This window comes from Haloarcula sp. H-hyl6, from assembly GCF_056934455.1.
Map to the genome: position 1 here is coordinate 57672 of NZ_JBRIIK010000001.1, position 56426 is coordinate 114097.

The window sequence follows — 56426 nt, forward strand, 5'->3', positions numbered from 1 at the left end:
GGCGTGTTGTAGTTGGAGTAACAGCCGTGGAAGTACGCGACCTTCTTGTCGGCGTCGACGGGTTCGCCGCGCCGTTCACGGCTCTCACGAGCGTTGCGACGGGACGCGTCGGCGCCGCCCCGGTCGGCCCACCACTCGCGGAAGGTCTGCCGGGCGAACTCGGGGAAGTCGCGCTCGCTGGTGACGCCCATCGTCTTCTCCATCACCCAGCGGGCCGGCCCGAAGTTCATCGCGAAGTTCGCCAGCCGCGGGACCTTGCTCGCCAGCCACGCCGACGTGCGGTAGTTCGAGAGGATGCGGTTGCGGACGTACTCCACGGAGAGTTTGTCCATCTGCTCGCTGACGTACTCCCCGCGGGCCGTGTTGTGCATCTGGCTGAGCGGCACGCCCGACGGACACGCCGAGTCACACCGCATGCAGTTCGAACACGACATCACGGAGTCGTCTATCTCGTAGTCGTCGTCGGTCTGTTTCAGGCGCCACTGCTCCGGCCCCTGGAACTTCGGCCCGGGGAAGTCGTCGTCGACTTCCGCGACCGGACAGTTCGTGTCACAGACCGAGCACTTGTAGCAGGAGTCCGCGCCCGGTCGCAGGTCGAAGTCGTCGCTGTCGGGGAACACTTCGACCGGTTCGAAGTCCTCGCCCGTGTTCGGTTCAACTGGGTCGAAGTCTGGGGATTGTGCGTCGCTCATCGTACCTCCGCTGCGGCGCTCGTGCCCGCCGCGTAGCCTGTCGCAATCGAGACGCCGCTGCCGGACTTCTCCGCGGCGAAGTCGTAGCCACCGAGGACACTCCCGGCGGCCCGTAGGTTGTCGAACTCCACGTTCCCGTCCGCGGTCAGCGGTCGCAGGTCGTCGTCCGTCTCGATGCCGAACCCGGCGAAGGGGTGGTCGCCGAAGACGTCCGTGTCGAACCAGTCGTACCGGTCGTCGCTGTGGGGAACGTGACAGTCGAACACGGGTTCGGTCGCGCCCTCGCGGTCGGACTCGATGCCCTTCCCGACGAGACCGCCGGTCGCGAGGACGTACTGGTCGGCCGAGAGCGGGATGCGAGCGCCGTTCTTCTCCATGAAGACGCGCTCTACGCCGCCGTCGCCCTCGTAGTCGACGATGGGGTTGCCCGTCTCGAAACTCGCGCCGGCCTCGTCTAAGGCCTCGAACAGTCTGTCTTCGAGTCGGAGGCCCGGGAGCGACGGCGGCCCCATCGGGACCTCGAACACGTCGACGCCCATCTTCTCGCCGAGTGCGGCCCGGACGCCGGCGGGGTCGTCGTCCCCGAGTATGGCCGGGAAGCCGACGCGTTCCTCGTCCTCGACGAGCGGGTTGACTCGCTGGGCGAGGGCTTCGCGTGCCGGGACGTTCCGCCCGCGGACCGCGACGTCGCCGTTCGCGTCCAGCAGTTTCGCGTACCGGGTGACCTTCGCGTCGGCGCGCAGGTCACCGGGGAACCGGATGGTCTCGCCTCGCACGCCGAAGGGGACGCCGGCCGCTTTGAGATGGTCGGCGACGTGGGGCGCGTCGAAGTCGGTCATCGACTCGATGCCGACCAGCAGGGTGTCCCGGTCGTCGCTGGCGAGGCCGGCCGCCGCCCCGCGAGGGTAGCGGGCCGTCGGCTTGACCGTGCCGCCGTGGGTGGGCAGGAGGGCGTTGGTGTCGGTGTGGCCACCCTCGTAACCGCTGACCTCGTCGAACATCGCCATCGCCTCCCTGACCGTCTCGACGCCGACGGTCTGGTACGGGTGGGAGGCGGGCAGGTCCGCCATCGCGGCGTAGGGGTCGGTCAGGGGTCCCTCGCCGTCTGGCGTGTATCCGAGCAAGTCGACCAGCCCCGAGGCCTGCCGGAGCGTGCTCTGCTTGTAGGAGACGAGGCGGACGTCGGCGCCATCGCGGGCGGCCGCGAGGGCGCTCGAGAGGCCCGCGAGGCCGCCACCGACGACGAGGATTTCGGACTCAATTGCCATCCGGCGTCCCCCCGTCGGCGGCGACGTCGGCCGTCCCCGAGTCACCGGTGCGGTCGATTCCGGTGTCGAACGCCGCGAAGTCGACCGGGTCGCCGCCGGCCGGGTCGTGGTCGCGGTTCTGCGTCGTCGCGTGGAGCGCGTAGTTCAGCGCCGCCTGCGAGAGTTGCTCCCCCCAGAGGGCGTGGCGCTGCCCCTTCCATCGTTCCTGCAAGAGTTCGTCCCACGCGTCGCGGACGACGCCCTCGTCGTACTCGCCGTGGAGTTCGCTGGCCATCCGGTGCGTACAGATGCCGCCCTGACAGTTGCCCATCGAGGCGCGGGTGCGGATGCGGACGGCGTTGAGGTCCGACCCCGACTGGGAGATGGCGTCCTGAATCTCGGCGCGGGTGACGCCCTCGCACTCGCAGACCGTCGGATTCGGCCCGTCGGTCTTGAGTACCTCGTCCGCGCGGGACCCGAGGCGCTCGACGCTCCGGCGACCGATTGGCGACCGGAGGCCGAACTCGTCCATGTAGTCCCGCAGGACCGAGAAGTCCTCGCTCCCGGGGAGGGGGACGTCTGCGGTCCGGCACTCCGCGTCGATGCCGAACTTCCCGCAGACGTGGTCGGAAATCTGCTCGCCCATCATCCGGTAGGTGGTGAACTTCCCGCCGACGATGCTGGTCATGCCCGGCAGGTCGTCTCGCTCGTCGTGGTCCAGCAGGAAGAAGTCCCGCGTGATGTCCGTCGGGTCCTCGCTCCCGACGTCGGGCGGTTCGTACAGCGGTCGGACTCCCCAGAACGAGCGGATGGTGCGGGCCTCCTGCAACATCGGAATCAGTTCCGACAGGGTCTCTATCATCAGGTCGACCTCCCACTGTTCTTCGGGGTAGTCCTCCGGGTCCTCGACTTCCTCGTCCGTCGTTCCGAGGATGGCCGTCGTCTCGTGGGGGACGACGATGTCCGCGTCGCCCTTCGGCCGACAGCGGTTGATGACCGTGTCGACCTGCCGGACGTTCATGATGGTCATGACGCCCTTCGAGGGGCGGACGGCGATGTCGAGGCCGGCCATGTCGCCGATGCGGCCGGCCCACGCGCCCGTGGCGTTGACGACGTAGTCGGCGCGAATCTCCTCGGTGCCGCCCTCGGTCCCGTGGACGCGCTTGCCCGGCCCGGAGTCGTGTTCGACTTCGAGGCCGACGACTTCGCCGTCCTCGACGAGGAGGTCGGTCACCTTCGAGTGCGTCTCGATGCGCGCGCCGTGTTCCTGCGCGCTGGCGGCGTTGGCGACGACGAGACGGAAGGGGTCGATTGCGCCGTCGGGCACCGTAATCGCCTTGTCGACGTCCTTCGCGAGGTGTGGCTCCATCTGCCGGGCCTCCTCGCCGGAGACGACCTCTGCGGGGATGCCACACTCCTTACATCCCTCTAGCTTCTCTTGGAAGTACTCCTCTGAGTCCTCCGGTCGTTTGACGAACATCCCGCCGGTCATCTCGACGCAGTGGCTGGCGATGTCCCGCAGGACCCGGTTCTCTTCGATACACTCCGTGGCGCTGGCCTGGTCCGAGACAGCGTACCGACCGCCGCTGTGGAGCAAGCCGTGCATCCGGCCCGTCGTCCCGTGAGTGAGGTTCCCCTGCTCGACGAGTGTCACGTCGAGTCCCCGCATCGCGAGGTCACGGGCGATGCCCACGCCGGTCGAACCGCCACCGATGACGGCGATGTGTGGTGTCGATGCCATCTGTTATACCTGCGCTTTGGAGCGCACCCACTTTATTTTACCGTTGAACCGGGGTTCGCCAGTAAATTTTATTGGTAATCATGATTGTCTGGCGCTACCACCACGAGATTCTCACACATGGTACTGGCAAGCAACGCCCGGTGAGGGTAGCCGCCCCACTCGCACGATCCGGCGGGATTGGGACGAATAAGCGGTTCTATCGACAGTATCTATATCGGGGGAGGGCTGAATCATTGATTACTGACGGCACCCATAGCACTAGTAACTACTATATATGTTCATGTACGATAGCTGGGGTACGAGTGACCATGGGAGAGACTGTGCGAAAGAGGCGGTGGCGGCCATGAGTGGGTGGAACCCGTTTACCGACGATGCAGACGACACGCAGAGAGCGACGCAGGCGGGTACACACGAACCGGACGACGAGCGTCGAACGAACGGTGAGACGGCGGACGACCCCGTCTCCGACGGCGGGACCACCTCCGATTCTCCTCCTCCGGACGTCGACGAACACCGTTCGGACGCGTCCGCGGAGATAGCGCGTCTCGAAGACGAACTCGCGGCCGAGCGGGCCCGACGAGAGGAGTTAGAGGCCGCCGTCGAACAGTTAGCGGACGTCGCCAGCGCAAACGCGGACGGGGACCTGACGGTGACGCCGGGGTCGCCCCCGAGCGAACGCGCCGTCGTACTGTACGACGCCTACGACGACCTGCTCTCGGAGTGGCGCGAGACGGTCGAGCGGATGACCGCCTTCAGCGAACAGGTCTCCTCGGCGACCGAACGCGTCGACGACCGACTCGACAGCGTGAAGGGGTCGAGCCGAGCGGTCAGCGACGCCGTCAGCGAGATTTCGACCGGGTCGCGGACCCAGAACGAGCGGATTCAGGCCATCTCCGACGAGATGCGCAGCCTCTCGGCCACAATCGAGGAGATAGCGGCCTCCGCCAACGAGGTGGCCGACACGTCCGAGGCGGCCAGTAACCGCGGCGCGACCGCACAGACGGCCGCGAGCGAGGCGATGACGGAACTCGACCAACTCACGTCCCACGCTGCCGAGACTGCCGAGAAGGTCGAGCGGTTGAACTACCTCACGACCGAAATCGAGGACGTCGTCGAGTTCATTACGGACGTGGCGGACCAGACGAACATCCTCGCGCTGAACGCGAACATCGAGGCCGCGCGTGCGGGCGCGGAGGGCGACGGCTTCACCGTGGTCGCGAACGAGGTGAAGAACCTCGCCAGCGAGACGAAACGTGCCACCGACGAAATCGAGTCCTCTATCGACCGCGTCCACGACCACGCCGAGGCCACGGTCGAGGAGATGCACCACACCCAGAGGACCGTCGAGAGCACGCACGAAGCCGTCGAGAGGGCGCTCGGCGAACTCGACGCCGTCGTCGAACGGGTCTCGGACGTGGACGCGAGCGTGCAGGAGATAGACAGCGCCACAGATACACAGGCACAGTCCACGCAGGAGGTCGTCTCGATGATAGACGAGGTTGGGGAGATAAGCGACCGGACGGCCGGCGAGGCCGACACCGCGGCCGACGCCGCACAGGACCAGACGACGGAACTGGCGGAAGTCTCGACGCGGGTGTCCACGCTCACGGAACGAGCGGACTCCCTCGAGCAGACCCTCGACCGCTTCGAACTCGCGGGGGCGGCGACGGCCGCCAGCGCCGACCAGACGGTCGTGGAGTTCTGGCACGCGATGGGCGGCGAGAAGGCGCTGTTGCTGGAGTCCCTCGCGCGCGAGTTCGAGGCCGAGAGCGAGGACATCAGCATCTCGCTGACCTCGAAGGGGAGCTATCGGGGGACGCTGGACGCGACGCTCGACGCGGCGGCCGCCGGCAACGGTCCCGCCGTCGCACAGGTGTTCGAGATAGGCTGTACGCGCGCACGCGAGAGCGGGTACTTCAGCCCCGTCGAGGAGTTGCTCCCGGCGGACCACCTCGACTCACTGCTCGACCCGTTGACTAACTACTATCGCATGGACGGGAAGTTGCAGTCGCTCCCGTTCAACGCTTCCAATCCCGTGCTCGCGTACAACCGCGAGGCGTTCCGAACGGCGGGACTGGACCCCGACTCGCCCCCGCAGACGCTCGACGAGGTGCGCACCGCGGCCGACCGGCTCGTCTCTCGGGGCGTCACCGACTACGGCATCACCTTCGCGAACTACTCGTGGTTCGTCGAGCAGTGGTTCGCCGAGGCCGACGAACTGCTGGTGGGCAACGAGAACGGTCGCGCGGGCGTCCCGAGAACTGCGAACCTAGACGGTGCGTTCGGGCGGTCGCTACTGGAGTGGTGGGTCGGCATGGAGGCAGACGGCCTCTATCTCGACCCGGGCATCGAGGCGCGCGGCAGGGCGCGAAACGAGTTTCACGACGGGACGGCGGCGATGCTCGTCGGGTCGACGTCCTCGCTCCGGGCCATCGAATCCGGCGCGGATTTCGAGGTGGGAACCGGGATGCTCCCGGTGTTAGACGACCGAACGGGTGTCCTCGTCGGCGGCGCGTCGCTGTGGGTCAGCGACGACCTGCCGCGGGAGACGCGGGCGGCCGTGACCCGATTCCTCACGTGGCTGACCGAACCCGAGCAACAGAAACGCTGGCACCGTGAGACGGGCTACTTCCCGGTCCACGAGGCCGCGATTCCGCAACTCCGGTCTGAAGGGTGGTTCGACGAGAACCCCCACTACGCTACTGCCTTCGACCAACTCGTCGGTACCACGGATACGACGGCGACCCGCGGGGCCCAAATCGGGCCGTTCGACACGGTTCGGACGGTCATCGAGGATGGCATCGACCACGTGACGAGTGTCGAAGCCGTGGACGGCGAACTAGCGCGTATCAACGAACAGGTGGAGAAACGTCTCCGAACGTACGCCTCGAAGTGAGAGAAGAATCATTTCGTATTTTTTATCCTCGGTCGGCTATTGTGAGTAATCTTTATAATGATTCACTATATTGTTTACTCGTAAGGCCGGGTCTTGGATAAACAAGGCTCGTCCGAACGGAGAACACACCAATGGCAGACACATACGTCGGTTCGATAGACCAAGGTACGACCGGGACGCGGTTCATGGTATTCGACCACAGCGGACAGGTCGTCGCCAACGCGTACGAGAAGCACGAACAGATTTACCCGAACCCGGGTTGGGTGGAACACGACCCCCTCGAAATCTGGGAGAACACGCAGGAAGTCGTCACCCGCGGCCTCGACGAGGCCGACCTCGACGCCAGTCAGCTAGAGGCGCTGGGCATCACGAACCAGCGCGAGACGACGGTCGTGTGGGACAAAGAGACCGGTAAGCCGGTCCACAACGCACTCGTCTGGCAGGACCGCCGGACGACCGACCGCGTCGAGGAGATTCAGGAGGCCGGCAAGGTCGAGGAGATTCGTGAGAAGACCGGGCTGGAGTGTGACGCGTACTTCTCGGCGACGAAGACCGAGTGGATTCTCGAGAACGCCGAACCGCTCAAGATGCAGAGCTCTCGTGGGGAAGACCTGCAGGACCGAGCGGAGGCCGGCGAACTCCTGATGGGGACCATCGACACGTGGCTCATCTACAACCTGACGGGCAACCACATCACGGACGTCACCAACGCCTCCCGGACCATGCTGTACAACATCCGGGACCTCGAGTGGGACGACGACCTCTTGGAGGAGTTCGGCGTGCCCGAGTCGATGGTGCCGGAGGTCCGTCCCTCCTCCGACGAGGAGTACTACGGGACCACGGACCCCGACGGCTTCCTCGGCGAGGAGATTCCCGTCGCGGGCGCGCTGGGTGACCAGCAGGCCGCGATGTTCGGCCAGACCTGTTTCGACGAGGGCGACGCGAAGAACACGTACGGCACCGGTTCGTTCTACCTGATGAACACCGGGACGGAGGCCGTCAAGTCCGACCACGGTCTGCTGACGACCATCGGCTTCCAGATGTCCGGCGAACCCGTCCAGTACGCGCTGGAGGGAGCCATCTTCATCACCGGCGCCGCAATCGAGTGGCTCGAAGACGTCGACCTAATCAACAACGCCGCCCAGACCGCGGAACTGGCCCGCTCGGTCGACTCGACCGACGGCGTCTACATGGTGCCGGCCTTCACGGGCCTCGGTGCCCCCCACTGGGACGGCCGTGCCCGAGGGACCATCGTCGGCATGACGCGTGGGACCCGGAAAGAACACATCGTGCGTGCCACCCTCGAATCCATCGCGTACCAGACGCGCGACGTGGCCGAGGCCATGGAGGCCGACTCCGGCGTCGAGACGACGTCGCTCCGCGTCGACGGCGGTGCGGTCAAGAACAACTTCCTCTGTCAACTGCAGTCCGACATCATCCAGACGGACATCGCCCGTCCGGAAGTCGACGAGACGACTGCGCTCGGGTCCGCGTACGCCGCGGGTCTGGCCGTCGGCTACTGGGACACTGTGGACGAACTCCGGGACAACTGGCAGATAGACCGCGAGTTCAGCCCCGAGAAGGACGCCGAGGAAGTCGACAAGATGTACGACCGCTGGGACGACGCCGTAGAGCGCTCCCTGGATTGGGCACAGGAGGAGTAACGGATGGTAAGCGACCTGCTCCTTCAGATTCCGCTGTTCGGCGTCGAGGTGCCGCGCTTCATCGCGCTCCTCCTCGCCGCCTTCGCTGGCGGCGCGTTCGGTGCCGCGCTCGGCGCGCTCCCCGCGTTCTGTTTCACGGGGTTCATGGTCATCGCTGGAGAGGCAGTGAACATCCTCGTCTCCGAACTCGGTGCCGTCGCCGACATCCCGGCCGGTGAAATCGGTGTCGGCATCACCGGGTCTATCGCCTTCGGTCCGGTCTTCGGCCCGCACGTCTCCTTCGCGGCCGGTGCGGCCGCCGCCGCCTACGCCGCGAAGAACGACGGCATGCCGGAACCGTCCGACGGTGACTACCACCCGGCGAAGGACATCGCGTACGCGCTGGGCACCCGACCGGACATCCTCGCCGTCGGTGGCGTCTTCGGCATCCTCGGCCTCGTCATCACTCGCGTCTCTGCGGGCATCGGCGCGCCGTGGGACCCCATCGCCATCGCGGTGGTCCTCTCGGCCGTCGCTCACCGACTCGCCTTCGGCTACCCGCTCATCGGCGCGGGCGACCGGGGCGTCCTCGACATGACGCCCTTCGAGAACGGTGAAGAGCGCGTCGCCGCCGACGGCGGCACGGTCAACGCCACCCGACTGGCCGTCGAACCGTGGCTCCCCCACCAGTACAAGTGGGCCAACGTCGCCATGATCGGCATCGTCGCCGGTCTGCTGGGCGGGTGGATAGCCATCGTCACCGGGAGCGCGTTCCTCGGGTTCGGTATCTCCGCGGCGTTGCTGACGTTCCTGAACCTCGGCGTCGAGAAGATTCCGGTCACCCACCACATGACCCTGCCGGCCAGCACGGCGGCACTCGCGGTCGCACCGCTGGGCGGCGAACCGGTCCAAATCATCGCCGGCGCAGTGTTCGGACTCGTCGGCGCGCTCGCCGGTGAAACCATCCAGCGCATCTTCTACGCGCACTCGGACACCCACTTCGACCCGCCGGCCGCGGCTATCGTCGTCGCGACGTTCATCATCGCCGTCCTCGCGCTGGTCGGCGTCTTCCCGACCTCCGTCTGGATTCCGCTCCCCTAATTCACACACCTTTTTATCTATCGGTACAACCCGCACACACCGAAGATTCGCACTCAAAGCATGGACATCGAAGCGAGAATCAAACGTCGGCAGCGCCGTGACGGGCACCCACGGCTGATTCAGGATTACGAATCGCTGTCGCCGGTCACGCACATAGAGGAACCGGCCGACCGAGGCCCGGTACTGGAGCGCTTGCTCGACCATCTGGACCCCGTCTTCGACGGCAAACTCCCGCCGAACGCGTACGTCCACGGCCCGAAAGGGGCGGGGAAGTCTGCGGTCGTGACGGCTCTCTTTACGCATCTCGAACAGCTACCGACCGAGAACCGCGCGGTCATCCACACCAGCACCCGCGCCCAGTCGCCGACGTCGCCGGCGTTCGTCTACGTCGACGCGCGCCAGACCACCAGCGAGTTCGCGTTCTACCACGCCGTGTTGGACGCGCTGGTCGAGGAGTCGGTGCCGGAACACGGTATCGGGACGGACACGCTCAAGTCGCGTCTCCACGAGGTGCTGGGCGGCAGTCGGACCGGCGTAGTCGTCACCGTCGACCACGTCGGCGAACCGCGAAGCACCACCGAAGGTGACCTCGTGGACCTGTTCGCGGGGCTTCCGAGCAACGTCAGCTGGATGGCCATCGGTCGGTTGGACCCGTCTGAGACTGTCCTGACCGAGTACACCGCCGAGTCGATTCGCGTCGCCGACTACCAGCGACAGATGCTGGTCGACGTGTTGATGACGCGGGCCTCGCTCGGACTCGCACAACAGGCGCTGGACCACGGACTCGCCCGAGACATCGCCGAGTGGGCCGACGGGGACGCCCACGACGCGCTGGCGGCCCTGTTCATCGCCACCGACATCGCGAGCGAGGACGGCCGGACGCAGTTGACGGCGACAGACGTCGACGCCGCCTTCGACGAGGTGCCCGACCCCTGCGTCTCCCTCGGGGTCGTGTTGGCGCTGCCGGCCAACCGGCAGGCCGTACTCCGCGAACTGGTCGACCTCGGGCCCCAAGAGCGGTCGTCGGTCACGGCGACGACGGAGGCAATCGGCGCGTCCTCCGCCGTCGACCTCTCGGCGGGGACTGTCAAGCGCTTCCTCTACGAGATGGCGGAGGCCGGCGTCGTCGAACGCGTCCAGTCCGAAGCACAGAGCGGGCAGGGGCGACCCCCCAGCAGAGTCGAACCGCGGTTTCCGCCGACGGTGTTTCGACGGCTCTACGACCTGCGGCAGTAGCCCTCGCGGTTACTTTTGCGCGGACGGACAGAAGGTGTAGACAGTGGACCTTACGACACGCGGGCGGTGGTCGGCGGAGAGAACTCAGACGCCGCGGGCCGGGTCGCCCGTCCCCTCGGTCAGCGCCGAGGCGAGTGCGCCGCGGACGACCACGTCGTCCCCGAGCGTCGTCAACTGGATGTCGGGGATGTTCGACATCACCATGTCGTCGAGGCGGTTCCGTATCGGTTCGAGGACCTGTTCGGGGTTGTTGATGGCGACGGCACCCCCGACGTAGACGACCAGCGGTGCGTACGAGTGGACGATGTTGGCGACGCCGATGGCGTTCCAGTGGCATATCTGTTCGAGGACGTGCGAGGCGAAGTCGTCCTCGCCGGCGTACGCGAAGACGTCTGCGGCGTCGAACCCCTCGGTGTCTATCGGGAGCGCCGTCTCGACTGGGTCCTCGCGGTGGAGTTGGGTCGCGTATCGGGGGATGTTCTCTCCCGAGCAGTAGGCCTCCCAGTGGCCGTCGTGACCACAGCCACAGGTCATGAACCCGTGCGGGTCGATGGTGAGGTGACCGACCTCGCCGGCGTTGCCGTCCCACCCGCTGAGGATGTTGCCGTCGACGGCGACGCCGGCCCCGATACCCGAGGAGATGGTCAGGTAGACCATGTCGTCGGGGTTGCGGTCGGAGTAGTACCGTTCGCCGATGACGCCGGCGTTCGCGTCGTTGTGGAGATAGACCCGCGAGGTGCCGAGAAGGTTTTCGACGGGACCGGTCAGCGGGATGCGGTCGATAGTGTCGGGGAGGTTCGCCGGGTTCTCGACGACGCCCTCCGCAAGGTCGAGCGGCCCGAACGACCCGATTCCGGCCGCGGTGACGTCGGTCGGTGCCACGTCGGCGGCGGAACACGCCTCGCGTAGCGCGTCGAGCACCGCTTCGGTGACGGCGATGCCGTTCGGGCCGCGCGGTGTCTCGCGCTTGAACGACGCTATCGGCGTTCCAGACGCGTCGCCGATGACAGCGCGGATGTGTGTCGCGCCGAGGTCGACCCCTGCGTATGCGCCCATGTTGGTCGGTAGGTCGCTCTTCCGCTACTTAATAACACAGATTCGAGTACGTCCGTGTTACCGTGCGTCGTCGTCGAGTCGTTCGCGGCCGATGGCCTCCTCGTAGAGGACGCCGCGTTCGGCGTCGAGCGTCACGACTGCGCCCGATTCGACAGTTTCGGGAACGACGGCGTCCGATATCATGGGGATGGAGAGTTCGCGGGCGACGATAGCGGCGTAGCTCGTAATCCCCCCGTGGGCGTCGACGATGCCGCCGACCCGTTGAGTGTCGCCGGTGAACTCGCCCTCGAACCCTTCGGGGATGGCGAGGATAGCGCCGTCGGGTGCCTCGGTGATGTCACCGTCTTCGACGCGGTACACCGGGCCGGTGACGAGTCCGTCGACGACCGAGCGACCGTTCGCGACCGTCTCGGCGGCCACGTGGACCTTCAGCATGTTGGCCGTGTTCATGCCTTCGAGTTCGGTCATCATCCCCGAGAGGACGACGACGGTGTCGCCGCCGTCCGCGGCCTCCGTCTCGAGGGCCGACTGGACCGCGTTCTGGATGATGGCGTCGGCCCCGTCGGTGGTGTACTGGGTGGTGACTGGGGTTATTCCCCACGAGAGCGCGAGTCGCCGCCGAACCTGCTCGCTGGGCGTCGAGGCCACGATGGGGATGGAGGGGCGGTACTTCGCGGCCTTGAGCGCGGTGTAGCCGGACTCGGAGGCGGCGACGACCGCCGACGCACCGATGTCGCGGGCGAGGAACCGGGCGGACCGGGCCAGCGCGTCGGTCCGGGTGCCGCCGGCGTTCGGGACTCGCTGTTCGCGGGACTCGGCGTACTCGTCGCTCTGTTCGACGTCGCGGACGATGCGGTCCATCGTCTCGACGACACGGGTCGGGTGGTCGCCGATGGCCGTCTCGCCAGAGAGCATGACGGCGTCGGTGCCGTCGAGGACGGCGTTCGCGACGTCGGACGCCTCCGCGCGGGTCGGGCGGCGAGAGTGGACCATCGAATCCAGCATCTCCGTGGCGGTGATGACGGGGACGCCGGCCTGGTGGCACTTCCGGATGATGCGCTTCTGGATGATGGGCACGTCTTCCAGCGGGCACTCCACGCCGAGGTCACCGCGGGCGACCATGATGCCGTAGGCCGCGTCGATGATGGACTCTAAGTTCTCGACAGCCCCGGCGCGCTCGATTTTGGCGATGATGGGGATGTCGACGCCCCGGTCTTCGAGCGCCTGATTGATTTCGTAGATGGCGTCACCGTCGCGGACGAACGACGCCGCGACGAAGTCCGGTTCCATCTCGGCGGCGACGTCGAGTTCCTGTTCGTCGTTCTCGGTGATGGTGGGGAGCCCCAGTTCGACGCCGGGGACGTTGACGCCCTTTCTGGCACCGAGTTCGCCGCCGTTCTCGACGTCGGCGTACACCACGTCGTCCTCGACGCGGTCCACCGTCGTCTCGATGCGGCCGTCGTCCAAGAGGACCCGGTCGCCCGGGACGACGCTCGTGATGGACTGTGAGAGTCCGACCTCCTCGGGGGTCGCCTCGTCGCCGACGACGAAGCGGACGGTCGTCCCCTCTTCGAGTTGGATTGGTTCGCGTACGGGCGCGGTTCGGACCTCCGGCCCGGGCATGTCTAGCATCGACGCCACCGGCGTATCGACGATTTCGTCGACCTCTCGGATGCGGTCTATCATCGTCCGCCGGTGTTCGGGGGAGCCGTGACTGGCGTTGAGTCGGGCCACAGACATCCCCGCCTCGGCGAGGGACGCTATCTGGTCGACCGACTCGCTGGCCGGACCCAGCGTACAGACGATTTTCGCGCTACGCATCGCTCGATACCCCCGAAAACGCAAGTGGACGGACGGTTCGATGATTCATACCTGTCCGTACCGAGGCGGGGGATAAGAAGCTTGCCGGACGCCGCCAGAATCGCCGGCCTCGAAGGGCGTCAGCGAGAGATTTCGGTCGTGTCGCCGGCGATGACTTCGCGGACTTCGCTCGGCGAGACGACGGCGATGTCACCGGGCACCGAACGCTTCAGCGCGGCGGTGGCCGCACCCCACGCCAACCCGTCGGCGACGGACTCGCCGGCGAGGTACTGCGAGAGGAACCCGCCCACGAAGGAGTCGCCCGTTCCGACCGGATGCGCGTTCGAGGCCTCGTAGGTCGGCTGTTCGTACACCTCGCCGTCGGCGAGCGCGAGAGCACCCTCGGCCCCGCGGGTGACGACGGTCACGTCGAAGCCGTAGTCGTTGGCCAGTCCGCGGGCCACGGACTCGGCGTCGCCGGTCCGGTCCAGCACCGTCTCGGCGTCCCGTCGAGCGACGACGAGGACGTCGACGTCCGGGAACAGGTCCGTCAGAACCGCTTTCGCCTCGGCGGGGGTCCAGAGCTTCGAGCGGTAGTTGAGGTCGAAACTCGTCACGGTGTCGGCGTCCTGCGCCCGGGCGAGCAGGTCGGCCGTCGTCTGTTCGAGCGTCTCCGAGAGCGCGGGGGTGATACCGGTCGTGTGGAACCCCGTCGCGTTCTCGACGGTTTCGGTGGGCAGTTCGGCAGTCGACGCCGTCGTCACGCTCGCACCGGCCCGGTCGTAGATGACCTCGTTCCCTCGCGGCGGTTGGCCCTGTTCGAGGTAGTAGGTCCCCTGTCGAGCGCCCTCGCTGTCGTCCCAAACGACGTCCACGGAGACGCCGTGGTTGCGGAGTTCGCCGACGACTCGCCGGCCGACCGACGAGTCCGGGAGCTTCGAGGTCCAGACGGCGTCGAGGCCGAGTCGCTGTGCCGCGACGGCGACGTTCGACTCGGCACCGGCGGCACGGACGTTGTACTGGTCGGCAGTTTCGAGGCGTTCCTCGTCCGGCGGGGATAGCCGGAGCATCGTTTCTCCGAACGTGACCAGGTCAGTCATGTGGCGTCCTCGTCGCCCGGCCGGTATAAATCCCTGAGAGTCCGGTTGACGACGAGCGACGGTCGGCGCAGGTGGCACCGTATGTCGAAATTGTTACCCAGTTATTAATAATCTCCAAAGGCTTTTGTACCCATATTTTACACATCATGCTATGGGTCGCAGGTCAGTGAACAACGAGTCGTCGGTTTCTCGGCGCAGATTTCTCAGAGCGGCCGGTGTGGCGGGAATCGCCGGACTCGCCGGTTGTGGCGGTGGCGGGGGCGGGGGGACGCCGACCGCCGAACGTATCGGAAACTTTCCAGTTACCGGAGACACGGTCACCTTCGGGTTCAACGTCGCCCGGTCAGGACCGTTCTCGACGGCCGGCGAGGAGGAACTCCGTGGCCACCGCCTCGCGGTGAAGCACCTCAACGAGGGTGGGGGGTGGGTGGACAACGAGTACTTCCGGCAACTGGGCGGCGACGGCTTGCTCGGCAAGACTGTGGAAGCGACGGTCAGCGACACCCAGAGCGACCCGGAGGTGGCGCGCAACTCGGCGGAGTCGATGGTGTCGAACGACGACGCCATCATGCTCTCTGGAGGTTCCACGAGCGACACGGGCCTCGTCCATCAGGAGGTGGCCGCCGAGAATCAGGTCGTATACATGTCGACGATGGCCCACCTCGACAAACTGACGGGCGGGAACTGCAACCGCTGGACCTTCCGGGAGATGTTCAACGCCTACATGACCGCGAAGGCGCTCACACCGGTCCTCGTCGAGGAGTTCGGCGAGGACGTCAACTTCTTCCAGATGTACTCGCAGGACGACTGGGGGTACGCCCAGCGGACAGAGATGAAGGAGTTCCTCACAGAGGCCGGGTGGCACCCCGTGGGCAGTCTGAGCGCCCAACTCGGGACGCGGGACTTCGACCAGTACATGTCCGACATCGAGAGCGCCGACGAGGACGTTCTCGTCCTGAACCTCCGGGGCCTCGACGCCGCGAACGCGGTGCGTGCGGTCCGAGAGTCCTTCCCCGAGGAGAACGTGGTCATCCCGCTGTACACGCGGGCCGTGGCCCAGACGGCGGGCGGGGCCATCGAGGACGTCATCGGGACCATCGCGTGGGACCCCTCCATCGAGACGCCGCTGTCCGAACAGTTCCAGTCGGCGTTCAGCAGCGAGTACAGCGGCGGAACGGGGTCGGCCTCGTCCTCGATACCGTCCGGACCGGCCCACGTCGCGTACACCCAGACGCTCCAGTACGCACACGCCGTCGCCCGCGCGGGAACGTTCGATCCGGAGGAGGTCATCTCGGCGCTGGAAGGGTGGGAGTACGCCGCCGGCATCGGGGCACAGACCATGCGAGCGTGTGACCATCAGTCGATGCGGCCGGTGCCCGTGGTCAGAGGTCGACCCGGGAACCAGCAGGACTTCGGGCGATACTACGACCTCGTCGAGACGACGCGGGACGCGATGTACTCGTGTTCCGAGGGACCAGCGGCGAGCTGCTCGCTGGGCGGGAACTAACCATGAGTGGACAGGACACACCTTCGGCAGGGGCATCGGGCAGGGACGACGCGAGCGGCGGAGTTCTCGCGACAATCGTACCGGACGCCATCCGGCGGAACTTCGCGCTGAAGTTCGCCATCGTGCTGGTCGTGATGGCGCTCTCGGTCGGTGCGATGGGGCTCTTGGCGACCGACCAGATTCGGACGTACACCGAGACCCAAGTGACCGATGAGTACCGCGGCGTCGCCGCACAGGAGGGCGACATCATCGAACAGTGGTTCGAGCGCAACCGCCTCTCCGCACAGTTCGTCTCCTCCAGCGACGTCTGGACGTCGGACGACAGCGAGGACTTGCGAGCGGAACTTCGGAACCGCGAGGCGGGGCTGTCGGCCGACGTGGCTAGCGTCCACCTCGTCGAGCGCGAGTTGACGGGCACGACCATCGTCGCGAGTTCCTCGCTGAGCGCCGGGACGAACGTCTCACGGGTCAATCGCGGCTGGACCACCGACATCCAGTTCGACCGCGCGGGCGAGGTCACGCACTCGAGCGTCTACCAGACCCAGACCGGCCCCGTCGTCGGGTTCATGAGTCCCGTAGACGCGACGCAGAACCGCTACGTCGTCATCGAGTACTCTATCGCCGGCATCACGGAGTCCCTTCAGGGCTCCGAACGGGCCGACGGCGGGTTCACGCAGGTAGTCAACGCGTCCAACGTCGTGATGTTCGACGAGGGGGCGGACGGCGGCGTGGGCGACGCGACCCTCCAACCGTACGCCTCCGGCGGCGAAGCGACCGAGCCAATCGTCGCGGCGAACGAACTCCGCGGCGCCGAACAGGATGCCGGCGTCGCGGCCACCATGCCCGCGGGGGACGTCCTCGACGAGCAGTACACCGTCGGCTACTCCCCGATTGCGGGGACGGACTGGGTCGTGCTGGTCCACGCGCCGTATTCGGCCGTCTTCGGCTTCGTCGAGAACGTCCAGATGTACGGCCTCGTCGGCACCGCGCTGATGGTCCTCCTCATCGGCGGCGTCGGCGCGGCGCTGGGGTACAACACCGCGACGTCCATCGACCGACTCACCAGCAAGACCGAACAGATGCGACAGGGGAACTTGGACGTGGACATCTCCACCGACCGCATCGACAACATCGGCCGCCTCTACGACGGGTTCGGCGACATGCGCGACGCGCTCAAACAGCAGATAGACGAGGCCGAACGCGCTCAGAAGGAGGCGGAAGTCTCCCGCGCCGAGGCGATGGAGGTCAACAACTACCTCCAAGAGAAGGCCGAGGAGTTCTCCGAGGTGATGGAGGAGACGGCCGCCGGCAACCTCACCGAACGGATGGACACCGACGGCGAGAACGAGGCCATGGACCGCATCGCGAGCGAGTTCAACGGCATGGTCAACGAACTGGAGAAGACCGTCGGCCAACTCAAGAGCTTCGCCGACGACGTCGCCGACTCCGGAGACGTCGTGCTCACGAGCGCGGAGTCGGTCCGCGACGCCTCCGAACAGGTCGCCGAGTCCGTCCAGAAGATATCCGACGACGCCTACGACCAGAAAGAGCGCCTCCAGACGCTCTCGGAAGACCTCGACAGTCTCGTCGAGACGCTCGAACGGCTGGAAGCCGAGAACCCCGACGTGGACATGGGCGACTCTCTGGCGGAGTTCCGGGCGACGGCGACGACGCTACAGGAGGCCGCGGACACCAGCGAGGACATGATGGCCGAGTCCGAGACGGTGGCCGGTGCCGCCGAGGAACAGGCCGCCGAACTCAACGAGGTGTCCACCCGCGCGGAACGGCTCAAGCGGTACGCCCAGCCGCTGGGTGACATCCTCAACCGCTTCGAGACGGAGGCAGAACACGAGTTCGTCTTCTCCGGCGGCCCGTCGCAGGGGCTGGCCGAGAACGACGACCAGTAAGCCGCACGCGGGTATTCGTTCTCCCCGACGGACTACGTGCGCCGGTTCACGAGTCCGACGTGGTGATTATCTCGCGGACACGCGTGGCCGCGGTCAGCACCGGGAACGTCCACGGTTCCTCGTCGTACAGCATCGAACAGAGACTGGAGCGGTTCTCGCCCGGAAGCGAGACCTGTCTGTCGAGGTGTCGCTGTCTGTCGGCGACGACTCCCTCCAGCGTCTCGGTGAACGTGGCCTCGTACCACTGTGGGACGGACATCCCGTCCAGTTCGACGACGAGGTCCGACAGCGACTGTCTGGCCACCGAAATCGACTCCTCCTCGTCGTCGAGCGTATCGAGGAACCGTCGGCGCTCGGCGGCGGCGTCGTTCGCGGTCCGGACGAGCGCCTGCTTGTACGGCGCGGTGAACCCGCCCTGTTTCGTGCGGAGCCCCTCCGCCATCTCTTCGCCCAGTTCCAGCATCACGTTCTCGACGAGTGACTCCCCGTACACCTCGTCGTAGTGGGGGACGCTCATCACGGTGTCGCGGTACGCCTCACAGACCCGTCCGAGTTGCTTGCACTCCTGCTGTGGCGTGTGGAACGAGACTGGTTGCCACGCCTGCGGTCCGGCGGTCGGGATGTCCTCCACCGCCGCCGCGAACGCCTCGAAGGCGTCCGCTTCGGCGGCGACTTCCGTTCGCTCGCGCTCGACCACCTCCAACGCCGTCGTCAGCGGCGAGAGGACGTGCTGACGGAAGGACTGGAGGTAGTGCGTCGCGGGGACGTTCGTGTCAATCATTGCCACGACTTCGAGTTCCGATAACTAAAATGTTTGTTTCACATAAGCCCGGTTCTCGCTTCCACCGTCGATAATCGCTACAGCTTTTCATTAGATTTGTGATTAGAGTTCATCAGGCAATAATAGCTAAACTATATTTGTCTCATGTTGTGTATCGCAACTGTTGACGGGCGAAAAATGCACTTTCGGCTTTTCCATTTCGAATCCATAGAACGAAGTCGCTGGACGCCGTGTGGCGGGTATGTCGTTGGCCGACTCGCCCCTGCCGGTCGTCGCCTTCGCACTCTTCGTCGCGTTGGCAGGGTGTGGCACGTTCTTCGGTGCCGACCGAAGTTCGCCGGAGTCGCGGCCGACTGTCACGGCGGCCCCCGTCCCCGAATCGGCTACCGCGCCGCCGACGGCCGAACCGAACGGCCGGTCCATCGCGGGCGGCGACGACCGGCGCGGGTACTGGGGAGGCGTCACTGCCCCGACGAACCGCTCGGGTGTCCCTCAGCCGCGATACCTCTCGCTTCGTCCGACCTGCGAGCGTCCGCCCGCCATGGTCGTCCACATCCAAGTCAACGCGCTCAGGAACAACGACCCGGCGACGAACGAGGGCATCAACACGACGTGGCAGTTCGCGGCCCCGTCCAACCGTCGGACGGTCGGGTCCTACGAGACGTTCGTGGACGTCCTGACGACGCAGTACGGGCCGCTCCTGAACGCCTCGACGGTGACGTACGAACCGCTGGAGCGCGACGGGGCCCGTGCCACCCAGCGCGTGACAGTGTTCACCGGTGCGGAGTCCGCGACGTACACGTGGCACCTCGAACTCCAGACCGTCCAGACCACCGAGCCCTACGGCGGGTGTTGGATGACGACGGGCGTCGTACAGGAGACCTGACGGACTCGCGTCTGCGGAGCGGCGTCTTCGCACTTCGCTCACCCGTCCGCACCGCCGGAGCGGTCGGTCTTGTCGGTGCGCGTCGTCGGGAGCGACGAGACGAACTCGACTCGCCGCGGCCGTTTGTACGGACCGAGCGACGCCGTCACGGCGTCTTGCAGTTCCGAGACGAGTCTCTCGTCCGGGGACGCGTCGGGAGCGGGGACGACGCGGGCAACGACACGCTGACCGCGTTCGCTATCGGGTTCGCCGCTCACCAGCGCCGCTTCGACGGCGGGGTGGGCTTCGAGCGCCGTCTCGACTTCGAGGGGGCTGACGCGATACCCGGAAGTGACGACGAGTTCGTCCGTTCGGCCGAGATGAGTGAGCGACCCGTCCGCTTCGACTCGGCCGGCGTCGCCGGTGCGCAGGAGGCGGTCGTCCATCACGGCGGCCGTCGCTGCCTCGTCGCCGGCGTACCCCTGCATGACGACGGGGTCCGGAAGCGAGACGGCTATCTCGCCCGCCTCGCCTGTCGGAACCGGCGCGCCGTCGTCGTCGACCACGACCACGTCGTGGCCGGGATACGGTCGGCCGAGGCCCCCCGGCGTCCCCGGGTAGAGGCCCTTCGACTCGCCGACCAGCGCGTTCGCCTCGGTCTGGCCGTACGCTTCGTTGACCGTCGCGCCGAGTCGTCGCTCGCCCCACTCGGCGAGGCTGTCGGGGAGGTGTTCGCCGCCGCACATCACGGCCGCCAGCGCCTGCACGTCGTCCGGCGAGGGGTCGGTCTCGCGGCGTATCGCGCGCAACGCCGTCGGCGGCAGAAACGCGTGGGTGACGGCCTGGTCGGCGAGGAGGCCGAGGGCACCCTCCGGGTCGAACCCCGACCGGCGAACCGAGGAGACGACGGTGCCGCCCAGTGCGAGGGTGGGGAAGACGACGTCGAAGAGGGCGCCGGCCCACGCCCACTCGGAGGGCGTCCACACCCGCGCCCGTCGCGCGTCGCCCGGGTCGAACAGGTCGAACCAGCAGTGATAGCCCGGGAGCGACCCGAGTAGGTACTGGTGGCCCTGCACTACGCCTTTCGGGTCGCTCGTCGTCCCGGAGGTGTACAGCACCAGCGCCGGGTCCTCCGGGGCCGTCGTCTCAACCAGCGGCGCGTCGGTCGTCCCGTTCCCGTCGACGTGAGGGCGCAGGCCGCCGAGTGGAGAGGGGGCGTCGTCCACAGCGACCGACAGGACCGTCGACGGGGCGACCGATTCGACCGTCTCGCTCGGCGGCCAGTGCCCGTCGTCGACGACGAGTGCCGAGACCTGTGCGTGGTCGAGGACGTGAGCGAAGGCGTCGTCGCCGAGTAACAGCGAAACCGGGACGACGACTCCGCCGAGGCGGAACACGGCGATGTGTGTCACGACGAGTTCGGGACACTGCGGGAGACACACGGCGACGCGGTCACCGGCGGTGACGCCGTCCTCGCGGAGTCTGGTGGCCATCGCCGCCGACGCCTCGTCCAACTCGCCGTAGGTGACCGTCGTCGGGCCGTCTCGGTCTTCTCGCTCCGCCGGAACGTGCCGGAGGGCGACGGCCTCCGGGTCGCCGGACAGGACGTGGTCGGCGACGTTGTAGCGGTCGGGTATCTGCCACTCGAACCCCTCTCGGAGCGCGTCGTACCCGGTCGGGTCCGCGGGCAACGCGTACCCGGTCCACGGCCCGGTCATCCGTCGGCGGTCACCCGTGACAGCGTCCGGGCGAGATAGTACGTCGTCCAGACGAGTTCGGTGTCGACGGCGTACTCACCCGGTCGGTTGAAACAGCCGTGTCGGACCTGCCCGTACAGGTGGTCTTCCGGGTCCGTGACGAGGTAGTCCTCGACCAGCGAGTCGAGGATTTCGCGCCCGAACGCCCGGAGGTCGGCAACGGTATCGTCCTCGGGTAAGAGCGTGAGCAGGCCGTACGCCGCGAGGGCCGCCGCACTCGTGTCGCGTGGCTCCGTCTCCGGGTCGGGGACCTCGAAGTCCCAGTGGGGAACGCGGTCCTCGGGCGCGTTGGCCCGGTAGTACTCGACGTTCGCTTCGAGGGCCGCACGGTACCGACCAGCACCGGTGGCCGCGTAGGCGGCGGCGAGGCCGGCGATGCTCCACCCCTGCCCGCGCGCCCAGCAACTCTCGTCACTGTGGGCCAGTTCGTTGTACTGCCGTTCGAGCGCCCCGGACTCGTCGAAGACGGCGTGGTGCCACGTCCGGCCGTCCTCGCGAACGTACCAGTCCAGATGGCGGTCGGCGTGGGAGACGGCCACGTCGCGGAACGTCGGGTCGTTGGTCTCCGCGTACGCTCGCCAGAGCGTCGAGACGGCGGTGTAGAGGTTGTCGACGGCACCGATTCGGTCGCCGGGCGGACCGTGGCTGGACTCCGGCCCGCGGAACTGCTCGGGGCCCTCGATGGCGAGTTTTCCGAGCGGAATCTGCCGCGCGCCCTCGTGGTAGGCCGCGACCATCGCGTCAGCCCCTTCGAGTCCGAGGCCGAACAGCGACCGGTCGCCGGCGTGGTCGTACCCGCGAAAGCCGGCATAGTGGAAGTTCATCCCGCAGAACATCGAGTCTCGGGGCATGTACGCCCGCACCGTCTCGGTGTGCTCGCGGGCCGCACGCTCGAACCGCTCTGCCGTCGCCGGGTCGTCGGCCCGTGCGGCCGCGAACCAGAGCAGGCCCACCCAGTGACCCCCACACCAGTTGCCGTTCGTCGTCGTCTCCCACTCGCCGGCATCTCTGTCGTAGACGTACGGGAACGCCTCACCCGTCTCGTCGAGGGTCGTCTCGACGCGGGCGGTGAGGGCCCGGGACGCCGACCGATAGCGGTCGTCGGTTCGCGTCATACCGTCCGTTTCCTCCCGGAACGCTCGAACGTACCGAGGGGTCGGCCCCGACGTCTGCGGTCACTCGACGCGGCCACCGACGACCCCCTCCGACGCGAGTCGGTCCCGTTCGCTCTGGTCGTAGCCGAGTTCCGCCAGAATCTCCCCCGTGTGCTGGCCGGGGAGCGGCGGCGGTGACCGAACGTCACCGGGCGTCTCGGACATCTCCACCGGGACGCCGACGGTGGTGAACGTCCCCTCCTCCGGGTGGTCGAGTTCGATGAGCGTCCCGTTGTGCTCGACCTGCGGGTCGGCGGCCACGTCGGCGAAGTCGTTGACCTCGGCGGCCCAGACGTCCGCTTCGAGGAGCGTCTCCAGCAACGCCTCGGAGTCTCGCTCCCGTGTGTAGGATTCCAGCGTGCGCTTTATCTCGTCGCGGTGGTCGAACGTCGCTTCGGGCGTGTCGTACTGGGTCAGTTCGGGCAGCGAGAGCGTCTCGGCCAGCGTCTCCATCGGGGCCATCGCGATGGCGACGTGACCGTCCGCCGTCTCGTAGACGCCGTAGGGGCCGCCCAGCCACGCCTGCGCGATGCCCTCCTCGCTGCGCTCGAACTCGACGTCCATGTTCAAGTCGGCCGTAATCTCCTGACACTGGAAGTCGATGGCGGCGTCGAGGAGGTTCGCGTCGACCCGTTGGCCCTGTCCGGTCCGTTCGCGGTGGAACAGCGCGAACATCGTGTGCAAGGCGATGAGCATCGCGGCGTGTTCGTCGACGACGGCCGTGCCCGCCGGCGTCGGCGGGTCGTCCTTGCGCCCGGTGTAGTTCGCCAGCCCGCTCATCGACTGGAGGAGCAGGTCCTGTCCCGGTCTGTCGACGTACGGCCCGTCGCGGCCGAACCCCGACGCCGAGACGTAGATTATCTCGGGGTTGACGTCCCGAACGTCGTCGTAGCCGAGGCCGAACGAGTCCATGACGCCCGGACGGAAGTTCTCGACCAGTACGTCGGCGTCGGCGGCGACGTCGAGGGCCACCTCCCTGCCCGCGTCCGATTTGAGGTCCAGCGTGATGCTTCGCTTGTTGCGGTTCATGGCGAGGAAGAAGGGACTGACCCCGTCGAGCAACTCCCCGCCGGCGCGCAGGGTCCGCTCCCACTCCCCGCCGAGGCGCTCGACCTTTCGCACGTCCGCGCCCATGTCGCCGAGTTTCTGAGTCGCCCACGGTCCCTGCATCATCTGTGTGAAGTCCGCGATGGTCACACCGTCGAGTGCCCGCTCCATGGCATTACACGCACGCGAGGGGCGATAAACGTTGGTCCCGACGGTACAGTTAATGTCGAGAGCGTGGTCAGTCCACCCATGCCGACGCTACGACTCGTCGGGCGACCGTTCGAGGGGTTCGAGAACGCGCTCCAGCGCCAGATGGACTCGTTCGCCGAGACGACGGACGCCGACGTCACCTTCGAGCGCGAGCACCGACCGCTCCCGGAGATTCACGAGGAGTTGCTGGAGACGGGCGACATCGCGGACGGGACGTACGACCTGTTCCTCTGTCTGAGCGACTGGCTCCCGATGGCCGCCGAGTCGGGGTACGTGCGCCCCCTCGACGACCACCTGACCGACCGACCGCCGGAAGGGTGGCCCGAAGGGTGGGCAGAGAGCTTGCGCGACCTGATGGCCTACGAGGGCACGACCTACGGGGTACCGTACCACGACGGGCCGGAGATATTCCACTACCGCGAGGACTGCTTCGAGGACGTCGAGGAACAGCGTGCGTTCCGCGAGGCGTACGGCCGACCGCTCTCCGTCCCGCGTACGTGGGACGAGTTTCTGGAGGTGGCCGACTTTTTCACGCGGCCCGACGAAGACATGTGGGGCACCGTCGTCGCGGCGAAACCCGACGGCCACAACGACGTCTACGACTTCGCCATCCAGTTGTGGAGTCGCGGCGGCGAGTTACTCGACGACGAGGGGAATCCGGCCTTCGACAGCCCCGAGGGCCGCGAGGCGCTCCAGTTCTACCACGACCTGATACACGACCACGAGGTGGTCCCGCCAGAGGCCGTCGAGATGGAGAGCGTCGAGGCCGGGCAGTTCTACGCCGACGGGAAGGCCGCGATGATGTGGAACTGGTCGGGGTTCGGCGCGATGGCCGAGGCCCCCGACTCGGCCGTGTTCGGCCACACGAACTACGGTCTCGTCCCGCGGGCCGACGCGCCGGAGGGCGAACACACGTCGCTCACCGTCTGTTACGGCCTGACCGTCCCGGCGGGGAGCGAGCACCCCGACCTCGCGTACGACTTCCTCCGCCACGCCGCCAAGCCCGAGAACGACCGCATCACCACGCTCGAAGGCGCCTCGGGGACCCGCTTCTCGACGTGGCGGGACCCGGAGATTCTCCGGTCGAACTCGTTCTACTCGATGCTCGAAGCGATAAACACCGGCCCGGTCAACACGCTTCCGCGGATTCCGGAGTATACCGACCTGAACGAGATTCTGAACGAGATGGTCGACGCCGTGGTGGTCGAACAGTCGACGTCGGTCGAGGCGGGCCTCGCCGACGCCGCCGACCGCGCGGCAGACCTGCTGGACTGACCGCGGCGTCGGGCTTCAGCGCGAGTAACACTTATGCCCGTCTTCGGGGTGGTCTAGGTATGTGCCAGCAAGTCGATAGCGACGCCGGCTCCGGGAGAGTCGACTTCGACAGCCTCCCGATGCGCGTCGGCCTCGGACAGTTCATGGACCCCACCGAGGAGAAACTCCGCTTCTGCAAGCAGTTGGGCGTCGACGATATCCTCCTGAACATGTACCGGTACTCGCCGGACTATCCGCACATGCCGGACGACGAGCGGATTCCCCTCGAAGGAGACGAGGAGTGGGCCTACGAGAACCTCGTGGAACTCCGCGAACGCGTCGAGTCGGCGGGCCTCCGCCTGAACGCTATCGAGAACATCCCAATCTCCTTCTACGACAGAATCATGCTCGGGAAGGAGGGCAAGGAGGAACAGATGGAACACGTCAAGACGACTATCCGCAACATCGGCCGCGCCGGCATCCCGATGTTCGGCTACCACTGGATGCCCAGCGGCGTCTGGCGCAACACCGACGTCACCGTCCGCGGCGGGGCCGGCGCGTCGGGGTTCGACATGGACGCCGTCTCGGACGACCTCACACACGACCGGGAGTACACCGAGACCGAACTGTGGGAGAACTACGAGTACTTCCTCGGTGAACTCCTGCCGGTCGCCGAGGAGGCCGGGGTCAAGGTGTGTCTGCACCCCAACGACCCGCCGGTACCGTCGCTCGGGGGCATCCCGCAACTGTTCCGCAACTTCGAGAACTTCAAGCGGGCCATGGAACTCGTTCCCAGCGACAACCACGGACTGGAGTTCTGCTTCGGGTGCTGGTCCGAGATGGGCGAGGACTTAGAAGAAGTCGTCCGCTACTTCGGTGAGCGAGACGAAATCTTCTACGTCCACTTCCGCGACGTGGAGGGTACCGTGCCGAAGTTCAACGAGACGTTCGTCGACCAAGGCAACTACGACGCCTACGAGATGCTCTCGCTCCTCGACGAGGTGGGGTTCTCGGGCCTCGTCATCCCCGACCACGTCCCACACGTCGAGGGCGACACCGACTGGGAACACCGCGGCCGTGCCCACGCCGTCGGCTACCTGAACGGGATGCTCAACGCGATTCGACACGAGTGAAGCGCCTGAACCACGGTTTCGCGCGGGACCTACTGTTAAGTCTGTGGCCGGTGAGAACCACGTATGGCGGACGAGAGACACGCCGACCGAACGGTGATAGTGACAGGTGCGGCAAGCGGCATCGGCCGCGGCATCGCGAAGCGATTCGGCGAGGAGGGGGCGAACGTCGTCGTCGCGGACGTGCGCCGCGACCCCAAACAGGGCGAGAAGTACGACACGGACGTCACGACGCCGACGGACGAACTCGTCAGCGAGGAGACGGCCGGCGATGGGACGTACGTCGAGACGGACGTCGGCGACCCGGAGAGCGTCGAGGCGATGGTCGAGACGACCGTCGACACCTACGGCGGCGTCGACGTCCTCGTGAACAACGCCGGCATCCAGATAGTCGGGGACTCACAGACCACGAGCGTCGAGGAGTGGCAGCGGTCCATCGACGTCGACCTGAGCGGGGCGTTCTACGCCGCGAAGTACGCGATTCCGCACCTCAAGGAGAGCGAGGGCCAGATAATCAACGTCGGGTCGGTCCGCGGGTTCGAGGGGGGCGGTGGCCCGCCCTACGCCGCCGCGAAGGGCGGCGTCGTCAACATGACGCGGGACTTGGCGATGGAACTGGGCGACGACAACGTCCGCGTGAACTGCGTCAACCCCGGATACGTCGAGACGCCGCTACAGGACATCGTCACCGAGGAGGACATGGCGAAGTCCCGCGAGCAGACCCTCCTCCCTCGGTTCGGGAAACCAGAAGACGTCGGCGACGCCGCCGTGTTCCTCGCGAGCGACGAGGCCGGGTTCATCACCGGTGCGAACCTCCCCGTCGACGGTGGCTGGTTGGCTCACAGCGGCCTCTGAGGCGGGTCAGAACACGCCGTACTCGTCGTAGGCGTCGAGCGGTGCCGTCCCGGACCGGACGGCCTCCCGAACCTCGTTCTCGGTGTCGGCCAGTTCCTCGGCCTCTTCGAGGACGGAGACGCGGAGGGATTCGGGGACGACCACGACGCCGTCGTGGTCCCCGAGCACCACGTCGCCCGCCGAGACGGCGACGCCGCCCACGACAGCCTCGGTCCCCCACTCCAGAATCTCCCACCGCGGGACGGCGTCCGCGGGGGTCCGATAACGAGAGAACACCGGGAACTCCTCTTCGAGGATGTAGGCCACGTCCCGGACGCCGCCGTCGATGACGGCCCCACGAGCGCCCTGGCCCTTCAGCGAGACGACGGAGAGTTCGCCGAGGTGGGCCGCCCTGTCGTCGTTCGTCTGGTAGGTGAGGACGGCGTGTTCCGGCGCGTCCCCGAGCATCCGCAGGATGTTGCGCATGTTCTCGTCCGGGTCGACGCTCCGGTTAGGCCGGCCGACGACGGGGTAGGCGATTCCAGCCGTCGTCATTCCGTCCCGAAGCGGTGCGACGTCGGGCGATAGCGTCTGGTCCTCGTACCCCCTGTCGTCCAGTACGTCCACGACGGCACCGGGGTACAGCTGTTCGTACCGCTCGCACAGGTCACCGACTGTCGGGTCGCTCATACGCACCCACTCGGTGGCCGGGGGTATAAGCTATGCCCGTAGACCGCCGGTGCGCCCAAACAATTATTCGACTGCCCGCCGCAGTCAGGCTATGCAGTTCGACTGGATGGTACAGTGTTACGCGGGCGCCGGCGTCCACCGGGACACGCCGATGCTCGACACTGTCGAACGCGAGACGGTACTGCAGGGCGTGGACGCCGCGGTGGAGTCGGGACTAGAGGGCCTCTGGGCGCCCGACCACTTCATGCTCGGGCCGAAAGCCGAGGAGTACGAGGTGTGGACGCTCCTCTCCGCGCTGGCAGAACGCACAGACGACGTGGACATCGGGCCGCTGGTCGGGTCCATCACCTACCGCAACCCCGCGCTACTGGCGAAGATGGCGACGACGGTGGACATCCTCTCGGAGGGCCGCCTCCGCCTCGGTCTCGGTGCCGGGTGGCACGAGGAGGAACATCACGCCTACGGCTTCGACTTCCCCGACATCGGGACCCGAATCGAGATGCTGGAGGAAGGCGTGCAGGTCGCCAAGGCGATGTTCACCGAGAAGGTCCCCTCCTTCGAGGGCGAACACTTCACCATCGACGAGGCCCTGAACAACCCCAAGCCCGTGAGCGACCCGCACCCGCCGATCGTCATCGGCGGGGCCGGCCCGCGGATGCTCAGGCTCATCGCCCGCCACGCCGACGAGTGGAACGTCGAAATCAGCGCCCGGGCCCGGGGAAAGCCCATCGACTTCAAAGTCCGGAAGTTCGAGGAGTACCTCGAAAACGAGGGTCGTGACCCCGACGACGTCGAGCGGTCGTGGCTCGCACACGTCCTCGTCCGCGAGGACGAGGCGGCCGTCGAGGAGGCCGTCGACGACATCTTCCCGCTCCCGTGGGGCGAGGAGTCGGACATGGACGAGACGCTGGACGACGCCGAGGACGCCCGCGAGAAGGGGAGCATGCTCATCGGCACGCCCTCGCAGGTGGCGACCCAGATAGAGGGCATCCGCGACCTCGGGTTCGAGAAACTCCAGTTGATGTTTCTGGACTTCCCCGACACGCGTGGGATGGAACTGTTCGGCGACGAAGTCGCGCCGGAGTTCCGGTAACCCCGGCCGTCGGGACTTATGTGGCGGAGGGCCGAACCGACGCCATGGCCTGCACCGTCACAGACGAGTACCAGCGTCGCGGTATCGACGCAGTCTTTCTCTCGAACGACCACCTCCGCGTCGAGTTGCTCCCCGGCAAGGGGGGCGACCTGACCAGAATCGTAGACAAGCGGACGGACACGAACGTGCTGTTCGAGGCACCCCACGAGTGGCGCGCGCCGGCCGACGGCCCCGTCGGCGCGCCGGACGGCGCCTTCTCCTTTCTCGACCACTACCCCGGTGGGTGGCAGAGCGTCCTGCCGGCCGCCGGCGGTCCCTCTGCGTCCCACGGCGCGCCGCTGGGACTGCACGGCGAGTCGCCCCTCGTCCCGTTCGAGACGCGGGTGACCGAAGAGACGGCGGACCGGGTGTCCGTCCGTCTGACCACCTCGCTCACCAGATACCCCTTCGACGTCGAACGTGACGTGACTCTCTCGGCGGGCGAGTCCGCCGTCGAGGTGTCAGAACGGGTCACCAACACCGGCGAGGTGCCGGTGGACTACTCGTGGTTACAGCACGTCGCGCTGGGAGAACCGCTGGTCGCACCGGAGGCGACCCTGTCCGTGCCCTGCGAGACGGTCCACGTAGACCCGGACCAGACCGCGGACACCGCGCGACTGCCGCCCGGCGAGACGTTCGAGTGGCCCGTCTGCGAGACGGACGACGGCCCGGTCGACCTCCGTGAGTTCCCGCCGGCCGACGACCGGGTCCACGACCTCGTCGCCCTCGCTGACCTCGAGGTGGGCCGGTACACCGTTTCGAACCCCGCCCTCGACCTCGGCGTGACCGTCGAGTTCCCCGAGTCGCTGTACGAGTACCTCTGGTACTGGCAGCCGTTCGGCGGGTTCGAGGAGGCCCCCTTCTTCGGCCGGAACTACAACGTCGGCCTCGAACCGTGCACCTCGATACCCAACGCGGGGCTGGCGGAGGCCGTCGAGAACGGGACGGCCGAGGAACTGGCCCCCGGCGAGAGCCAAGCGTCGACCGTGCGCCTACGGACGCACACGGCCGACTGAGAGCGACCGGCGCGTAGTTTTATGGCCGCACTCGGCGTACCTCGACCGATGACAGCACCGTCGAAGGACACCGAACGGTACTTCGAGGAGATAGAGGAGGGCGAGACGTTCACCGTCGAAGCCGCCCGGACGATTACGGAGGCCGACGTGGTCAACTTCGCTGGCCTCTCGGGGGACTTTCACCCGCTACACATGAGCACGACGAGGGCCGCGGAGTCCGACTTCGGGGAACGCATCGCCCACGGCAACCTCGTGTTCTCCGTGGCCGAGGCGCTGATAGCCGACATGAACCCACGGTCGTTCTCCTACGGCTACGACTCGCTCCGGTTCGTCAATCCGGTCGGCATCGGGACGACGCTGACAGTCCACCGGGAAGTGGTCGAGACGGAGGAGTACAACGACACGCTCGGCCGCGTCGTCTATCAGTACGAGGTAACCGACCAAGACGAGACGACCCTGCTCGTCTGTAAACACATCACGTTGGTCGAGCGGAGTGAATCCGACTCGTAGGCGACGCTGAGAGGGAAAACGGTTTACGAGGCAGAATCGAACTCTCTCGTGCGATGGACTACCGACAACTCGGTTCGACAGGGACACGTGTGTCTGAACTCTGTTTCGGCACGTGGCGCTTCGGCAAGGAGACGGGCGGCGTCGTCGAGACGGACCGCGAGGACGCCCACGAACTGCTCGATACGGCGTGGGACAACGGCATCAACTTCATCGACACGGCCAACGTCTACGGGACGCCCCACGGCACCAGCGAGGAGTACGTCGGGGACTGGTTGGCGGACTACGACCGCGAGGACGTCGTGCTGGCCTCGAAGGTGTACTTCCCGTTCGACGGGTGGGGCGACCCCGGTCCCAACGACTCCGGCCTCGGACGGAAGCACATCCGCGCTCAAATCGAGGGGACCCTCGACCGTCTCGGGACCGACTATCTGGACCTCTACTACATCCACCGCTGGGACGAAGACACCCCTATCGAGGAGACCCTGCGGACGCTGGACGACCTCGTCCGCGAGGGGAAAGTCCACCACCTCGGCGCGTCGACGATGGCGGCGTGGCAACTGACGAAGGCCCTCTGGACGTCCGACGTCGAAGGGCTGGAACGCTTCGAGGTCACCCAACCGCTGCACCACGCCGGGTACTACGAGGACGTGAGCGACTACCTCGACGTCTGTGCGGACCAGGACGTGGCGGTCTGTCCGTACTCGCCGCTGGCCGGCGGGTTCCTCACCGGGAAGTACGAGCGAGCAGACTCCGACGACCCGGAGGCCGTGACGGCCCCCGACGGAACCCGTGGCAGCCTCGACGACTTCTTCGGTGACTGGTACCTCTCAGAACGTGGCTGGAAGGTCCTCGATGCCGTGCGAGCGGTGGCCGACGAGGTCGGCGCTACCCCCGCGCAGGTGTCGCTCCGCTGGCTGATGGAGTGGGACGAGTTCACGTGTGTCCCCATCGTCGGCGCACGGACGCCCGAGCAACTCGAAGAGAACGTCGCGGCCACGGACGTCTCGCTCTCGAACGACCAGTGGGACCGCATCATGGACGCCCGGTACGACCCCGACGGCGACGTCTGGGGCCACTGAGCCTCACTCGGTCTGCGGCCTGACGTAGGTGACCGGACACGGAGAGTTGATGAGGACGCTCTGGGCGTTGCTTCCGAAGACGGCCTTGCCGACCGGCGAGCGAGAGCCACCGGAGATGACGACGCGGTCGGCGTCCGTCTTCTCGGCGGTCCTGACGATGCCATCGCTGACGTTCCCGACCACGCCGTCGACGTCGTACGCGACGCCGTGGTCGTCGAAGACGTCTTCGAGGTACGCCACCGACTGGTGTCGTTCGAGGATGACGTCGACGTCCTCGTCCGTCGCGCTGGGGTAGTCGAGTTCCGCGGCCACCTCGTCGAACTCGTCTCTGGTGAAGACGTGCGTCAGCACGACGGTCGCTCCCGTCGGTTTCGCCACCTGTAGGACGACGCGAGCCAGTTCGTCCAGTCGCTCGTCGTCTTCCGGCCCGATTGCGAGTACGATGGTGTCTAGTGCTGTGTCCATCGATGGGAACTTCGACGCCGTGGAAAAAAATACCACCGGTCGGCGGGACCCGGGGTTCAGGAGCCGTCTGGGGCGAACCGCCAGATTCGGTCCATGAACGGGATGCCTGACTCCGGGTCGGCGCCGGCGTCCACGCCCGACTCTTTGAACTGCCCCGTGTACCGCTCCCACTCGGCCACCTCCTCGTCGCCGTCGACGGCGTCTAAGTAGGCGTCCAGGTCGGCACACTCCAGAATGCAGACCGCCACGTCGTCGCGGACGTACAGTTCGAACTCCTCGACGCCGCCCCGTTCCATCGCGTCGGTCACCGCCTCCGGCACGTCGTCGTGGGCCTCGACGTAGGCGTCGCGCTGGTCGGGGTCGAGTCGCTGGACGTACACCGCTCGCTCCGTGTCGTCGGACATGCGATGACCGACTCTCGCTGTGCCAATGAGTGTTACGCCGAGTGCGTCGGCGACCCGTGGGTATTAGTACCGACGCGACGGGAGAGTCCCTATGGTCTCGCCTGCACTCATCCTGCCGCCGGAACCCGACGAACGCTGGCAGTTAGCGAAACAGATGGGCGTCGAGAAGGCCGTCGTCCACCCGCTGGAAATCGGCGACGGTCGCACTCACTGGACGTACGACGACTTGCAGGGCCTGAACAACTGGCTGACCGACGCCGGCCTCCAGTTCTCGGTCCTCGAAGGCTCGGTGCCCATCTCGGACCGCGTCCGACTGGGCAGAGCGGGCCGCGACGAGGACATCGAGGAGTTCAAACAGTTCCTCAGGAACTGCGGCGAAGTCGGCATTCCGGTCGTCTGCTACGACTGGATGGCCGGGGTCCGCTGGGCGCGGACCGCCGCTCACGTCGAGTCCCGCGGGGGGTCCTACGTCACGGAGTTCGACCTAGAGAAGGTTCAGGGCGGCCCGGAGCAGTTCGCCGACGCGTCCCACGAGGACGTGTGGGAGGCCATCGAGTACTTCCTGCGAGAGGTGACGCCCGTCGCGGAGGAGGCGGGCGTGAAACTCGGTCTGCACCCCGACGACCCGCCACGGGAGTCGCTGCGTGGCACCCCGCGAATCGTCGACAGCGTCGAGGCGTACGACCGGGTCCTCTCGGCCTACGAGAGCGAACACAACGGCGTGACGTTCTGTCAGGGCAACTTCGCCGCCATGGGCGCGGACATCCCCGAGGCTATCGAACGCTTCGGGGACCGCATCAACTTCGTCCACTTCCGCGACGTCGAGGGCGACGCCGACCGGTTCGTCGAGACGTGGCACGACGACGGGCCGACGGACATGCTGGCGGCGATGCGGGCCTACGAAGACCACGTCGGCGACGACGTGCCGATGCGACCGGACCACGTCCCGACGATGGCCGGCGAGGACAACTCCAACCCGGGCTACCACACCAAGGGTCGCCTGTTCGCCATCGGTTACATGCGCGGCCTGCGCGAACAGGCCCTCGCGGACCGCTAGCTCAGACGTCGATAGCCGACCGGAACTCCTCGCGGCCGGTCACGCCGAGGTCCACGCGGTAGAGGCTTCCCGCGCCCGCGCCCTCTACGTCTCTCGTCTCGACACAGGCCGTCGTCACGTAGGCCGTCCCGTAGTCGTCGCCGCCGAAGGTCAGCGAGGACACCTTCCGCGGGTCGAACTCGACCGTCTCCTCCCGGGTGCCGTCCGGCGCGAACCGAACCAGTTTGTGGCCGTCCCAGAACGCCGACCAGACGTGACCCTCGCTGTCGACGGTCATCCCGTCCGGGAGTCCCTCGATGTCGCCGGCGTCGAGAAACGTCTGCGGGTTGGAGATGGCACCGGTCGTCCGGTCGTAGTCGTAGCGGTAGATGTACCCCGGGCAGTCCGGGTCCACTTCGCCCGTGTCGGTGAAGTAGAACCCGGACTGGTCCAGCGTGAACCCCATCCCGTTGGGGAGCACGCACTCCTCGCGGACGAGTTCGAAGGTGCCGTCCGCGTTCAGGCGGTACAGTTGCCCCGGGAGGTCCCGCTCCGTATCGGGCATCACGCCGGCGAAGACCCGACCCTCCGGGTCCGCGATGACGTCGTTGAACCGCTCGTGGAACCGGTCCGGGTCCGGGTCGGTGACTGTCTCGACGGTGCCGGCGTGTTGGTCGAGGCACCGGACGGCCCCGGCCTCCTGAAAGAGGAGGAGCGACCCGTCCCGCTGGATGGTGAACCCGCCGATGCGTTCGTCGGCGTCCTCGTAGACCAATTCGTGGTCGTCGGCCGCCGGGTCGTAGCGATAGACCCGTCCCTGCGGGATGTCGACCCAGTACAGCACGTCCTCGTCGGGGTGCCAGAGAGGGCCTTCACCGGTCTCACACTCGATGTCGACGACGAGTTCTGGTCGGCGCATGCCCTTCGTTTCGACCGGGTAAACCGTAAACGTACCTGTCAGAAATCGGGGCCGCTCAGTCGTCGTCGAGCAGGCCGGCGTCCAGCGTCCCGGTCGTCATCAGTTCGTTGAGCTCTTCGAGGTCCGTCTCCGCCGGTTCTTTGATGTCGACGAGGCTCCCCTGGTAGAGGACGCCGATGCGGTCGGCGTGGGCGAGGACCGACTCGATGTTGTGGCTGACGATGACGATGGTGATGCCCTCCTCGGCCAGTCGGTCGAGCGTGTCCTGCACCAGGCGCGTCGCGTCCACCGAGAGCGCGCTCGTCGGTTCGTCGAGGATGATGACGTCCGGGTCGAAGGCGAGCGCCCGCCCGATGGCCACGAGCTGGCGCTGACCGCCGGAGAGGAACTCCACCTCGGTCTTGATGTCGACGTCGCGACCGAGTTGGTCCATCATTATCTGTCGGGACCGCTCGTAGGTGGTGTCCCAGTCGATGAACGACAGCGGGCCGATGCCGCGCCGGGGGAACTGCCCCATGAAGATGTTCGTGGCGATGTCGAGGTCGTCCATCAGCGCGAGGTCCTGATACACCGTCTCGATGCCGTTCGCACGCGCGTCAGACGGGTTCGAGAAGTGCACTTCCCGACCGTCCTTGTAGATGCTCCCCTTCGTGGGCGCGTGGACGCCGCTGAGGACGTTCATCAGCGTCGACTTTCCGGCCCCGTTGTCGCCGACGAGCGCGAATATCTCTGCCTCCTCGATGTCCAGCGTCACGTCGTCGACGGCGACGATGCGACCGAACTGCTTAGTGACGTTCTCGACGCGGAGCTTCGCCTCGCTAGCCTCCTCAGAGGCCGGACTGCTCGCAGCCTCATGCTCGGTGGTCCCGCTGTCCTCGACGCTCATACCGCACCACTCGCGAGGATGCGAGCCCGGAGTTTGGCCTGCGTGCTGTACAGCAGTATCGCCGCCAGTAACACGAATCCGTTGACCATCTGTATCTGGGTCGCCCCGACTGCGGGGCTGTTGTTCAGTGCCGACTGCACCAACTGGATGAGGACGACGCCGCCGAGTGCGCCGGTAATCTTCCCGCGCCCGCCGAACAGGCTGATGCCGCCGATGACCGCGCCCGCGAACGCCTGAAACACGAGTCCCTCGCCGATGAGCGGCGGGACGACGCCGACGAACCCGGTCAGCATCAGGCCGGCCACGGCCGCCAGCAGTCCGCTGATGGTGTAGACGACGATGATGAGTCGCTCGGTGTCGATACCGACCTCGCGGGCGGACTTCTCGGAACTCCCCAGCGCGTACACCGCCTGCCCGAACGTACTGAACCGCATGAGCAGGCCGAAGACGAGGAAGGCGAACAGAAGGACGCCGATGGCGAACTCCGGCGTCCCGCCGACGTTCACGTAGAGTCTCGGCAGCCCCGTCACCGGTTGGGTCTGCATGGCCGTCTTGCCGCCCTCGAAGATGATGAGGAAGGCCAGCGTCTGCAGGAAGGGGTTCAGACCGACCTTCGCAATCATGATACCGTTGACGAGGCCGATGAGCGACCCCGTGACGAGGATGATGGCGAACCCGGCCCAAGGGCTCGTCGTGACGCCCCAGCAACTCGGACAGGTGCCGAGAATCATCCCGGTGAACATCGCCGAGAACCCGGCAATGGACCCGATGGAGAGGTCGAAGTGGCCGGACAGCAGACACAGACTCTCCGCGAGGACGAGCAATCCGATGGGCACCGCCGCCCAGAGCACGAGGCGAATTGCCTGCACGTTCCGGAGCGTCTGTGGGACGAACACGGCGACGCCGAGGATGACGATGGCCAGTATCGGCCAAATCATGTTGTCCAACAGGGTCAGTATTACGTCGTCTCTATCGCCGAACGTTCGCCCGATGAATCCTTGTTCCGTAGACATAGTGTAGGAAGTGTCGTGTGGTTAGATGCCGCCCTCAGCCCCAGACGTTGCCCCAGAGGAACGGCTGGTCGTAGTTCTCTTGGGTGATGACGATGCTGTTGGTCCGGAACCACGGGTGGCCGTTCTGTTCGCGCATGATGCCGGGTTCCCAGATGGGTTCGGACCACATCTCGACGCCCTTGTGTTGGCCGGGTTCGATGGTTAGCTGGTCCGAGGTGACTTCCGACCCCACTTCGGGGATGACGCTGTCGTCCATCCCCGACTCGACGTACTGCTTCATGTACTGCATGGCGATGGGGTTGTAGAAGTAGTTGGGCTGGTCGACGGCGGCGTCGATAGTCCCGTCGCCCACGAGCGGGTTGACCTCCGGACTGCCGTCCATCTGCGTGAGGACGATGTGTCCCTCCTCGCCTTTCGGCACCAGCATGTCGAGGTTGCGGAGTGCCTGCACCACGCCGAGCCCCATCGAGAGGTTGCCGGAGTAGATGCCGTCTACGCGACCGTTCGCGTTAATCCACTCCTGGGTCGAGGACTGGGCCACGTCACGGGCGTACTCGCCGTTGAGCGTCTCGACGACTTCGATGTTGTCCTGTTCGGCCATCACGTCCATGAACCCCTGCGAGCGCTGGTTCGCGGACTGGTTGCCCTGAATCCCGCGGACGTTGAGTACCCGGTAGTTGTCCTTGTCCGGGTACTGTTCTTCCAGCGCCGGAATCATCTGCTCTGCCGAACTCGCGCCGCCGTCGTAGTTACTGAACCCGACGTACAGCGGAATCTCCGAACTGGAGGTGTCGGCGTTCGTCGCGAACACCGGCGTTCCGCCCTGTATCGCCTGATTTATCGCGCCCTCCGCAGCACCCGTCGACCACACCCCCACGAGGATGGCGTCGTGGTCGCCGTTGGCGAAGTCGCGGATGTCCTGCACCTGTTTCTGGGCACTCTGCTGGTTCGGTCGGACGTCGAGTTCGATACCGAGGTCCTCCGCGTAGAACTCGGCAGCCTCGATGTAAGCCGTAATCCACGACCCACCCCGAACGTACGCAGACATGCCGACTTTCTCCAGCGTGTTGCCGCTCCCGCCGTCGCCACCGTCACCGGTGGTACCGCCGTCGCTTCCGCCGTCGCCGCCGTCATTTCCGCCGTCGCCGCCGTCTCCACCGTCTCCGCCATCTCCGCCACAGCCCGCGATGGAGACTGTGGTAATCGCAGCACCGGTCGTCTTGATAAATCTGCGTCTGGTATTCTCTGCCATACAGACGCGAGATAGAGAGTGTATGTATATAAAGATTGTTGATAACACGGTGCCGATGATGGTGACGGCAGTACGATAGCGTCCATACGTGGCTGTGTTCGAAGAGATACTGTCTGTACCCTTCCCGTTCGTGTCCGCGAACAGCGACGGCCCGTTACTGTTTGGACCGTTCTGACTGCACGGTCCTGTCCGGGCGGCAACGCTCACACTCAGTCGGCGTCTGCCGCCAGAGCCTACGTAGAGTACTACAATCGGCGGATATCTGGCCCGAGGCCGCCAGCGGCCCGAGTCGACTTCCCCGTGTTTCGGTGCTTATTCTTTCGAATATGTGTGCGTAAATTCACGTTCTCGCCGACACCTCTGTCGCCGCCGTCGGTAGCTTCATTTCGCCGCGCGACGGACCTGCACCCGATGAAACTCTATCTGGACACGGCAGACCGCGAGCGTATCGAGTCGGCGGCGGCGCTCGGCGTCATCGACGGCGTGACGACGAACCCGTCGATAGTCGCGGACGCCGGAACCACCTACAGAGAGGCCGTGACGAATATCGCGGCCCTACTCGACGGCTCGGTGTTCGCACAGGTCGTCGCCGACGACGTGGACGGCATGGTCCGAGAGGCGCGGGGGTATCAGGACTGGGCCGACGACGTCGTCGCGAAGATTCCCGCGACTCGGTCGGGGTTCGAGGCACTCGCTCGCCTCCGCGACGAGGACGTCCCGGCGGGAACGACCGTCGTCTTCTCCGTCGAACAGGCCGTCCTGGCGGCGAAGAACGACGCGTCGTTCGTCGCACCGTACGTGGGTCGCCTCGACGACGCCGGGGCCGACGGCGTAGCCACCGTCCGCCGAATGCAAGAGATATTCGACACCTACGGGTTCGAGACGGACGTGTTGGCCGCCAGCATCCGGAACACCACGCAGGCCGTCGCGCTCTACGAGGCCGGCGTCGACGCGGTGACGATGTCGCCGGCCGTCTTGGAGGACCACGTCCCGCACCCGAAGACTGAGGAGGGCCTCGCCGGGTTCGAGGCGGCGTGGGGTGACCGGGGAAGCCCGCTGGACGAGTGAGCGCAGAGAATAGCTAAGTAGTGGGCGACTGAACCCTGCCGTATGACTCCCGACCCCGCTGTGCTCGTGGCAGGCGATACGCTCGTCGACTTCGTCCCCGAACGCTCCGGTCCACCCGGTGAGTCGGGTGGCTACCGACCGAAGTTCGGGGGGTCCGGAGCGAACGTCGCTCTCGCGCTCGACCGCATCGGCCTCCCGCCGCTGTTCTGGACGCGACTCGCGACGGACGACTTCGGCGCGTTCCTCCGCTCGCACTTCGAGGACTCGGAGATTCCCGACGACTTTCTGGAGACCGACGAGGACGCGCGGACGACCCTCGCCGTCGTCACGCACGACGCGACTGGCGACCGGTCGTTCACGTTCTACCGGGAAGACGGCGCGGACACCCACTTCCAGCAGGGTACCGTGCCCGACGAGACACTCGACTCCGTGTCGTGGGTCCACACGACGGGCGTCACGATGAGCGTCGAACCGAGTCGCTCGGCGACGCTCGAACTGCAATCGAGAGCGAGCGAGCGGACCACCGTCTCGCTGGACCCCAACTGGCGGCCGGAGATGTGGGAGAGTCACCACGAGTTCGGGGCCGTCGTTCGGGGGTCGCTGGACGCCGTCGACGTGGTCAAAGCCACTCCCGAGGACCTCTCTGCGGCCGGGTTCGACGCCGCAGACCCGGACCGACTGGCCGAGGCGGTGGCGGAGTACGGCCCGCATACCGTCGTCCTGACGATGGGTGACCGCGGCGCGATGTGTTACGGAACAGAGGAGAGTCCGGTCTCGGGGTGGAGCAGGCACGAGGGTTTCGACGTCGACGTCGTGGACACTACCGGGGCCGGCGACGTGTTCCTCGCGGCGTTCATCGCGTCGCTCAGCAGCGGCGTCCGTGATGGCGAGACTGCCCTCGCCGTCGCCAACGCTGCCGGCGCCGTCGCAACCACGCAGGCCGGCGCGGTCTCTGCCCTGACCGGATTCGACCAGATTCGACAGTTCCACGACGAGATTCCGTGGGCGACGTAGCCGTCCGGACGAGTCGCACGACCGTTCCGTTCTGGTGAACAGAAATATATGAGAGGGCGTCGTAGCGGGGGTATGGCGCCACAGAAGAACACCATCGAAGCCACCAGGACGTCCCTGCGCATCATCGAGGAACTCAAGCGTCTCGACGGCGCCGGCGTGACGACGGTAGCGAACGAACTCGGCATCGCCAAGAGTACCGTTCACAACCACCTGCAGACGCTCTCCGAGGAGGAGTACATCAACTGCGAAGACGGCGTCTATCGGGTCGGCCTACGGTTTCTGGAACTGGGGGAGTACACGCGGAATCGGATGGACATCTACGAGAAGGCCAGACCGGAGGTGGCGACGCTGGCCGAGGAGACAGGGGAGATGGCCAACGCCGCCGTCGAGGAACACGGCGAAGGCGTCTACATCACCCGCGCGGAAGGGACCGAAGCGGTGAGCGTCGACACCTACGCGGGTAAACGGGTCAAACTGCACTGCACGGCCCTCGGAAAGACGATTCTCGCGCAGTTACCCGAGTCCAGAGTCGACGCGATAATCGAGGCCCACGGCCTGCCCGAACGAACGGAGAACACCATCACGGACCGCGGGGAACTCAAGGCGGAACTCGACGAGATACGCGACCGCGGGTACGCGTACGACCGCGAGGAGCGACTGCCCGGACTGCGCTGTGTGGCCGCACCCGTCGTCGCCGAGAACGGACGGGTCGTCGCCGCACTGAGCGTCTCCGGACCGACGACCCGTATCAAGGGCGACCTGTTCCACGAGGAGATACCCGAACTACTCCGCTCCTCGGCAAACGTCATCGAAATCAACATGGCGTACTCGTGAGGGCGTTCGCCAGAACGGGCACGCCGTTCACCCATGCTGAACAACCGAATCGATATAAAACACTCGCAGGATTCCCACATTTCTCACAGACGTACTTTCGTTATATCGTCCCCGATGGGTCGTTCAGTTGGCCCAACGGTCCGTTTTGCAGAGGTGAACGCTCGTCCGACTCTGGAACTCTCCGCGTTCATCCTACTGGTCGAGACGGCCAGCTAGTTTGAAGTGCCGCGGCATCGCTTACCCCGTATGGGCCAATCGTCCCTCAGAGCGCGGTTGCTGGACGGAGAGACGCTCGTCGGCACCTTCCAACTCATCGACTCGCCGATGGTCGCGGAGATGACCGGCGTCGCGGGACTGGACTTCACGATACTCGACCAAGAGCACGGTCCGCTGACGGCCGAGTCGTGCGTCGGGATGTGCGCGGCCGCCGAGCGCGGCGGTGCCGCACCGGTCGTCCGCGTCCGGAACAACACCGAGTCGGAGATTCAGCGGGCGCTGGATATCGGCGCCGCGGCCGTCGAGATACCGCAGGTCGAGACTGGAGCGGACGCCCGAGCGGCCGTCGACCACGCTCGATTCGACCCACTCGGGTCTCGCGGCCTCTCGCCGTACGTCCGGGCCGGCGGCTACACGGGCGGCGAGAACTACACGGAGCGACAGAACGAGGAGACGGCCGTCATCGTCCACATCGAGGGGGAACGCGGCGTCGAGAACCTCGACGACATCGTCGCCGTCGACGGCATCGACGTTTTGTTCCTCGGACCGTACGACATGTCTCAGTCGATAGGTATCCCCGGACAGGTCGAGGACGAGCGAGTCGAAGACCTGATGGCCGAGGTCTGTGACCGGGCCGCCGACGCGGGCAAGGTCGTCGGGACGTACGCCGACGACCCTGAGATGGCGCGACGGTGGATAGACGCGGGCGCACAGTACGTCGCCGTCGCCGTGGACGGGGCCATCCTCACGCACGCGTTCGAAGACATCGTGGAGGCGGTCCCGCGATAGGTCAGTCACTCGACGGTCACATCGTCCGGTAATTCTTTTGTCATCCCGCCCGATGGATAGATATGGAGCTATCGTCACTGACCGAGGACTTCGACCGCCGCGACTGGCAGGACGTGACCGAGACGGACGACCCCGTCAGGTTCGCCATGGTGGGCGTGGGGTGGTGGACCCGCGAGCAAGCGATGCCGGCCGTCGCGGCCGGTGACCTCTGTGAGACGACGGTCCTCGTCAGCGGCGACCGAGAGAAAGCCGAGTCGGTCGCCGCCGACTCCGAGACGGTCGAACGCGCCATCTCCTACGAGGAGTTCCACGACGGGGCCGCGAGCGACGCCTACGACGCCGTCTACGTCGTCACGCCGAACGCCCGACACCTCCCGTTCGTCGAGACGGCCGCCGGACTCGGGAAGGACGTCCTCTGTGAGAAACCGATGGAGGCGACCATCAACCGCGCCGAGCAGATGGTGGCCGCTTGCAACGAACACGACGTGACGCTGATGGTGGCCTACCGGATGCACACCGAACCGGCCGTCCGCAGGGCGAGAGACCTCGTCGAGGCGGGCTACGTCGGCGACCCCGTGTTCGTCCACGGCAACATGACCGAACCCATCCTCGAACTCGTCCCCGACCCGGACCAGTGGCGACTGGACTGGGACCTCTCGGGCGGGTGCGCGGCGATGGACATCGGCATCTACTCGCTCAACACCGCCCGGTTCCTGCTGGACGCCGACCCCCTTCGCGTACAGGCGTCGGTCGCCTCCGTACGAGAGGAGTTCGAGGACGTCCCCGACGAACACGCGGCGTTCCAAGTGGACTTCCCAGACCACACGTTCGCCGTCTGCACGGCGAGTCAGAACGCCACCATGGCGAGTCACATCAGGGTGACCGGCACGGCCGGCGAGGTGCGGGTCGAACCGGCTTTCTACCCGTGGGACGAGCGGAAACTCCACCTCTCGCACGGTGGGTCCGACGTCGAGGTGGACTTCGAGCAGATTGACCAGATGGAGGAGGAGTTCGAGTACTTCGCGCACTGTCTGTTGACGGGGACAGACCCCTACGCCGACGGTGAACACGCGCTGACGGACATCAGGACGCTGAAGAGCGTCTACGAGGCCGCGGACTCGGGCCGTGCGGTCGAACTGCAGTAGGGCGGCCGCCTCACCGGTGAGACGAGGGTTCGACGACACCGGGTGAACCGAGGTCGACCCGGTCCCCGATGCGGACGACTTCGAGCGTCCGGGGGTAGGGGTACGAGGCGGCGTGGTCGTGCAGCGCCTTCGGGTCCCCCGTGACGCCCTTCCACATGTCGTAGTGCGAGGGGAGCAACCGGTCCAGTCGCAGGTCGTTGGCGGCCTCCACGACCTCGTTCTCGGACATGTACCACTTCGTCGGGCGCGTCTCGCCGTCGTCGGTGTGGCGGATTCTCCCGACGGTGCCGAACGCGAGGACTCCGAGGTCGATGTCGAACTCCGCGCCCACGTCCGCGAACGCGTCGGCCGGTTTGCTGTCCCCCGGGTGGAAGAACGTCCCCGCCTCGTGTTCGACGACGTACGAGACGGGTTCGACGGCGTCGGCGTCGTCGGCCCCTCTGACGTGGACCGTGAAGTCGCCGACGGTGAACGCGTCTCCGACGGAGACCACGGAGCGCCTGTCCTCGGGAGTCCGTAGCGACCCCTCGTAGTCGGGCGAGTCGTAGGACGCCTGCGGTGCGTACAGGGTCCCGTCGTCGTCCAGAAGTGGTCCGTACGAGGGCGGATGCATGTGGTCGATGTGCTCGTGAGTGACGAGGACGGCGTCGCAGGCCGTCGCGTCGGCGGGGTCCATCGGGACGGGAATCATCCGAACGAGCGTCGGCGGGTCCCCGTCGGCGAAGTACGGGTCGACGTACAGCGTCGTCGACGCCGACTTGAGCACGAACCCGTTGCAGCCGAGGTACCAGACGGCGACCCCGTCGGGGTCGGCCTGCGCTATCTCCTCGGCGAGCCAACGTCCCCACGTCGAGTGAATCGTATCGTGTGTCATGGCGTCGGTGTGCGGTCAGAAATTCGGCGAGTGATTGTCTCTACTGGCGGTCCTCTCAACCGATGGTGGAGCGCTCGGACGGACGCTCAGCCGAAGTACTGGCTGAGGTAATCCGAGGCGTTGTCCTGAGTGACTTCGAGACCCTCGATGACGATGGTGCCCTCGACGTCCTCGCCGGCGAGGTGAGACTTCCCCGTCTCGATGGCAGTGGTGACCATCTCCTCGGGCAACTGGGCGATAGTCCCGTAGTACTGGTTGTCCGAGAACAACTGCACCCACGCCTCGGTCCCGTCGATGCCGGTGACCGGCACCGACATGTTGGCGTTGTTGAGCGCCTGATGGACACCGAGGGCCATCAGGTCGTTCTGGCAGAACACGCCGTCTATCTCGTCGCCGTACTGGGTGATGAAGTCCTCCATGACGCTCAGGGCGTTCTGGGTCGAGAACTCGCCGGTCTGACTGGCGAGGCGGTTCAGACTGTCGTTCTCGCTGACGGCGGTGCTGAACCCTTCGCCCCGGTCGTTCGTGACGCTCGCACCGGGCGTCCCCTCCAACTGGACGACGTTGTAGGTGTCTTTCTGCTCCATCTCCTGCATGAAGCGCAGGCACAGTTCCGTCGAGCGCTGCCCGAGTTGGACGTTGTCCGAGGCGACGTAACTGACCGTCTCACCCTGTGCGACGTTCCGGTCGATGGCGATGACGGGGATACCCGCCTCGTTGGCCTGTTGGATGGCGCTGATGACCCCCTCCGCCGTGATAGCCGAGATGAGCAGGAGGTCCACCTCGTTCGAGATGGCCGTCTCCACGTCGGAGACCTGTGTGCTCTGGGAGTTGCCGGCGTCGTAGAACGACGAGTCCGACGCGATGGTCCCTTCGCTCTTGGCCGCGTTGAACGCGTTCTGCATCCGGGCGAAGAAGGTGAACTCGAGCGACGGCACTGAGAGCGCCACCGACGGGGGTGACTCCGACGCCGTCGTCCCGCCGTCGCCACCGTCACCGGTGGTACCGCCGTCCCCACCGTCGCCGGTGGTGCCACCGTCACCGCCGTCACCGCCGTCTCCCCCGTCGCCGCCGTCCCCGCCACAACCGGCGAACAGGGCCATTCCAGCTATCGCTCCGGTGCGGATAAACCGCCGCCTGGGAATGTCTCGTGACATACGTTTACACGGTTCAACCCCCCGGCTAAAAGAAGTATCGGTGACGATGACATGTATTTCATATATCAGAAATCAGTCCTGTCCGACCACGTTGGCGAGGACGGCCAGCATGAGGACGATACCCTGCGCCACCAACTGACCGGACGGTCCGACGCCCATGAGGTTCAGGCCGTTCTGGAGGACGCCGAGGATGAGGACGCCGATGAGCGTCCCGACCATGTTACCGGACCCGCCGAAGAGGTTCGCGCCGCCGAGGATGACCGCCGCGATGGGCGGGAGCAACAGGCCCGCACCCATCGTCGGGATGGCACTTCCGAGACGACCGAGGGTGACGAGACCCGCGATGGCCGCGAACACGCCCGAGATGACGAGCGTTCCGAGTCGGACCAACCGTACGTTGATACCCATCCGCTCGGCGGACTGCCGGTCGCCGCCGATAGCGTAGATGTAGAGGCCGAACTTGGTGTAGGACAGTATCAACTGCGAGACGACGAGCAGGGAGAGGAACACGACGACGATGCTCGGGAAGCCGAACACTCTGGACCCACCGAGAGCGGTCAACGACCCCGGCAGGCCGATGATGGGGCGGTTCCCCGAGACGATGAGCCCCAGACCGTCGGCGAGGAACAGCATCGCCAGCGTCGTCATGAACGAGGGGACGCCGAACCGGGCAGTGACGAACCCCGACACTGCCCCGAAGGTCGCGCCCAACAACAAACCGACGAGGATTGCCGCCGGCACCGGGATGGCGAACCCCTCGAACAGGCGGGCCCCCACCGCGAGCGTCGCAATCGTCAGGCCTGCCACCTCCATCACCTGTGCGATGCTCAGGTCGATTTCGGCACAGAGAATCGGGAAGGTGACGCCGATGGCCATGATGCCGATTATCGACACCTGCTGGAGGACGTTCACCTGATTACCGACGGTGAGGAACCGGTCGTTCAGAACGGTGAACGCGATGTAGAGGCCGACGAGGCCGATAATCGGGCCGTACTGACTAATCTTGGTGAGGGTCACCTGATCCCGAGCACCGCCGAAATCGACCACCGTACGCGACATGGGAAGTCGGTTCAGAGGGTGAGATATTATACTTTGGGGGTCGGTGACAGTGGGCGCTGTCGAGAGAGCAGACCGCCCGGCGCACCCCCCACAGGGCGAACGTTTTTATTGCCCGGCAGACAGTGACATGCATGGACGAGGACACACAGAGTGACGGCGACCACATCGTCGAGATGGAGGGCATAACGAAGACGTACGGAGAAGTTGTCGCACTCGAGGACGTGGACTTCGCGCTCCGGCGGAACGAAGTACTCGCTCTCGCGGGCGACAACGGTGCCGGCAAGTCCACGCTCATCAAGTGTCTCGCCGGCGCGATTCAGCCCGATTCGGGCACTATCCGCGTCGACGGCGAAGTGGTCGAGATAGCGAACCCGCGTGAGTCCAAGCGGTTGGGCATCGAGACGACGTTCCAGGACCTCGCCGTCGCGGGGAACCTGACGGTCACGCAGAACATCTTCCTCGGCCGCGAGAACGTCAACGGGCCGAACACGCTCCTCGGCGTCCTCGACAAGAACTCGATGCGCAAGCGCGCCCGCGAACTCTTGGAGGACCTCGAGATACACGTCGACGTCGACGAGAAGGTGTCGAACCTCTCGGGCGGGGAGCGACAACTCGTCAGCATCTCGCGCACGCTCCTGTCGGACCCGAAAATCGTCATCATGGACGAACCGACGAGCGCCCTCTCCGTCGAGGGTGCCGACAGGGTCCTCGAACTCATCCAGCGGATGCAGAACCAGGGCATCTCCATCATCCTCATCTCGCACAACCTCGACTACATCCGGCGGGCGGCCGACCGCATCCACGTCCTCCATCAGGGGCGGAGCGCCGGCATCATCGACGGCGTCGACTTCGACCAGGACGAAATCGTCAAGCGGATGGTCGGCGGGATGCCCGAGGAGGAACGCGGCGAACAGACCGCGGACGTCTGAACTGGCTGTTTACGGCCGCTTGACGTACAACACCGGGCAGGGCGCGTTCAGGAGTACCTGCTGTGCGTAGTCCCCGAACATCGCCTTCCCCGCGGGGGACCGTCGCTCGCCGCCCACGACGACCAGCGTCGCGTCCAGTTCGTCGACCCGACGGACGGCCTGTTCGGCCGGGTTGCCGCCCGCGACACCGCGAATCTCGTAGTCGACCCCGTGGTCGGTCAGCGTGTCCACCGGCGACTTGATGGACTCCTGCCGGGCCGCGAGTTCGTCGGGCGAGAGCGCTCCACTGGTCGGGTCGACGTCCATCTGTTCTAGCAGCGACTCGTAGTCGCCCTCCGGGAACAGGTAGAGGACGTACACGGTCGCGTCGTCGTCCTCGACGACGTCGATGGTCGCGTCGACGAGGTCGTCTACGGCGTCTCTGTCTTCGGGGCCGATACACAACAGGACTCGTTCGTGTGGCATACTCCTCGTTCGACGGTCTCCTAGTTAGGTATTCCGGCGACTCGGCGGGCCAGTCGTCACGCGTACTCGCGACGTCCCGTCTCGTTGGCCTCGACGTAGTCCCAGTCGTACTCGACGCCCAGTCCCGGACCGTCGGGGACTGGCACGGTGCCGTCCGCGTCCATTGCGTCGATGTCGTCCCGGTAGCCGCCCTCGTAGACGGGCGGCGTCGTGTTGGGCGCATCGGGGTGGACGAGCGCCATCTCGTAGTAGTTCGCGTTCCGCGTCGCCGCGATGCAGTGGCGCTGGGCGGGGCCGGGCGCGTGGAACTCCACGTCCAACCCGAACCCCTCCGCGACGTTCGCAATCTTCATCGCGCCGGTGATGCCGGCGTCGTACTCCGGGTCCGCACGGAGGAAATCGGTCGCTTCGGTCGCCGCGAAGTCGGTGTGCGGTTCCAGTCCCCGGATGTGCTCGGTCTGGAGGAGCGGCGTATCGAGGGCCTCTCGTAACTTCCGGTGGCCGTGCTGGGAGATGCCGCCGTCCCGGTACGGGTCCTCGTACCAGAGGTAGCCGTGGTCGTCACAGGCCCGGCCCACTTGCAACGCCTCGGCGAAGGTGTCGAGGTCACAGGCGGGGTCCACCATGAGGTCCATCTCGTCGCCCACTCGCTCGCCCACCGCGCGCACCGTCGCTTCGAGGAGGTCCGGGTCGCGCCAGTCGCCGTCCCACCCGTGGACCTTGTAGCCGGGGTACCCCATCTCCAGACACTCTTCGGCGAAGTCCGCGTACGCCTCGGGCGAGTCGAGGCCGCCGCTCCGGTCGCCCTGATACGTCGACGCGTACGCCGGGAGGCGGTCCCGATAGCTCCCGAGCAGCTCGTGGATGGGGGCGTCGTACTTCTTGCCCGCGTAGTCCCAGAGCGCGACGTCGATGGGGCCGATACCCATCCGGTCGTACTTCCGGAGCGCCCGCTTGAGTTCCGACCAGTGGTGTTCGCGCCGGGTCGGGTCGCGGCCGACGAGGTAGTCCGCGACGGTGTTTATCTGCGCCGCCCCCGGCGAGTTGCTTCCGACGTATTCGCCGGTTAGTCCGTCGCTAACGCTGACGCGGACGGCGAACAGGTGGCGCTCCATCGTGTCGTCGGGGTCGTACACGACGTCGAACCCACCCGGCGGCGTTCCCACGCCCGGGAGTCGATAGCTGAACTCGACGGTCTCGATGCGCTCGATGGTCGGCGACATACGCGCTCTGACGACTCCCCGGGGTAAACAACTAGGGGTGAGGCAGACCGGGCGGTCAGGGCTCGTGGACCGCTTCGAACGTCCGGTGGGCCAAGTACGAGTAGTCCCGCGCGGAGAGGAACGGTGCCTCCTCGACCCACGAGAGACAGTCCTCGTAGCCGGCCCAGTCGTCCATCCACGGATAGTCGGACCCGAGCATCAGTCGCTCGGCCCCGAACCAGTCGGTGAGACGTCTGACGTACCCCCACAGGTCCTCGTAGGGCCACGACTCCTCGCTGGACCGCGGGAGCGAACTCACCTTGACGGCGACGTTGTCGTGGTCGGCCAGCGCTTCGAAGTCAGTCCACGGGGCCTCGTCCGGGGCCGTCGTCTCGTCGGGATAGGCCATGTGGTCGACGACGATTTGCACGTCCGGGTGACGGCCGGCCAGCGTCTCTATCATCGAAATCTGCTCTGCCTTCGGGAAGAGGAACACCGAGGCGTCCTGCGCCGCCGCCTCGTCCCAGACCGGGTCGAGGGCGTCGTCGAGTATCCAGTCCGCGGTCCGGTCGAGGTCAGTCGAGTGTTCCTCGTAGGCCAGACAGGCGTGCATCCTGACCCCGAGCATCCGGTCGTGGCCGACGACCCGTCGGAGGTCGGCCCGTACCTGTTCGGGGTCCTCCTGAAAGAAATCCATGAGGCCGACGCCCCACAGACGGTCGGGGTAGGCTTCGATAGAGCGCATGGTGTACTCGTTGGCGCGAACCCCGCGGCCGTACAGCGGCGTCGTGACCATGACGCCCTCCTCGACCCCTGCGGAGTCCATGTCACCTATCAGGTCGTGGGCGGTGTACGCGCCCTCCCACCCCGGCGGGAGCAGTTCGACCGGCCACGGCAGTTCCTCCGTGTCGGGTCCCCACGTGTGGGTGTGCGTGTCTACGAATCGCATCGAATCACTCCAGGTTCCCCCCGCCGCTCACTCTGAGGATGTCGCCGACGACGTAGTCGGCCCGGTCGCTGGCGAGGAAGAGGACGGCGTCGGCGAGGTCCTCGGGTTGGCCGAGACGGCCGATGGGGCGCTTCTCGCCCCGTTCGCGGAGTATCTCCGAGGGCGTTCGGTCGGGGTCGCCCTCCGCCTCCAACTCCGCCTCGAACCGCGTCTGGTTGGTCTCGGCCACGTCCGTCGAGATGGCGTTCATACGGATGCCGTGCTCGGCGAGTTCCTGTGCCATCCGCCACGTCAACCCGTTTATCGACGTCTTCGAGATGCCGTAGAGACCGAAGGGACCGGTCCGCCGGTCGCCGGCCTGACTGGTGTGGTTGACGATACACCCCTCGACGCCCGCCTCTATCATGTGTTCGGCGACCAGTTTCGAGGCGTAGTACTGCGCGCGGACGTTGACGTTCATCGTGTCGTTCCACTGTTCGATGTCCGACTCGACGAGGGACTCCTCGCGGGGCCACACGGCCGCGTTGTTGACGAGGAGGTCCACCTCGCCGAACGCCTCGACGGCGGCGTCGACCAGCGACTCGACCGCCGCCGGGTCGCCGACGTCGGCCGCCACGCCGATTACCTCGCCAGACCCCCTCTCGTTCAGTTCGTCTGCGACGGCGCCGACCTCCGATTCGGAACGTGCGTTGACGACGACGTTCGCCCCGGCGTCGACGAGACCCTCGGCGATGCCCCGGCCGATTCCCTTCGTCGACCCGGTGACAATCGCGGACTCTCCGGTGTAGTCGTACTCGGTATGTCCTACCATGACACGTGAATCCTCTCGCCACGTCGTCAAGAATCCACCGGTGGTGTGGTTCGACCCCGGACGGGCGGTCGGCGCAGACCCCAGGGTGACCCCCGGCAATCGGGCGTGGAAGCACGCATGTTTATTGTGGTGGTATCTCATGATACCCGTATGGCACCGGAGATTACCAGCATCGAGTCAGTGGAGTTCTCCTACCCTATCGAGGACGTGGGGACCGACCAGCACGGGTTCAACCTCGTCTACGAACCCGGGGCGGTGACCGAACGCAAACTGTTCGGCCTCAAGATTCACACTGACGAAGGCATCACCGGCGAGTACGTCGGCGGCAACTCGCCGGGGGCGGCGCAGATAAACATGTTCGCGAACTACCTCGTCGGGAAGAACCCGCTCGAACGCGAACGCCACTGGAGCGAGATGAAACGGGCGCTCCGGAAGTACGACCGGATGGGTATCGGCCCCATCGACGTCGCGCTCTGGGACTTCGCCGGGAAGTACCACGACGCCCCCATCCACGAACTGCTGGGCACCTACCGCACGAAGTTCCCCGCCTACGCGTCGACGTACCACGGCGACGAGAACGGAGGGTTGGACACGCCGGAGGCCTTCGCAGACTTCGCCGAGGAGTGTCTGGAGATGGGGTACGGCGCGTTCAAGATTCACGGCTGGGGCGGGAGCGAGGGGTCCCGCGACCTCGACAGAGAGATAGCGGCCGTCCACGCCGTCGGCGACCGGGTCGGCGACGAGATGGACCTCATGCACGACCCGGCCTGCGAACTGGAGACGTTCGCCGACGCGCTGAAACTCGGCCGCGCGCTGGACGAGGTGGGCTTCTTCTGGTACGAGGACCCCTACCGCGACGGCGGCATCTCCCAGCACGGTCACCGCAAACTCCGGCAGGCGCTCGACACGCCCATCCTCCAGACCGAACACGTCCGCGGTCTCGAACCGGCGACGGACTTCGTCGCCAACGAGGCGACGGACTTCCTGCGGGCGGACCCGGAGTACGACGCCGGCATCACCGGCGCGATGAAACGCGCCAGCGTGGCCGAAGGCTTCGGGTTGGACGTGGAGTTCCACGCGCCCGGCCCCGCCCAGCGCCACTGCATCGCGGCCATCCGCAACACCAACTACTACGAGATGGCGCTCGTCCACCCCGACGCGCCCAACACCACGGCCCCGGTCTACGCCGGAGAGTACGAGGACCAACTGGAGACCGTCGACGAGAACGGCATGGTCGAAGTGCCCGACGGTCCGGGACTGGGCGTCGAGTACGACTGGGACTACATCGAGGACAACCAGACCGGAAGCCTCCACACCTACGAGTGAGATGACGTACAGAGCCGGTATCATCGGAACGGGCGGTATCGCCGGAATGGGTATCCTCGGGATGCACGACGAGAAGGACATCGGGCAGAAGAAGGTCCGGGCGAGTCACGCGGGCGGGTACGACGCCGCCGAGGGCGTCGAACTCGTGGCGGTGGCGGACGTGGACGAGGACAAACTGGAGCGCTTCGGCGAGGCGTGGGACATCCCCACGGACCGCCGGTACGTCGGCCACGAGGCGATGCTCGACGCGGAGGACTTAGACGTCGTCTCGGTGTGTACGCCGTCGTACCTGCACGCCGACCACGTCGTCGACGCGGCCCGGTCGGCCGCCGACCCCTCGCTCGTCTGGTGTGAGAAGCCCATCGCCTCCTCCGTGACGGACGCCGAGGAGATGGTCGACGTCTGCGCGGAGACGGACACGGAGTTGCTGGTGAACCACTCGTTCCGATTTACGAGCAAACTCCAGCGTCTCAGGGACCTCGTCCAAGAGGACGACATCATCGGAGAGGTGCGGTCGGTGGCGACCCAGTTCCGCATGGAACTGCTTCGCAACTCGACGCATCTGTTGGACACCCTCGTCTACCTGTTGGACGACAGGGCCGACCACGTCTCTGGCTACATCACCGGCGAGAACGAAGCCGTCGACTCGCTCGAGGCCGCAGAACGCGTCGACGACGCCGGGGGCGGCGGGTTCGTCGTGATGGACGACGGCACGTTCGTCACCATCGACTGCACCCTCCCGCGAGCGGAGTCCTCGATGACGCTCCAGTTCATCGGGAGCGAGGGGAAACTCTACCTCAACAACGACGACGGCGAGTGGCGCTACTGGCGGTTGGTCGACGGCGACCACGAGGAGGCCGACCTGCCCGGCATCGAGGGCGCGTGGACCTGGGACGAGGACTACCGCGACGCGTTCGCCAACGCCGCCGAGGACGTCGTGGCCGTCCTCGACGGCGAGATGGACAACCCATCCACCGGCGAGGAGGCGACGCGCTCGCTCGAAATCATCGTGGGGTTCTACATCTCGCACTACACGGGCGGCCAGGTGTCGATGCCGCTCGACAGGCCGCTCCGTGACGTGACTATCACGTCGTGGTAAGAGAGCACGTGCCACACGCCGTTCAGTCATACTGAACGGGAGTCCGCCGTCGCGGACACGACGTTTTTCTCACCCGGGCGAGAATGTCCAGTATGAAGACCGACGCCGAGTCAGTCACACTCAGGTACGCGGTAGCCGACGGCACAGACGTCGAACCGTCGCTCCGCGAGGAGACGTTTCAACGGTACCTCCGGCGCTCGAAACAGGGGGCGGTCGCGGTCGGTGACGAGTGGGACGAGGTAGTCAACGACGGATGCGGGACGACGACCAGCGTCACGCTCACCGTCGAGTCAGTCGAGGGCGGGTCGACGGTCGGTGAGACGACCCGATTCGAGTTCCGCAGAGATTCAGCGGACTGACCACGGCGTCCGCCAGAACGACTCGGCCGGGTCACGTCTCCCAGCGACCCGCAGGAAGACACCACCGTTCCGTTCGGTTACACCGAACGCGGATGCAGACCGTCGATACTGGCGGTTTCTCCCACACGCTAACACCCGTACTTACGTTAGATAGGGTGCCCAGCCCGTTCTCCAGGGTCGACAGCTCGTTCAGCCACGGTGAACGAACGTCTGACTCGCCCGGACGGTCGGTCGCCGACACCGGCGCGTCTCGGTAACTCCCCGAGGCGACCGCTCAGACAGTCGTCACCGTGTTGGAGAGTCGACCGATGCCGTCGATGTCGATGTCGATGCGGTCGCCGGGCCGGAGGGTGAACCCCTCCTCCGGGACCAGCGAGGTGCCCGTCAGCAGCACCGTCGTCTCCGGGACGCTGTTGTGCCGGGTGAGAAACGAGACGAGTTCCTCGCAGGTGCGCACCATCTCGCCAGTCGACGTGGTCCCCTCGTACTGTCGCTCGCCGTCCCGGTCGACGGTCATCGTCATCTCCAAGTCGTGCGGGTCGCCGACGCTCTCCGGCGTCGCCACGCACGGCCCGAGCGAGCAGGACCGGTCGTAAATCTTCGCCTGCGGGAGATACAGGGGGTTCGAGCCCTCGATGGACCGGCTGCTCACGTCGTTGCCGACGGTGTACCCGACGACGTCGCCCTCGTGGAGGACGATGCCGAGTTCCGGTTCGGGCACGTCCCACTCGGAGTCCTCGCGCACGCCCACGGCCTCGCCGGGGTCGACCACGCGGGACCGGGTCGCCTTGAAGAATATCTCGGGTCGCTCGGCCTCGTACACGTCGAGGTACATCTCGGGCATCCCGCTCTCGGCCTCGCGCGCCTGCTCGCTTATCTCGTAGGTCACGCCCGCGGCCCACACCTCGTCGACGAGGAGCGGCGTCGCCTGGGCGTCGGTCGCCGGCGGGGTGACCTCCGGCGCGGCGTCGAGGAGGCCTCGGGCCACCTCGTCCACGGATTCGTTCGCTACGTCGGCGACGTGGGCGAGGTCGGTGAACCCGGTCACACTCGACCGTGCAGCGGTGAGGTCGTAAGCGGTGTCGCCGTCCTCAGCGAGGAGTCGTGGCTGGCCGTCCGCGACTGTCCGGTAGTAGCGCATACCTGCCACCTGCACGCCGAAGGCTCTTGTCGGTTCCGGTGGGGTCACCAAAACTTTCTCGTAGTCCGGGCGTGACGTCTCATTCGATGGCCGAAACATACCAGAACTACGTCGACGGCGAGTGGGTAGCCGCCGAGACGGGCGAGACGTTCGAGAACCGCAACCCCGCCGACCGGAGCGACGTCGTCGGCGAGTTCCAACAGTCGGGCGTCGAGGACGCCGAACGGGCCGTCGAGGCAGCGGCGGCCGCGAGCGAGGAGTGGGCGGACACGCCCGGTCCGGAACGGGGAGCCATCCTGCGTGCCACCTCGCAGGAACTGGCCGCGCGCAAGGACGAACTGACCGAGACGCTCGTCCGCGAGGAGGGGAAGGCCCGGCCCGAGGCGGCGGGCGAGGTCCAGCGAGCCATCGACATCTTCTCGTACTACGGGGCGAAGGCCAGCGACATCGGCGGGACGGTCAAGTCCTCCAGTAGCCGGGACACGACGCTGTACACCGTGAACGAACCCATCGGAGTCGCCGGCCTCATCACGCCGTGGAACTACCCCATCGCCATCCCGGCGTGGAAGATAGCGCCGGCCCTCGCCACCGGGACGACCGTCGCGTTCAAACCCGCCTCCGCCGCGCCGAACGTGGCCCGCAAACTCGTCGAGTGTCTGGACGAGGCCGGCCTCCCCGACGGCGCACTCAACTTCGTGACGGGGCCGGGCAGTAAGGTCGGCAAGACGTTCTCGACACACGAGTCCATCGACGCCGTCTCGTTCACCGGGAGTTCCGCCGTCGGCAACACCGTCGGCGAACAGGCCAACGAGACCGGCAAGCGCGTCCAGTTGGAGATGGGCGGGAAGAACCCCGTCGTCGTGATGAACAGCGCGGACGTGGAGGAGGCCGTCGACATCGCCGCGGCCGGCGCGTTCGGCGTGACCGGACAGGCCTGTACGGCGACCTCGCGGGCCATCGTCCACGAGGACGTCTACGACGAGTTCGTCGAGGGAGTCGTCGAGGCCGCCGAAGCCATCGAGGTCGGACCGGGCCTCGACGGTGCCGACATGGGCCCGCAGGTCAACCAGAGCGAACTGGACAGCACGCTGGAGTACGTCGACGTGGGCCAGTCGGAGGGCGCGACGCTGGAGACCGGCGGCAACGAGGTCGACGCCGGCGACGGGTTCTTCGTGGAACCGGCCGTGTTCTCGGACGTAGAACCGGACATGCGCATCGCGCAGGAGGAGATATTCGGTCCCGTACTGGCGGTTATCCCCGTCGGTAGCTACGAGGAGGGCCTCGACGTCGCCAACGGCGTTCCGTACGGCCTCTCGGCCAGCATCGTCACGCAGGACCTCTCCGAGGCCCACGACTTCGTCGACGACTCCGAGTCCGGGGTCGTGAAGGTCAACGAGAAGACGACGGGGCTGGAACTGCACGTCCCCTTCGGCGGGATGAAAGACTCCTCCAGCGAGACGTACCGCGAACAGGGCGACGCCGGCCTCGACTTCTACACCCTCTCGAAGACGGTGTACCTCAACTACTGAGGCCCGTCGCCGGTTGCACCACCCGTTTTCGGCGCCAGCAGTTCGACGGGATGGCGCGGCTTGCGCTCCAGCAGGGAGTCTATCTGTTCGAGGCAAGAGGTGCCGCTCGCGACGACCTGCCGTCCCCGAACGCCCTCGGCGTCGAGTTGGACGGCCAACCGGTCCCCGACGTCCACGCTGAGTTCGTAGTAGTCGCTCTTGTAGCCGAAACTCCCGGCCATGCCACAGCACTCCACGTCGGAGGTGACGACGTCGTAGCCCAACTGTTCGAGGACGGCGACGGTGTGCGCTTCCAGTCCGAGCGTCCGCTGTTGGCAGTGGGCGTGATAGGCTATCTCCACCTCGTCGACGGCGGCCAGCACGCTGGGGTCGGCCCCGTTCTCCAACAGTCCGTAGACGTACTCCAGCACTTCGTAACTGTGCTCCGAGAGCGCGGCGAACGCCGACTCGTCCAGCAGTTTCTCGTACTCGGAGACGAGCATCGCGTGGTCGCTGGGTTCGATTACGACGACGTCCCGGCCGTCCTCCACGTGTGGGGCCAGCGTCTCGTGGACCCGCTCTGCGTGGTCCGTCGCGGTGGCGACCATACCTTGGGAGAACGGCGCTCGGCCGCTGGAGGCCACCGCTGGGACCACGACGTCCACGCCGAGGGCTTCGAGGACTTCGACGGCCGCCTTCCCGCGTTCGACCTGCACGTGGTTGGTGTAGAGGTCCGGGTAGACCACGGCTCGCCGGCGGGGATTCTCGACGGTCGACTCTCTGTCGGCGAACCACTCGACGAACGTCTCGCGCCGGAACGCCGGGAGGTCCCGCCGGGGGTCGACACCCAGTGCCCAGTCCATGAACCAGCGAGCGGTCTGCGTGTCGGCCAGCCAGTTCGAGACGGGGGCGGTGGCGCTCCCGAGTCTCGCGACGGTGTCGAAGTTGCCGAAGAAACGCTTCTGGAGGGGCGCACCCTCGTCCTCCGCGTCGGGCGTCAGGCCGTCGACCAGCCACTCGGCCGGCGACTCGCCCTCGCGGTTGATTCGGTCCCTGACGACCGTGTTTATCCACGGGATGTCGATTTCGACCGGACAGGCGTTGACACACCGAGTACAACC

The 56426-nt window shown here is 66.4% G+C and carries 51 protein-coding genes (2 of these 51 cut by a window edge); 25 read left to right on the forward strand and 26 right to left on the reverse strand.

Annotated features, from left to right (window positions below):
- The 3 genes in view from Hhyl6_RS00245 to glpA are tightly spaced (each overlapping or abutting the next) and all read right to left on the reverse strand, a layout consistent with a single transcriptional unit that may run on beyond the window.
- Nucleotides 1–692: the 5' portion of an anaerobic glycerol-3-phosphate dehydrogenase subunit C gene (locus Hhyl6_RS00245; RefSeq protein ID WP_483737208.1), read on the reverse strand. 676 nt of this gene lie to the left of the window's left edge; the window shows 692 of its 1368 coding nt (coding positions 1–692); the start codon lies at nt 690–692; the stop codon falls past the left edge of the window.
- Complete coding sequence (gene glpB / locus Hhyl6_RS00250; RefSeq protein WP_483737209.1) at nt 689–1960, reverse strand: glycerol-3-phosphate dehydrogenase subunit GlpB; 1272 nt, start codon at nt 1958–1960, stop codon at nt 689–691. The genes Hhyl6_RS00245 and glpB overlap by 4 nt, the downstream gene beginning before the upstream one ends.
- Nucleotides 1950–3680, reverse strand: a complete 1731-nt coding sequence (gene glpA / locus Hhyl6_RS00255) for an anaerobic glycerol-3-phosphate dehydrogenase subunit GlpA (RefSeq protein ID WP_483737210.1) — start codon at nt 3678–3680, stop codon at nt 1950–1952. Before glpA ends, glpB begins: the two co-directional genes overlap by 11 nt.
- Before the next feature lie 343 nt (nt 3681–4023).
- Between glpA and Hhyl6_RS00260 the strand changes: the two genes are divergently transcribed.
- The 4 genes from Hhyl6_RS00260 (at nt 4024) to Hhyl6_RS00275 (ending at nt 10556) form a co-directional block, all read left to right on the forward strand.
- Entirely contained in the window at nt 4024–6576 is a 2553-nt protein-coding gene (locus Hhyl6_RS00260; RefSeq protein ID WP_483737211.1) for an extracellular solute-binding protein, read from the forward strand.
- 131 nt (nt 6577–6707) lie between these two features.
- Nucleotides 6708–8240: a glycerol kinase GlpK gene (gene glpK, locus Hhyl6_RS00265; protein WP_483737212.1), complete on the forward strand. Its 1533-nt coding sequence runs from the start codon at nt 6708–6710 to the stop codon at nt 8238–8240.
- A gap of 3 nt (nt 8241–8243) precedes the next feature.
- Entirely contained in the window at nt 8244–9320 is a 1077-nt protein-coding gene (locus Hhyl6_RS00270) for a DUF7973 family transport facilitator (protein WP_483737213.1), read from the forward strand.
- Nucleotides 9321–9380: 60 nt separating this feature from the next.
- Complete coding sequence (locus tag Hhyl6_RS00275; RefSeq protein WP_483737214.1) at nt 9381–10556, forward strand: Cdc6/Cdc18 family protein; 1176 nt, start codon at nt 9381–9383, stop codon at nt 10554–10556.
- A gap of 84 nt (nt 10557–10640) precedes the next feature.
- Here Hhyl6_RS00275 and Hhyl6_RS00280 read toward each other — a convergent pair whose 3' ends face one another.
- The 3 genes from Hhyl6_RS00280 to kdgK1 all read right to left on the reverse strand — a co-directional run bounded on the left by Hhyl6_RS00280 (nt 10641) and on the right by kdgK1 (nt 14512).
- Entirely contained in the window at nt 10641–11612 is a 972-nt protein-coding gene (locus tag Hhyl6_RS00280) for an ROK family protein (protein ID WP_483737215.1), read from the reverse strand.
- Between the two features lie 57 nt (nt 11613–11669).
- Nucleotides 11670–13433, reverse strand: coding sequence for a pyruvate kinase (pyk, locus tag Hhyl6_RS00285; RefSeq protein WP_483737216.1), 1764 nt, complete (start codon nt 13431–13433; stop codon nt 11670–11672).
- 119 nt (nt 13434–13552) lie between these two features.
- Entirely contained in the window at nt 13553–14512 is a 960-nt protein-coding gene (gene kdgK1 / locus Hhyl6_RS00290; RefSeq protein ID WP_483737217.1) for a bifunctional 2-dehydro-3-deoxygluconokinase/2-dehydro-3-deoxygalactonokinase, read from the reverse strand.
- 151 nt (nt 14513–14663) lie between these two features.
- On the opposite strand from kdgK1, the gene Hhyl6_RS00295 reads away from it, so the two are divergent.
- Nucleotides 14664–16019 (forward strand): ABC transporter substrate-binding protein, encoded by a 1356-nt coding sequence (locus tag Hhyl6_RS00295; RefSeq protein ID WP_483737218.1) that lies wholly within the window; start codon nt 14664–14666, stop codon nt 16017–16019.
- A 2-nt stretch (nt 16020–16021) separates the two neighbouring features.
- A complete protein-coding gene (locus Hhyl6_RS00300; RefSeq protein ID WP_483737219.1) occupies nt 16022–17926 on the forward strand; it encodes a PDC sensor domain-containing protein in 1905 nt (634 codons plus the stop codon).
- A gap of 46 nt (nt 17927–17972) precedes the next feature.
- On the opposite strand, the gene Hhyl6_RS00305 is transcribed toward Hhyl6_RS00300, so the two are convergent.
- The gene (locus Hhyl6_RS00305; protein WP_483737220.1) at nt 17973–18707 is read right to left on the reverse strand and encodes a DUF7260 family protein; all 735 of its coding nucleotides are present in this window, start codon (nt 18705–18707) and stop codon (nt 17973–17975) included.
- Between the two features lie 241 nt (nt 18708–18948).
- Between Hhyl6_RS00305 and Hhyl6_RS00310 the strand changes: the two genes are divergently transcribed.
- Nucleotides 18949–19593, forward strand: a complete 645-nt coding sequence (locus Hhyl6_RS00310; RefSeq protein ID WP_483737221.1) for a DUF4864 domain-containing protein — start codon at nt 18949–18951, stop codon at nt 19591–19593.
- 38 nt (nt 19594–19631) lie between these two features.
- Here the strand turns inward: Hhyl6_RS00310 and Hhyl6_RS00315 are convergent, their stop codons facing one another.
- The 3 genes from Hhyl6_RS00315 to Hhyl6_RS00325 are packed head-to-tail and all read right to left on the reverse strand — an operon-like array spanning nt 19632 to nt 23701.
- Nucleotides 19632–21290, reverse strand: a complete 1659-nt coding sequence (locus Hhyl6_RS00315; RefSeq protein ID WP_483737222.1) for an acetate--CoA ligase — start codon at nt 21288–21290, stop codon at nt 19632–19634.
- Entirely contained in the window at nt 21287–22444 is a 1158-nt protein-coding gene (locus Hhyl6_RS00320; protein ID WP_483737223.1) for a glycoside hydrolase family 88 protein, read from the reverse strand. The genes Hhyl6_RS00315 and Hhyl6_RS00320 overlap by 4 nt, the downstream gene beginning before the upstream one ends.
- A 60-nt stretch (nt 22445–22504) precedes the next feature.
- The gene (locus tag Hhyl6_RS00325; RefSeq protein WP_483737224.1) at nt 22505–23701 is read right to left on the reverse strand and encodes a CaiB/BaiF CoA transferase family protein; all 1197 of its coding nucleotides are present in this window, start codon (nt 23699–23701) and stop codon (nt 22505–22507) included.
- Nucleotides 23702–23779: 78 nt separating this feature from the next.
- On the opposite strand from Hhyl6_RS00325, the gene Hhyl6_RS00330 reads away from it, so the two are divergent.
- From Hhyl6_RS00330 to Hhyl6_RS00340, 3 genes are all read left to right on the forward strand, one after another.
- Nucleotides 23780–25015 carry an ABC transporter substrate-binding protein gene (locus tag Hhyl6_RS00330; RefSeq protein ID WP_483737225.1) on the forward strand — a complete coding sequence of 412 codons (1236 nt, stop codon included), beginning with the start codon at nt 23780–23782 and terminating at the stop codon, nt 25013–25015.
- 59 nt (nt 25016–25074) lie between these two features.
- Entirely contained in the window at nt 25075–26127 is a 1053-nt protein-coding gene (locus Hhyl6_RS00335; RefSeq protein ID WP_483737226.1) for a mannonate dehydratase, read from the forward strand.
- A 63-nt stretch (nt 26128–26190) separates the two neighbouring features.
- On the forward strand, nt 26191–26979 hold the full coding sequence (locus Hhyl6_RS00340; protein WP_483737227.1) for an SDR family NAD(P)-dependent oxidoreductase: 789 nt from the start codon (nt 26191–26193) through the stop codon (nt 26977–26979).
- Nucleotides 26980–26985: 6 nt separating this feature from the next.
- Here Hhyl6_RS00340 and Hhyl6_RS00345 read toward each other — a convergent pair whose 3' ends face one another.
- Nucleotides 26986–27648: an RraA family protein gene (locus tag Hhyl6_RS00345; protein ID WP_483737228.1), complete on the reverse strand. Its 663-nt coding sequence runs from the start codon at nt 27646–27648 to the stop codon at nt 26986–26988.
- Between the two features lie 91 nt (nt 27649–27739).
- Here Hhyl6_RS00345 and Hhyl6_RS00350 point away from each other — a divergent pair, with 91 nt between their 5' ends.
- From Hhyl6_RS00350 to Hhyl6_RS00365, 4 genes are read left to right on the forward strand one after another with little or no spacing between them, the layout of a single operon-like run.
- Entirely contained in the window at nt 27740–28741 is a 1002-nt protein-coding gene (locus tag Hhyl6_RS00350) for an LLM class flavin-dependent oxidoreductase (protein ID WP_483737229.1), read from the forward strand.
- A 44-nt stretch (nt 28742–28785) separates the two neighbouring features.
- Nucleotides 28786–29796, forward strand: a complete 1011-nt coding sequence (locus Hhyl6_RS00355) for an aldose 1-epimerase (protein ID WP_483737230.1) — start codon at nt 28786–28788, stop codon at nt 29794–29796.
- Between the two features lie 48 nt (nt 29797–29844).
- Nucleotides 29845–30306: a MaoC family dehydratase gene (locus tag Hhyl6_RS00360; RefSeq protein ID WP_483737231.1), complete on the forward strand. Its 462-nt coding sequence runs from the start codon at nt 29845–29847 to the stop codon at nt 30304–30306.
- 53 nt (nt 30307–30359) lie between these two features.
- Entirely contained in the window at nt 30360–31385 is a 1026-nt protein-coding gene (locus Hhyl6_RS00365) for an aldo/keto reductase (protein ID WP_483737232.1), read from the forward strand.
- A gap of 3 nt (nt 31386–31388) precedes the next feature.
- Here Hhyl6_RS00365 and Hhyl6_RS00370 read toward each other — a convergent pair whose 3' ends face one another.
- On the reverse strand, nt 31389–31850 hold the full coding sequence (locus tag Hhyl6_RS00370) for a universal stress protein (RefSeq protein ID WP_483737233.1): 462 nt from the start codon (nt 31848–31850) through the stop codon (nt 31389–31391).
- 56 nt (nt 31851–31906) lie between these two features.
- The gene (locus tag Hhyl6_RS00375) at nt 31907–32254 is read right to left on the reverse strand and encodes an L-rhamnose mutarotase (protein WP_483737234.1); all 348 of its coding nucleotides are present in this window, start codon (nt 32252–32254) and stop codon (nt 31907–31909) included.
- Nucleotides 32255–32345: 91 nt separating this feature from the next.
- Here Hhyl6_RS00375 and Hhyl6_RS00380 point away from each other — a divergent pair, with 91 nt between their 5' ends.
- A complete protein-coding gene (locus Hhyl6_RS00380; protein WP_483737235.1) occupies nt 32346–33311 on the forward strand; it encodes a mannonate dehydratase in 966 nt (321 codons plus the stop codon).
- Between the two features lies 1 nt (nt 33312).
- On the opposite strand, the gene Hhyl6_RS00385 is transcribed toward Hhyl6_RS00380, so the two are convergent.
- From Hhyl6_RS00385 to Hhyl6_RS00400, 4 genes are read right to left on the reverse strand one after another with little or no spacing between them, the layout of a single operon-like run.
- On the reverse strand, nt 33313–34209 hold the full coding sequence (locus Hhyl6_RS00385; RefSeq protein ID WP_483737236.1) for an SMP-30/gluconolactonase/LRE family protein: 897 nt from the start codon (nt 34207–34209) through the stop codon (nt 33313–33315).
- Between the two features lie 55 nt (nt 34210–34264).
- Nucleotides 34265–35095, reverse strand: a complete 831-nt coding sequence (locus Hhyl6_RS00390; protein WP_483737237.1) for an ATP-binding cassette domain-containing protein — start codon at nt 35093–35095, stop codon at nt 34265–34267.
- Nucleotides 35092–36108 (reverse strand): ABC transporter permease, encoded by a 1017-nt coding sequence (locus Hhyl6_RS00395; RefSeq protein ID WP_483737238.1) that lies wholly within the window; start codon nt 36106–36108, stop codon nt 35092–35094. Before Hhyl6_RS00395 ends, Hhyl6_RS00390 begins: the two co-directional genes overlap by 4 nt.
- Nucleotides 36109–36142: 34 nt before the next feature.
- Nucleotides 36143–37360, reverse strand: a complete 1218-nt coding sequence (locus Hhyl6_RS00400; protein ID WP_483737239.1) for a sugar ABC transporter substrate-binding protein — start codon at nt 37358–37360, stop codon at nt 36143–36145.
- Nucleotides 37361–37771: 411 nt separating this feature from the next.
- Between Hhyl6_RS00400 and Hhyl6_RS00405 the strand changes: the two genes are divergently transcribed.
- From Hhyl6_RS00405 to gfo6, 5 genes are all read left to right on the forward strand, one after another.
- Nucleotides 37772–38428, forward strand: a complete 657-nt coding sequence (locus tag Hhyl6_RS00405) for a transaldolase family protein (RefSeq protein ID WP_483737240.1) — start codon at nt 37772–37774, stop codon at nt 38426–38428.
- Nucleotides 38429–38470: 42 nt separating this feature from the next.
- The gene (locus tag Hhyl6_RS00410; protein ID WP_483737241.1) at nt 38471–39442 is read left to right on the forward strand and encodes a carbohydrate kinase family protein; all 972 of its coding nucleotides are present in this window, start codon (nt 38471–38473) and stop codon (nt 39440–39442) included.
- Between the two features lie 72 nt (nt 39443–39514).
- Complete coding sequence (locus tag Hhyl6_RS00415; protein ID WP_483737242.1) at nt 39515–40276, forward strand: IclR family transcriptional regulator; 762 nt, start codon at nt 39515–39517, stop codon at nt 40274–40276.
- A gap of 246 nt (nt 40277–40522) precedes the next feature.
- A complete protein-coding gene (locus tag Hhyl6_RS00420) occupies nt 40523–41281 on the forward strand; it encodes an HpcH/HpaI aldolase family protein (RefSeq protein WP_483737243.1) in 759 nt (252 codons plus the stop codon).
- 62 nt (nt 41282–41343) lie between these two features.
- Entirely contained in the window at nt 41344–42426 is a 1083-nt protein-coding gene (gene gfo6 / locus Hhyl6_RS00425; protein ID WP_483737244.1) for a D-xylose 1-dehydrogenase Gfo6, read from the forward strand.
- 10 nt (nt 42427–42436) lie between these two features.
- On the opposite strand, the gene Hhyl6_RS00430 is transcribed toward gfo6, so the two are convergent.
- From Hhyl6_RS00430 to Hhyl6_RS00440, 3 genes are all read right to left on the reverse strand, one after another.
- Complete coding sequence (locus Hhyl6_RS00430) at nt 42437–43300, reverse strand: MBL fold metallo-hydrolase (RefSeq protein ID WP_483737245.1); 864 nt, start codon at nt 43298–43300, stop codon at nt 42437–42439.
- A gap of 86 nt (nt 43301–43386) precedes the next feature.
- A complete protein-coding gene (locus Hhyl6_RS00435; RefSeq protein ID WP_483737246.1) occupies nt 43387–44403 on the reverse strand; it encodes a substrate-binding domain-containing protein in 1017 nt (338 codons plus the stop codon).
- A 126-nt stretch (nt 44404–44529) separates the two neighbouring features.
- Nucleotides 44530–45516, reverse strand: a complete 987-nt coding sequence (locus Hhyl6_RS00440) for an ABC transporter permease (RefSeq protein WP_483737247.1) — start codon at nt 45514–45516, stop codon at nt 44530–44532.
- Nucleotides 45517–45647: 131 nt separating this feature from the next.
- Here Hhyl6_RS00440 and Hhyl6_RS00445 point away from each other — a divergent pair, with 131 nt between their 5' ends.
- Nucleotides 45648–46445, forward strand: a complete 798-nt coding sequence (locus tag Hhyl6_RS00445; RefSeq protein WP_483737248.1) for an ATP-binding cassette domain-containing protein — start codon at nt 45648–45650, stop codon at nt 46443–46445.
- A 9-nt stretch (nt 46446–46454) separates the two neighbouring features.
- Here Hhyl6_RS00445 and Hhyl6_RS00450 read toward each other — a convergent pair whose 3' ends face one another.
- The 4 genes from Hhyl6_RS00450 to Hhyl6_RS00465 are packed head-to-tail and all read right to left on the reverse strand — an operon-like array spanning nt 46455 to nt 49872.
- A complete protein-coding gene (locus Hhyl6_RS00450) occupies nt 46455–46910 on the reverse strand; it encodes a universal stress protein (protein WP_483737249.1) in 456 nt (151 codons plus the stop codon).
- A 56-nt stretch (nt 46911–46966) separates the two neighbouring features.
- Entirely contained in the window at nt 46967–48133 is a 1167-nt protein-coding gene (locus Hhyl6_RS00455; protein ID WP_483737250.1) for an enolase C-terminal domain-like protein, read from the reverse strand.
- 55 nt (nt 48134–48188) lie between these two features.
- Nucleotides 48189–49061: an amidohydrolase family protein gene (locus tag Hhyl6_RS00460; RefSeq protein ID WP_483737251.1), complete on the reverse strand. Its 873-nt coding sequence runs from the start codon at nt 49059–49061 to the stop codon at nt 48189–48191.
- 4 nt (nt 49062–49065) lie between these two features.
- Nucleotides 49066–49872, reverse strand: a complete 807-nt coding sequence (locus tag Hhyl6_RS00465; protein WP_483737252.1) for an SDR family NAD(P)-dependent oxidoreductase — start codon at nt 49870–49872, stop codon at nt 49066–49068.
- A gap of 150 nt (nt 49873–50022) precedes the next feature.
- On the opposite strand from Hhyl6_RS00465, the gene Hhyl6_RS00470 reads away from it, so the two are divergent.
- The 3 genes from Hhyl6_RS00470 (at nt 50023) to Hhyl6_RS00480 (ending at nt 52656) form a co-directional block, all read left to right on the forward strand.
- Nucleotides 50023–51198: a mandelate racemase family protein gene (locus Hhyl6_RS00470; protein ID WP_483737253.1), complete on the forward strand. Its 1176-nt coding sequence runs from the start codon at nt 50023–50025 to the stop codon at nt 51196–51198.
- Nucleotide 51199: 1 nt separating this feature from the next.
- Nucleotides 51200–52297, forward strand: a complete 1098-nt coding sequence (locus Hhyl6_RS00475) for a Gfo/Idh/MocA family protein (RefSeq protein ID WP_483737254.1) — start codon at nt 51200–51202, stop codon at nt 52295–52297.
- A 92-nt stretch (nt 52298–52389) separates the two neighbouring features.
- Nucleotides 52390–52656, forward strand: a complete 267-nt coding sequence (locus tag Hhyl6_RS00480) for a DUF7968 family protein (RefSeq protein ID WP_483737255.1) — start codon at nt 52390–52392, stop codon at nt 52654–52656.
- A gap of 274 nt (nt 52657–52930) precedes the next feature.
- Here Hhyl6_RS00480 and Hhyl6_RS00485 read toward each other — a convergent pair whose 3' ends face one another.
- Entirely contained in the window at nt 52931–53797 is an 867-nt protein-coding gene (locus Hhyl6_RS00485; RefSeq protein WP_483737256.1) for a fumarylacetoacetate hydrolase family protein, read from the reverse strand.
- Nucleotides 53798–53883: 86 nt separating this feature from the next.
- On the opposite strand from Hhyl6_RS00485, the gene xacF reads away from it, so the two are divergent.
- Entirely contained in the window at nt 53884–55326 is a 1443-nt protein-coding gene (xacF, locus tag Hhyl6_RS00490) for a 2,5-dioxovalerate dehydrogenase (RefSeq protein ID WP_483737257.1), read from the forward strand.
- Here xacF and Hhyl6_RS00495 read toward each other — a convergent pair.
- A protein-coding gene (locus tag Hhyl6_RS00495; protein ID WP_483737258.1) for an LUD domain-containing protein crosses the window boundary here: on the reverse strand, nt 55320–56426 show its final stretch. Its footprint extends 1107 nt past the window's final position; 1107 of the gene's 2214 nt are visible here — the last part of the coding sequence; its start codon lies beyond the right edge, outside the window; its stop codon occupies nt 55320–55322. The two genes, xacF and Hhyl6_RS00495, sit on opposite strands and share 7 nt — an antisense overlap.

Coding starts and splice junctions, on each gene's coding strand:
- Hhyl6_RS00460 (WP_483737251.1), bottom strand. CDS start 49,061: ATGCGATTCGTAGACACGCACACCCACACGTGGGGACCCGACACGGAG.
- glpK (WP_483737212.1), top strand. CDS start 6,708: ATGGCAGACACATACGTCGGTTCGATAGACCAAGGTACGACCGGGACG.
- pyk (WP_483737216.1), bottom strand. CDS start 13,433: ATGCGTAGCGCGAAAATCGTCTGTACGCTGGGTCCGGCCAGCGAGTCG.
- Hhyl6_RS00485 (WP_483737256.1), bottom strand. CDS start 53,797: ATGCGCTACTACCGGACAGTCGCGGACGGCCAGCCACGACTCCTCGCT.
- Hhyl6_RS00300 (WP_483737219.1), top strand. CDS start 16,022: ATGAGTGGACAGGACACACCTTCGGCAGGGGCATCGGGCAGGGACGAC.
- gfo6 (WP_483737244.1), top strand. CDS start 41,344: ATGGAGCTATCGTCACTGACCGAGGACTTCGACCGCCGCGACTGGCAG.
- Hhyl6_RS00335 (WP_483737226.1), top strand. CDS start 25,075: ATGTGCCAGCAAGTCGATAGCGACGCCGGCTCCGGGAGAGTCGACTTC.
- Hhyl6_RS00455 (WP_483737250.1), bottom strand. CDS start 48,133: ATGTCGCCGACCATCGAGCGCATCGAGACCGTCGAGTTCAGCTATCGA.
- Hhyl6_RS00305 (WP_483737220.1), bottom strand. CDS start 18,707: ATGATTGACACGAACGTCCCCGCGACGCACTACCTCCAGTCCTTCCGT.
- Hhyl6_RS00340 (WP_483737227.1), top strand. CDS start 26,191: ATGGCGGACGAGAGACACGCCGACCGAACGGTGATAGTGACAGGTGCG.
- Hhyl6_RS00450 (WP_483737249.1), bottom strand. CDS start 46,910: ATGCCACACGAACGAGTCCTGTTGTGTATCGGCCCCGAAGACAGAGAC.
- Hhyl6_RS00435 (WP_483737246.1), bottom strand. CDS start 44,403: ATGGCCCTGTTCGCCGGTTGTGGCGGGGACGGCGGCGACGGGGGAGAC.
- Hhyl6_RS00320 (WP_483737223.1), bottom strand. CDS start 22,444: ATGACGCGAACCGACGACCGCTATCGGTCGGCGTCCCGGGCCCTCACC.
- Hhyl6_RS00370 (WP_483737233.1), bottom strand. CDS start 31,850: ATGGACACAGCACTAGACACCATCGTACTCGCAATCGGGCCGGAAGAC.
- Hhyl6_RS00405 (WP_483737240.1), top strand. CDS start 37,772: ATGAAACTCTATCTGGACACGGCAGACCGCGAGCGTATCGAGTCGGCG.
- Hhyl6_RS00470 (WP_483737253.1), top strand. CDS start 50,023: ATGGCACCGGAGATTACCAGCATCGAGTCAGTGGAGTTCTCCTACCCT.
- Hhyl6_RS00325 (WP_483737224.1), bottom strand. CDS start 23,701: ATGGAGCGGGCACTCGACGGTGTGACCATCGCGGACTTCACACAGATG.
- Hhyl6_RS00260 (WP_483737211.1), top strand. CDS start 4,024: ATGAGTGGGTGGAACCCGTTTACCGACGATGCAGACGACACGCAGAGA.
- Hhyl6_RS00280 (WP_483737215.1), bottom strand. CDS start 11,612: ATGGGCGCATACGCAGGGGTCGACCTCGGCGCGACACACATCCGCGCT.
- Hhyl6_RS00350 (WP_483737229.1), top strand. CDS start 27,740: ATGCAGTTCGACTGGATGGTACAGTGTTACGCGGGCGCCGGCGTCCAC.
- Hhyl6_RS00395 (WP_483737238.1), bottom strand. CDS start 36,108: ATGTCTACGGAACAAGGATTCATCGGGCGAACGTTCGGCGATAGAGAC.
- Hhyl6_RS00270 (WP_483737213.1), top strand. CDS start 8,244: ATGGTAAGCGACCTGCTCCTTCAGATTCCGCTGTTCGGCGTCGAGGTG.
- Hhyl6_RS00415 (WP_483737242.1), top strand. CDS start 39,515: ATGGCGCCACAGAAGAACACCATCGAAGCCACCAGGACGTCCCTGCGC.
- Hhyl6_RS00445 (WP_483737248.1), top strand. CDS start 45,648: ATGGACGAGGACACACAGAGTGACGGCGACCACATCGTCGAGATGGAG.
- Hhyl6_RS00315 (WP_483737222.1), bottom strand. CDS start 21,290: ATGACCGGGCCGTGGACCGGGTACGCGTTGCCCGCGGACCCGACCGGG.
- Hhyl6_RS00345 (WP_483737228.1), bottom strand. CDS start 27,648: ATGAGCGACCCGACAGTCGGTGACCTGTGCGAGCGGTACGAACAGCTG.
- Hhyl6_RS00375 (WP_483737234.1), bottom strand. CDS start 32,254: ATGTCCGACGACACGGAGCGAGCGGTGTACGTCCAGCGACTCGACCCC.
- Hhyl6_RS00295 (WP_483737218.1), top strand. CDS start 14,664: ATGGGTCGCAGGTCAGTGAACAACGAGTCGTCGGTTTCTCGGCGCAGA.
- Hhyl6_RS00380 (WP_483737235.1), top strand. CDS start 32,346: ATGGTCTCGCCTGCACTCATCCTGCCGCCGGAACCCGACGAACGCTGG.
- Hhyl6_RS00275 (WP_483737214.1), top strand. CDS start 9,381: ATGGACATCGAAGCGAGAATCAAACGTCGGCAGCGCCGTGACGGGCAC.
- Hhyl6_RS00400 (WP_483737239.1), bottom strand. CDS start 37,360: ATGGCAGAGAATACCAGACGCAGATTTATCAAGACGACCGGTGCTGCG.
- Hhyl6_RS00420 (WP_483737243.1), top strand. CDS start 40,523: ATGGGCCAATCGTCCCTCAGAGCGCGGTTGCTGGACGGAGAGACGCTC.
- Hhyl6_RS00355 (WP_483737230.1), top strand. CDS start 28,786: ATGGCCTGCACCGTCACAGACGAGTACCAGCGTCGCGGTATCGACGCA.
- Hhyl6_RS00475 (WP_483737254.1), top strand. CDS start 51,200: ATGACGTACAGAGCCGGTATCATCGGAACGGGCGGTATCGCCGGAATG.
- Hhyl6_RS00465 (WP_483737252.1), bottom strand. CDS start 49,872: ATGGTAGGACATACCGAGTACGACTACACCGGAGAGTCCGCGATTGTC.
- Hhyl6_RS00360 (WP_483737231.1), top strand. CDS start 29,845: ATGACAGCACCGTCGAAGGACACCGAACGGTACTTCGAGGAGATAGAG.
- Hhyl6_RS00330 (WP_483737225.1), top strand. CDS start 23,780: ATGCCGACGCTACGACTCGTCGGGCGACCGTTCGAGGGGTTCGAGAAC.
- Hhyl6_RS00440 (WP_483737247.1), bottom strand. CDS start 45,516: ATGTCGCGTACGGTGGTCGATTTCGGCGGTGCTCGGGATCAGGTGACC.
- xacF (WP_483737257.1), top strand. CDS start 53,884: ATGGCCGAAACATACCAGAACTACGTCGACGGCGAGTGGGTAGCCGCC.
- Hhyl6_RS00410 (WP_483737241.1), top strand. CDS start 38,471: ATGACTCCCGACCCCGCTGTGCTCGTGGCAGGCGATACGCTCGTCGAC.
- Hhyl6_RS00365 (WP_483737232.1), top strand. CDS start 30,360: ATGGACTACCGACAACTCGGTTCGACAGGGACACGTGTGTCTGAACTC.
- Hhyl6_RS00390 (WP_483737237.1), bottom strand. CDS start 35,095: ATGAGCGTCGAGGACAGCGGGACCACCGAGCATGAGGCTGCGAGCAGT.
- Hhyl6_RS00385 (WP_483737236.1), bottom strand. CDS start 34,209: ATGCGCCGACCAGAACTCGTCGTCGACATCGAGTGTGAGACCGGTGAA.
- kdgK1 (WP_483737217.1), bottom strand. CDS start 14,512: ATGACTGACCTGGTCACGTTCGGAGAAACGATGCTCCGGCTATCCCCG.
- glpB (WP_483737209.1), bottom strand. CDS start 1,960: ATGGCAATTGAGTCCGAAATCCTCGTCGTCGGTGGCGGCCTCGCGGGC.
- glpA (WP_483737210.1), bottom strand. CDS start 3,680: ATGGCATCGACACCACACATCGCCGTCATCGGTGGCGGTTCGACCGGC.
- Hhyl6_RS00430 (WP_483737245.1), bottom strand. CDS start 43,300: ATGACACACGATACGATTCACTCGACGTGGGGACGTTGGCTCGCCGAG.
- Hhyl6_RS00310 (WP_483737221.1), top strand. CDS start 18,949: ATGTCGTTGGCCGACTCGCCCCTGCCGGTCGTCGCCTTCGCACTCTTC.
- Hhyl6_RS00480 (WP_483737255.1), top strand. CDS start 52,390: ATGAAGACCGACGCCGAGTCAGTCACACTCAGGTACGCGGTAGCCGAC.